Genomic DNA, 57,671 nt, shown 5'->3' with positions numbered 1-57,671 from the left:
GTGCCAGTAAAATGGCAGCTGCACGAACCCATACTTTGTAGCCGAAGCTGCTTTTGTCACGCTTTATAATTCGGACTAAGGGTTCTTTTGTTTTTATTTCACTCATTTATTTCCCCTCCTTCCGAAGATTTGTCATCAGCAGACCAACTTCTTCTTTTGTGGTGGTTCTGGCATCCAGGATACCATTCTCCCTGCCGCCGCAGAGAACCAGAATGCGGTCGCACAAGTCAATGAGCACATCCAGATCCTCACCTACATAAACAACTGCAACGCCCTCTTTTTTCTCCTCATTCAGAAGATTGTAGATCGTATAGGAGGTATTGATATCCAGACCACGTACTGCATAGGCAGTCATCAGGACTGTCGGTGCCTCTGCGATTTCACGGCCTACCAGAACCTTCTGTACATTACCGCCAGAAAGGCGGGATACAGGAGTATTTAAGCTTGGGGTAACTACCTCCAGCTCTTTTTTTACCTTTTCTGCCATTTTCTTCGGAGCACGCATATCGGTAATCGGAGATGGACCATTTCCATAACTCTTTAACAGCATATTTCCCGTCATACCCATGGAACCAACAAGTCCCATTCCAAGACGATCCTCTGGAACAAATGCAAGATGCACACCGGCATCCCGAATTTTCTTTGGTGTTTTGCCAACCAGCTGAAGGGGCTGGTCTTCTTTACCTTTTTCATAGAATTCAATGCTGCTGCCCTGGGCTGTAATCTGAAGTCCTGCAATGGCTTCCAGAAGCTCCTTTTGTCCATTTCCTGAAATTCCCGCTATACCAAGGACTTCTCCGCCGAAAACATCGAAGCTTACATCGTCCAGCACCTTGATTTCCTCACGGTTATAAACAGTCAGATGGGAAACTGAAAGGCGTTTCACAGGATTTACAGGCGCAGAGCGGGCAATATTCAGTTCTACCTTCTTGCCAACCATCATCTCTGTAAGGGAATTTTCTGTAGCTTCACTGGTCTCTACTGTGCCTATGTACTCCCCTTTTCGAAGGATTGCCACGCGGTCAGAAATCTCCAGAACTTCGTGAAGCTTGTGGGTAATGATAATAACGGATTTGTTATCTGCTTTCATGTTTCGGATTACTTCAAAAAGTCTTGCCGTTTCCTGAGGAGTCAGAACTGCCGTAGGCTCATCCAGAATCAGGATGTTTGCTCCTCTGTAGAGAACTTTTACAATTTCCAGAGTCTGTTTCTGAGATACACTCATCTCATAAACCTTCTGGTCTAAATCCAGGTCAAAGTGATATTTATCGCAGATAGCCTTGGCTTTTTTCTTAACCTCTTTCAGGTCAAATTTCTGCCTCTTGTCAAGACCAAGGGCGATATTCTCCGTAGCACTGAATACATCGATCAGCTTAAAATGCTGATGGATCATACCGATTCCCAGATCGTAGGCATCTTTCGGAGAGCGAATCTCCACTTTCCTGCCGTCTATCATGATCTCGCCGGAATCTGGAAAATAAATACCGGAGATCATATTCATAAGAGTGGTCTTGCCACTTCCATTTTCTCCCAGAAGGGAGAGAATCTCACCTTTTTTTACGTCAAGGTTGACATTTTTGTTGGCAACAACTTTTCCAAATGTTTTGGTAACATTTTTTAATTGAATGGCATATTCCAAAGTGTTGTGCCTCCCTTCCCGTTTTATAATCAAGGCAAAACAAGCTCTTCTGGTTTTGCCTATCTTTGAAGCGTTCGCCAAAATCCCACATCCGCGTGGATTTTAACTTTCCCGCTTACGAAACAAAAGGGAAGCCTTTTTACAGCTCCCCTTTTGGATTTCATGTAATTCGATAACTGTTCAGGTTTCTTCCCAGCTACCTGCTCCGCGATGCACAGAAATCATGCTTCGCAGGATTTCGCATTACTGCTTATTCAACAGCGTCTGCGTCCTCTGTGATTCCATCAATACGAAGTGTAAAGTATGGAGCGCTTCTGAATGTGGACTCTGCAAAGTGTCCATCCTCGATAGCCTCAACAGTCTCGCCCTGATATACAACAGTTGCAGGATCAGTTGTGTAATCCATGAAGGAAAGGTCAACCGGTGCAGAAGTAACTTCCTCGCCGCCTACAGTAAATGTAGAGGTATCAAACACCTGAAGAGAACCGTCTTTCAGTTTGCCCTCGATGTCAGCAACGTAATCTGCAGTTCCTTCTGCACAGGACTCACCAAGTTCTGTGATTCCTACTGCATCGTCATTATATCCTGCGGACCAGTCCTGCTCAAGGTCACCACCGCCCATTACGGTTGCAATTGCATGTTTGTAGTATACTGCCCAGTTATTGGTAGCAGAGGTAAGTGCTGCTGTAGGAGCAGTCTCAAGCATATCAATATTGTAGCCTACAGAGTAGCAGATCTTGCCATCATCGTGAAGCTTCTGTGTAGCTGCAGGAGCACCTGTAGAGTCTGCATGCTGTCCGATGATCACACAGCCGTTTGCAATAAGTGCCTCAGCTGCTGCACCCTCTTTGTCAATATCGAACCAGGAGTTTGTGTACTTAACTTCCATTACAGCGTTCGGAACAACGCTCTTAATACCAAGGTAGAATGCAGTATAACCAGAAACAACCTCAGCGTAGCTGAATGCTCCAACATAGCCAACCTTTACATTACCGTCTGCATCAAAGCTGTCTGGCTGTGTCTCTGTAGTAAGAGTACCATCCTCAAGAATCTCTTTCAGCTTCAGACCAGCTACAACACCGGATACATAGCGGGATTCATAGATGTTGGTGAATGCATTCTTGAAATTCTCGCATCCGCTGATTGCTGCAAAATCACCTGTCATTGAAACGAATGTTACATCCGGGTATTCCTGAGCAGCCTGTACCAGATAAGTCTGATGTCCATAGCTGTTACCGATTACCAGGGAGCATCCCTGTCCAACAAGGTCGATTGCTGCATCGTAGCAGCTGGAGTCTTCCGGAACTTTGTATTTCCAGATGATCTGGCTGTCGTCAAGGCCCAGCTCTTTAGCTGCTTCCTTAACACCGGCGATATGAGCTGCAGAATATCCTTCTGTCTCATCACCTACAAGAATAACTCCCATCTTGAAGTTCGGATCAGCTTCAACGCTGTCCTCGTCAGCGGCATAAACAACAGAAGCGAAGGCGGTCATTGTAAGCACCATCACTGCTGCAAGAAGAAGGCTGACTACTTTTCTACACATTTTTTTCATTTTACTTCCTCCTTGATATTTTTATTTGCCTGAGACTTTCCCCCTCTATGTAAGAAAAATCTTAAACGTTACAGTTATTTTATTTTTTTTCTAATTAAATGTCAACCATTTATATATAATTCAAAAAATATTTTTGAACAAATGATAATTTTTTTGTAAAAATATTTTTACGCGTTCTTCATAATCTTACTTTATCATTTTTCTTATTAGCCACGCGGAAAGCTCTTGGCGTTACCCCATATCTTTCCTTGAATACACGGTGAAAATAACTGTTGTTCTCATATCCCACTGCTGCAATGATATCGCTGATGGGAAGGTCTGTATCACACATCAGTTCCACAGCCTTGCTAAGACGTTTCCGCTGAAGCAGCTCCTTAAAATTAAAGCCTGTTGTTTTTTTTATCATTTTGCTTAATACATGCATGGGAAGGTGAAGCATATCGCATAGCTCAGTCAAGGTGGCCGTGCGGTATTTCTGCTCAATATAATCCAGAGTCGTCATGGATATCATGTTCTCGTACTGATTTGGAAGGCGCATTTCCACATACTGTACAGAGTCCATAAGGTAAAGAAAAATAAGTCCCATGGTAGTCTGATTGATTTTATTCTGGTTGCCCCTTCCTGTTACAAGGGAATAAATAATATTTTCCAGAAGATTCTGGATCTGCAGCACCTCAGATACCTTAAAATGAAGATATTCTCCCTGCTGGTTATCCCGGCGCAGTACATTCACCAGAAAATCTGCCAGAACATTATTATTTCCTGCCATTGAATATGCCACATCAAAAAACTCCGGCAATACCATAAAATTTATGGCAATGTCACTCCTGCCAGCTGCAAGAATCTCATGATGGGTAAACTGATTCAGAAAAAGCAGTTCCCCTTTTCGCACAATAACCTGTTTGCCATCTATAATATTCGTAAGAGTTCCCTCGCATACGTAGAGTACTTCCACATAATTATGGCGGTGAAGGGGAAAATGAACAAACCTGGTATGGGTGCGGATTGCGATCAGCTTTCCTTCCTCCAGCATCTTATTGCTGTCAATGGTAAAATCGCTTCCAGACGTGTAAAGATCCCTGTCCACTTCTGCGTCTCCGTTCAGGATCCTTCTCTCTTCTTCTGTAATTTCACGAAGCTGCTCCAAGAGTTCTCTCTGCACTGCACATACCTCCTGCTGCATGATTTCTGTTTTTCTAATTATATACACAAAAAGAAGTTAGTGTCAAAACCTCTTTTCACACTAACTTCTTCCGCTATTTTTAATCTCTATTTTTTCTTTTTCAGGACCCTGGTTGCCAGCGGCTGCATAATCTCATCCGCTGCGCCGTAGATCACTTCATATTCTGCTGGAACCGGAACTGCCTTGGTTTCTCTTGCATAGTTCTGGATAAACAGATATTCATTTTCCTGATTTTCACGTAAGGTGACAGAAACCTCTGCCGGTACGAATCCCAGCGGTGCCTGAATGCCAGCTTCCTTTGCTGCCTTTCCGTAGAAATCACTGTAGAAAGCCTGTTCCATATCTGCGCCAACGTAATATACGTGACCTTTTCCATATGCTTTATGTGTCACTACAGGAGCTCCCGCATAGAAGTCATCGCCATAGCGCATAAGCACTTCTGCGTCAGAAACCTTTACCAGCTCACAAAGGTTCTTGCAAGTGTAGGTGCCGCTGATTTCCAGATGATTGCCCGGTTCTGAAATTCCATGGTTCTCTTCCCAGTCATAAAGAGCATCGATCTCCGTAGTACGAAGACCGGCTGCCTCCATAAGCCCGTATGGTGTTCCTCCAAGGAAGCACTTGTCTGTACCATCCACAAGGCCGGTCCAGTAAGTGATCACCAGGGTTCCGCCATTTTCTGCATATGCTCTTAATCTTTCTTCGTAACCATCTTTGAACATATAAGCCATTGGCGCTGCCACGATCTTATAGCTGGAAAGCTCATGCTCCATAGAGATCACATCCACATTCAGTCCCTGTTCCCGCAGGGCGCGGTACTGCTTCTGTACCGCTTCTGTGTAGAACATGTTCTCATTCCGCGGTCCCTGTGCATCCTGGATTGCCCAGTTATTTTCTCTGTCATAAAGGACTGCTGCCGGAGACTTCATCTGGCTGCCGCAGACTTCCTTCAGTGCCTCCAGAGCCTCTCCAACCTCTGTCACTTCTTTAAACACGCGGGTATCCTCTCCGCCATAGTGGTCGATCACTGCGCCGTGGAATTTTTCAGAAGCCCCCTGGCTCTGATGCAGCTGGAAGTATAAAACGCTGTCGGAGCCGTGAGCTACTGCCTGAAGAGAGGCAGCCAGCATCATTCCCGGCTTTTTCAGCTTATTGATGGGCTTCCAGTTTGTGGCAGATGGGCAGGACTCCATGAGAAGAAATGGCTGATTCTTAATGCTCCTCATCAGATCATGCTGCATACCTGCATCAATGGCAGTGAAAAATTCCTCTTTCTTATGCCAGCTTGGATAGTTGTCCCAGGATACCACATCCAGAACATCGCGGAACTTCTTGTAATCAAGACCGTTGTAATCATACATCAGATTGGCTGTTACCGGCAGTTCAGAACCACCTTCACGGATTGCAGCAACCTCTCCTTTGATGAAATCAATGGTGCGGTCTGTAACGAACCGATTCCAGTCAAGCTTCAAGGCATGAAGCTCGTTCTCCCCCTTTGGGGAAGGGGCTTCAATCTGATCGAAGCTATTGTAAATATGGCTCCAGAATGTGGTGCACCAGCTGGAATTCAGCTTCTCAATGGTTCCATATTTTTCTTTCAGCCATTCCCGGAATTTCTGCTGACAAAGAGGGCAATAGCATTCTCCGCCAAACTCATTGGAAATGTGCCACAGAATCACACCAGGATGACTGCCCAGTCTCTGGGAAAGCAGCTTGTCCATATCGTGAACTTTCTGACGATATACCGGAGATGTATAGCAATGATTATGTCTGCCTCCGAAAAATCTTCTGGTGCGGTCCGGATCCATGCGAAGGACCTCCGGATACTTATCGGCCATCCACTTTGGCCTTGCGCCTGACGGTGTTGCCAGGATCGTGGAAATTCCCTCTTTATATAAGTTGTCAATAATCTCTTCCAGCCAGCCCAGATTGTACTTTCCTTCTTCTGGTTCCAGTACTGCCCAGGAAAAGATTCCTACAGATACTGTATTAATGTGTGCTTTTTTGAAATATTCAATGTCTTTTTTCAGAATGTCCGGGCGGTCAAGCCACTGCTCCGGGTTGTAGTCACCACCATGCAGCATACGGCCATATTCTATTTTTCTTGCCATCTCAATCTCCTTTTTGTTGCCATGATAAGAGTATTTTTGTTACTGACCACGGAGTGAGCAGTAACGTATTTTTTCTCAGATTCCCTTAAATACAAATGAAAACTCCATAGGCTTACTTGTATCCAGCAGATATTCTTCCTGGGTTCTTGCTCCCCAGCTGTCGTCTCCGGCAATTCCCATCTGGCCTTTTGCCACGCGCACTACTGTATAATGAATCTGTGGCAGTTCATATGGATGCATTGCATTTTCCATCTCATGAGGTGTGTATGGCAGGGCAGAGAACATCATCGGGCCGTTTTCTTTATCCATCTCAAAAAGCATTCCTCTGCCTTTTCGGTCTGTGATCTTCGCCCATCTGACCTCTTTCTTGGCACCGCATTCCTGTGGAACCATATATCTTGCCACATTATCCTTTACCATATTGTCGTAGATTCCAAGCTTTGCACCTTTCTTACGGTCTGCATAGGTCTCAGCTTCTCCAAGTCCATACCAGGATACATGGTCATAATCTGCATTAAACTTGAAAATCACACCAAATTCCGGCATATCGCCAAGCTCTTTCACTGGATCATAGAAAAGTGTGGTACGAACTCTTCCATCTCCGAAAACTTCATAAGCAAGTGTACACTCAGACGCCGGAATAGTGGGAAGAAAATAGGTATAGGATACCTTTACTGAATGCTCTTTTTCCTCTACCTTTGGTACATTTCCAGGTCCATATGCCGCTCCGCGGTAATCCTTATGGTTTACATACATGCTGGCAAGCTTCCACTGTCCATATCGCATTGCCATCAGATTTCCACAGTCATTGTCTGTTGGTGCTCGCCAGAAATTAGGCTTCGGAATTGCCTCGATCATTTCTTTTCCCGCATACTTATAGGAAACAAGACCACCGTTCAATACGGAGAAAAGCACCTCAAATTCCGCTCCGCGCACGCCAATATTATGGGTACTGTGAATTACCTCCAGATGCTCTGTGCAAGGTTTCACAGCTGCTTCCACCTGGTAAACATACTGTCCAAAGGCAACCTCATGACCTGCTTTCGCCCATGGCATATCCTCTTTCAAATGGAAAGAAACAGTTACCGTGTACTCACCTGCTTTCTCCTCCTTCTTAAATGGAAGAGCATATTCCATCTGGCTCAAAGGAGCCACTGCTGTATCCAGTACTTCTGTACGAATTACGTTTCCATCCTTCTGAAGAGTTACTCTGCATTCAAATGTGTCCGTATTTACAAACAGATTTTTGTTGATCACATTCACGGAATCAGCACTTACCTGTGCGGTAATATTCTGATAATTAAATTTTACTTCCTGCATCTTCGGAGACGCATCACGATTTCCACCATATGCAATACCATTTCCACTGAAATTATAATCAGTAGGACGCTCGCCAAAATCTCCGCCATATGCCTGGAACTCTTTTCCATAACGGTCTTTTTTGTAAATAGACTGATCAATATAATCCCAGATAAAGCCACCCTGATATTTCGGCTCAGTATCTGTCAGATCTGTATATTTGTGCATAGCACCGCAGGAATTTCCCATAGCGTGGGTGTACTCACAGCAGATAAAAGGCTTGGAATCATCTTTTGCAAGAAACTCTTTAATTGCCTCCACAGATGGATACATCTGGCTTTCCATATCACTGGTTTCATTATATCTGCGGTCGTGGCAGACACCTTCATAATGTACCAGACGGGTAGGGTCTGCATTTCTAAAGAGCTGGGACATTTCAAAAATATCCTTACCACCGAAGGACTCATTTCCACAGGACCAGATCAGGATTGCCGGATGGTTCTTATCTCTCTGATACATGGAATTGGCGCGGTCTAACATCATAGACTGCCATTCCGGCTTATCATGGGGAACCACATAAGTATAGTCCTTCGTAAATTCCGCTGTATCCCAGGAGCCGTGACTTTCCAGGTTGGTCTCATCGATCATGTAAATTCCAAACTCATCACAAAGCTGGTAGATCAGAGAAGCATCCGGATAATGACAGGTGCGGATGGCATTGATGTTATTCTGCTTCATGATGGTCAGATCCTTGCGTAGCTCTGCTTCGGATACACATCTTCCTGTTATGGAACTGAATTCATGACGGTTCACACCTTTAAATACAATTCGTTTTCCATTTAAAGTCATAATTCCGTCTTTCATTTCAAATCGGCGGAAACCGACTTTCTGAGGGATCACTTCTTGAAGAATACCATTCTCATCGAAAACCTCCATGATCAAATCGTAGAGTTGAGGATCTTCTGCACTCCAGAGAATCGGATTCTCCACTGTCCAGCTAAATGTATCAGCAACACCTTTCTGAACGGTTCTGCCAGCAGCTTCAGTGGCTGCATCTTTTCCGTTCCGGTCACTTCCTGTACTTGCTGCATTTTCGCCTAAGCTCTTATTTTCCTCCAATATGGTCTGTCCATTTTTTGACAGAGCAATATGCACATTTCCCTTTCCCCAGGTGCTGGTCTTGACTTCAAACCGGGCTTTGTTAAGGCTCTCATCCGGGATTGCGCGGATCTGGAGATCATACACATGCACATCCGGTACTGTATAAAGATAAACCTCCCGGTAAATTCCGGAGAAACGATAGAAATCCTGATCCTCGCACCAGCTGCTGGCTGTCCACTTGAACACCTGAGCTGCCAGCTTATTTTCCCCTTCTTTCACATAATCGGTGAGTTCAAATTCTGACGGGGTAAAAGAATCTTCACTATATCCTACAAACTGGCCATTCAGCCAGAGAGCGATTCCACTTTCTGCACCCTGGAAGGAAATAAAAAGACGTTTTCCTTTCATCTGTTCCGGCACTGTGAAATATTTCACATAGCTTGCCACAGGATTGAAATGCTCCGGAATCTCCCCTGGGTGAATATCCTCGTGTCCTTCCCATGGATACTGCACATTGGCATACTGAGGTGCATCGTAGCCCTCCATCTGGATATGGGCCGGCACACGGATGTCATCCCAGTCTTTGCAGGAATAATCTTCTCTCTCGAAGCCTTTTATGGTATTTCCGTAATTGCGGGCATAATGGAATTTCCAGATTCCATTTAAGCTGTGGCGGTAAGAAGTCTCACCTGCGGAAGCCTCTTCCACGTTTGCATAAGTGATATGATCGGAGTGAGCCTCCATTCTTCCGTCTTTAAAATATTCGGGATTCTTAACTAATGAATAATCAAATTCCTTCATATGTAGTCCTTTCTCGATACTGTTCACTGGTAACAACAGTAACCCTCTCTCTATAAACGTTGCGGGCAATATTTTCCAGATGCCCTGCACTAGAGCGTGTTTGAAAAATCATTCCCGCAATCTGCACGCCCCACTTTGCGGGAGATTTCACCCGAATTCGGTTGCCGTAGCCCGCTACGGTGCCCTCATTCGAGCGAAATCCCCCACAAATTGTGACGCACATCTTGCAGAAAGCCTTTTTCAAACACGTTCTAGTTTTATTATAGTAATATAAACTTTCTATTTCCATGGATTTTTTACAGAACAATATATAAAAATCGTCCATAGATTGCGTATCCATGTTCAGAAAAAAGGGCGCCGCAAATAAATCGCAGCACCCTTAGATTTTCAAACTTATTTCACCGCACCGGTGATACCTTCTGCAAACTGCTTCTGCAGAACGAAGAATACAACCATGGTCGGAATGGAACAGAATAATACGCCGCACATCAGCATACCGTAATCGGTTACATAGCCTGTGATCAGGTTGGCGATCAGCATTGGCATTGTGATGGCTTTGTTATCTGTCATGATTACCTTCGGCCACAGGTATGCATTCCAGGCATTCATAAAGGTAATAACAGCGGCTGCCGCGTAGGTGGATTTCATGGTTGGAATAAACATCTGGAAAAAGATTCTCACTTCGCTTAAGCCGTCAATTCGTGCTGCTTCGATAATATCTACTGGAAAAGCTCTTGCATTCTGTCGGAACATCATGATCATAAACGGTGTGGAAATGATCGGAAGGATAAATCCGATGGATGTATTCAGAAGCTTCGCTTTTGAGAACATCTTAAACAACGGAACCATAGTAGCAACCTGAGGAACCATCATGGCAAGAAGGAGAATAGAAAACAATCTGTCTTTTCCTTTGTCATGATATACTTCGAATCCGTATCCGGCGATAGAACAGATCAGAAGACAGATCACTGTAGTCAAGATTGCATAGAAGAAAGAATTTCCAAGTGCTCTCCAAAGTGGCTGCTGGGATGTCAGGTTCTTAAAGTTCTCCATGAAATAGCTTCCCGGAATAATACGTCCGCGTGATACATCCGTGGAGGTATTTGTAGCTGCTGAAATCATCCAGTACAGCGGGAAAACGGAGAAAAATGATACAATGATCAGAAAAATGTATGTAGGAATCAATCTTCTCTGGATTGCAGATTTGTTTTTCTTAGTCACGAGTATCACCTACTTTCAAGTTGATAAATGCCAGAACTGCTACCATAATAAAGATAATAAAGGACATTGCTGCTGCATATCCGAAGTTCGGCACGTTGACAAAACAGGTATTGTAAACATAATGTGACATTGTGATGGTTGAGTTTGCAGGACCACCCTTTGTCAGGTTCATGGACTCATCAAACAGCTGTAAGGTACCGTTGATGGACATGATGAAGGTCATGATAATAGTCGGCTTCAGAAGCGGTACTGTGATCTTCCAGAAGGTTTTCCATCCGTTTGCACCATCGATCTTCGCTGCCTCATAAACAGAATATTCGATGTTCTGAAGTCCTGCCAAATAGAATACCATATTGTATCCGGTCCATCTCCAAATCAGGGCGATGATAATAACAATCTTCGCACTGGTGGAGTTTCCAAGGAAATTATATCCTGTGGAGAGAATTCCCAGTTTCATCAGTACACTGTTGACCAGACCGTCTGTTGCAAACATGGAACGGAAGATCAAGGAATAGGAAACCAGGGAAGTTGCACATGGAAGAAATACACATGTACGGAAAAAGCCTTTGAACTTCAGGTCTTTGTTGTTCAGAAGCTGTGCAAGCAGAATCGCAAGAATCAGCATGATCGGAACCTGAATGATCAGATACAGGAATGTGTTGCCAATGGACTGCTGGAACACTTTATCTGCAAGGATTCGTTTGTAGTTACTGAAGATTGGATCTGCAAAACGCATATTTGCGCCGGCACCTGTCTGCAGGGAAATGATAAATGCCCGGATCATTGGATAAAAGCTCATGATGGCGATCATGATAGAAGCTGGTGCCAGGAATATCCATCCGGCAGCTTTCTGCTTCGTAGCCAGTGTCATACCTTTTTTCTTGGAATTCACAGGAACTCCTCCTTTCAAGCCTATATATACTGCAACTTTTCCATCTAACAGCTGTACCAGTGAGCAAAATATTTTTATGTGACTTTCTTTTGCTCAGCCGTACAACTGTTAGATAGGCGCCTGTATGGAGTAACAGGCATTTTCTTTGAACAGAAAACGGAGGACTACTTAGCAGTCCCCCGCCTCCTAATAATTAATTCCTATTTAATTTTAATCACTGCCCGGAAAGGATTACTCAGTCATCTTGAATGCCAGTGTATCCTGTGCTTCCTGAAGAGCGTCTTCCTTAGCTGTTCCGTTTACGATATTAACAACAGCTGTGTTTACGCACTCTCTTGCCTCATAGTGATATGGAGTCTTTGTGAACTCCGGAATATGAGAAGAGTACTCTACGATTGTTGAGAAAATCGGCTGTCCGCCAAAGAACTCGTTTGGCTCATTGTAAACATCAGACTCACCAGCTGGCAGATAGCAGGAAATAGCACCTGTCTCAGAAAGGATTGCATCATAGAAGTCTGTGCTGGAGCCAAATGTGCTTGCAAGGAAGTCCTCAGCAAGCTCTACATTCTTGCAGTTAGAGGTAATATACCAGGAAGATCCACCGTTGTTTGCATAGTTTGTAGCTGTGTCAACACCGTCAACCTTAGGCATTGTGGTGATTCCCCATAAGCCTTTCTGATCTTCTGTGGACATCAGAGTAGCTGTGATCCAGTTACCATTTACAATACCAGCAGCCTCACCGCTTGTGATGGTTGCAATGTACTCATCCCAGTTGTTTACAAGTTTCACAACGTCGTTCTGAACCAGCTCTGTGTAAAGGTCGATACATTTCTCAGCTGTCTCATTGCCAACGATATAAGCTTCGCCGTCTTCGTTAACGAAGTTCGCACCACAGGACTGGATCATCATCATAAGGGTATCGCCGCCTGTTGCTTCGCTTGTAAGAAGGTATTTGCCGGTCTTCTCGTGAATATCTTTACCGATCTCTTCGAATTTGGACCATGTGATATCTGTAAGGTCATCCAGTGTATATCCTGCTTCTTCAAGGATATCTGTACGGTAGCAGGCGATAACAGCACCGTTATCAAACGGAACACCGTAATGTGTATCATCTACCATAGAATAGGACTGTTTCAGAGCTCCGAAATCATCCCAGTTAACATTCATATCTTTCAGGTCTGTGAAAGCATCTGGATAAGCTTTCAGGAATTTCTGATAGCTGTTATCCTGCATGAGAACGATATCCGGAAGTGTGCTGTAGTCACCAGCGTTAGCTGCTGTAGTAAGCTTGGTCTGGCAGTCATCAGAAGATGTCTCGATGATATCTACTGAAAAGCCTTCATGATCAGCTGCATACTGATCAGCTGCGATCTGCATGGACTTGATATTGAAGTTCTGGTCCCATGCCCATACGGTTAATGTGTTGTCGTTGTCCTCTGCAGATACAACTGTTGCTCCTGCTGCCATGGAAGCTACCATTGCACCTGTAAGTAATACGGTAAGTACTTTTTTCTTCATAGAAATATCCTCCCTTAAAATTGTTTCTCTGTATTTCTTATGAATGTATTATACCATCCGCATATAGGGTGATGTATGCAATACCGCTCATATAATGTGCATTTTCGACCATTATGCTTATTTTTTTCTTTTTCATGTTTCATTCATTTTTTCACAATTTTTCGTCATGTTTACGAAGCATGTGGTTTTTTTTCACTAATGTACACATGTATTATTTGATTTTCTGTACTTTTTCACAAATTTTATATGTATATTTTGTGAACTATTCACATTCTTTTATTTTATTTCTATGCAAAAAAGACTTTCTGAGGATACCTGGTTTTCAGGGTATGGAGCATCTCTTCCGTAAGGTCCAGAAGTAATTTGATCTTACGTCCGTCTTCCTTAATGATCATTGTGTAATAGGGAGTATCTTCTTCATAGGAAGTATAATCGTACTTCTTTAAGTGCTCTGTTCCACCGTTCTTTTTGTATTTTGCCACTGAGCCATGCCAGTGAGGGGCTACCACCTCCAGCTGCCGGAGATCCAGCTCATGGGCTGTCTTACGGTACTTGTTTCCATAAATCACATCTATGGTAAGCTGTTCATTTTCCATTATGTATTCATAATCCCGCTGGCAAAAGGTCCCGTAAATAAAATAAAGACCTGCCAGGCAAAAACCAGCCAGCATAAAGGCCTGGGATATGGTAATTCCCATAACAACAAACACTACGGCAAAAAATACCATGGTCTTTTTTAATACTCCGGAAAGCCTCTTTTTCTTTCTGGTCACCTGTTCTACTATTTTGTAATCGTACATTCTACCATCCCTCCTCTGAATGAATATCAAATTTCAAAAGCTGCTGTTCGTAATTTTCCGGGCGTTTCCGCCACTCTGCCGGCGACATTCCCATCAGCTGGCGGAAGTTCCGGTTAAATGTGGAATTGGTTGTAAAGCCACATTTGTAGGCAATATCTGCGATAGACTCATCCGTCTTTTTCAGGATCTCACAGGCAGTCTGAATCCTTACTTTGTTAATATATTCCAGAGGGCTCATGTGCATATAGGAGGTAAACACCCTGCGAAAATGAGTCTCACTGATATGGCAGGCTTTTGCCAGATCACCAATTCGGATATCCTCCATATAACATTGTGAAATATAGTCGATGGCCCTGGAGATCATATTGGTGATCTTTCCTTTTTCCTCAATATTTTCTTCAGCAGAGGAACGGTTCATTCTTGCCACTTCCGCAAGTAATGCCAATAATACTCCTTTGGCCTCTTCCAGATAAAACTCATCACTGGCGCGCATAATTTCCAGTATCTTGATTATTTTGTTTGAAAGGCTTTTATATTCTGATTCTTTCAGGCAAAGTGCTTTTGAATAAATACGCTGGATCATTTTTTCTGCCCTGAGGGGCGTTCCTGCAGCCACCTGCAAAAAACCTTCCGCATCAATAAACAAATATTCCCATTTGCTGATATTTCCCACATCGCTGGTGGTCGTATGGGGAAAGTTCGGTGGAATAATGGTAAATTCCCGCCCTGCAAAGCGTACAGGCTCTTCTCCTAACACCAGCTCTCCTTCGCCACTGTAGCAGAAACCGATCTCCAGATAGTTATGAAAGTGAAGGTAATCCACATCCCTTCCATAATTCTGCACCCACTTTTCACCAGGAAGTGCCAGAATGGGGATTCCATCCTGCATCTGGTAATAGCGGAATTCCATTTTCATTTTTCGTTTTTTCGCCATGTAGTCTCCTGTAACAAAATTAAAAATATAGTTTTTTTTATCATACCACACTTTCCTTGTAAAAAGGGAATTTTTCTGCTATTCTCTTTTTAGATAAACGCAAAAAGGAGGATACTTATGTCCCAAACCCAGATTTTATTATATAATTTTAAAGATGAGGATCGTCTTCGCCAGATCCGTAGATATTTGAACCGGCACAGAATCTCTGTCCGCATGGTACAGCAGCCAGAGTACCTGGAAAGTCTCGGATTTCTCTTCGAGATTCCTGGGTTTTCTAAGAATCCGCTATTTAACCTTGGAAAAAATTTTCAGGAAGAAATGATGGTGCTGAAGGATTTTTCCAGTGAGCAGCTGGATGAATTTCTGGCTTTCTTTAAGGAAAATGGCCTGCTGCCAGTGAACTTAAAAGCTATGCTTACACCGGTTACGGTTCACTGGGACTCTTTGAAGCTGCATGATGAGCTTATGAAAGAACATACGGAGATGCATTCACACAAATAAGCCAAATCAAGATCTGCTTCCTTGTCTGGATGAAGGCGCCACAGCGGGCTACGGCAACCGAATTCGGGCAAAATGTACCGCAAAGTGTGCGTGCAGATTGCGGGAATAATTTTTCAGACACACTTTAGAGCGTATCTGAAAATCCAGGACGCGAAAAGGCCCTGCACTCGGCAGGGTCTTTTCTTTATTAACATCTAATCTTAAACGGTCTGATTAGTACAATTTAGCCATCTCTTCGATGTTGTCTGGGTTGAACTCAAGCGGAGCGCCAAGAACTACTTCTGTACCACCGTCATCAGCTGCTGTGATTGTGTAGTCACCAAGGTCACCAGCTGTGAAGGTTTCATCAGCAGCACCTGTGATCTCGTCGTTGATCAGAGCAATTGTTGTCAGAGCGGAAAGTTTTCCAAGGCCCTGCATATCCCACAGATAGAAGTATGGGCAGGAATGCTCATCATCAGCACCTGTGTACTCAAGCATCTCAGATGGAAGTCCAAGACCTGTCAGTTTGCAAGCAGATCCGTTGTCCTGAAGGTATTTAGCAGCTGCAGCGATACCAACTGTTGTAGGTGCGCAGATAACTTTCAGATCCGGATATTTCTCAAGAAGAGCTGCTGTCTGGTCTGTGGATTTCTGTGGCTCGTCATCGCCATATGCAACTTCTACAAGCTCAAGCTTGGAATATTTGTCATCCTCTTCCATAATCTTCTTCATAGCATCGATCCATGCGTTCTGGTTTGCAGCCTGAGAAGTAGCGGAAAGAATTGCGAACTGTCCCTCTCCACCGGAGATATCAAGGCAAGCATCAAGAAGAGCCTGTCCTACAGCAACAGTACCAGCCTGGTTGATGAAGATCTGACGGCTGTCTGGGTTTGTAGCAGAGTCGAAGCAGGAGATCTTGATTCCTTCATCCATAGCTTCCTGTAATTTTGCCTGAAGTGCGTTAACATCATTTGCAGAGATGCAAATTGCATCGTAGTCCTGAGAGATCAGGTTGTCAAGAACTTTGATCTGAGCATCTGCTGTAGCTGCCTCTGGGTAAACAGTATCAACTGTAGCTCCCTCTGCTTCAGCTGTCTCTACGAAGGATTTTGCAGCGATTTCGAAGAATGCGTTACCAGCTGATTTACCAACCAGTGCGATTTTCTTTCCGTCAGCTGAACCAGCCATAGCCGGAACTGCGGATCCAAGGATCATTGCTCCACAAAGAAGTGCGCTTACGATTTTTTTGTTCATGTTTTTTTCCTCCCATGGAATAATATAGTTTTTGTATTTGTAACTGCCCCGCCTTCTGCAAGGCAGTTTACAAGCTTTATAAGGTTATATATGAGTTCGTTAAGGATTTTTTATTTCGCTGTTTTTGCTTTTTTCTGAATCTCTTTGATGATGTTCGGAAGTGCAACTGCACCGATCAGAAGCACACCGATGATCAGCAGGATAACCTGCGGATGAATGTTTCTCTGTCCAAGTCCAACACGAAGGCAGACGATGATAAATGCGGAAATCAGACCGCCTGCGATATTACCTTTACCACCTGTGGAGGAGATTCCTCCGAATACTGCCATTGCAATGGCATCCATCTCAAATCCGTTACCAGTTGTGGTATTTGCACCGAATGAGGAAGACATCAGGAACAGTGCACACAGTCCGGAGATGGTTCCCATCAGAGTGTAGATCACGAAACGGATCTTCTGTACATGGATTCCGGAGTAGTAAGCTGCAAGACGGTTGGTACCGATTGCATATACTCTGCGTCCGAAGGTACATTTTCCAAGGATAACTGCTGCAATGATTCCAAGGATCAGAACCAGGAAAAGAATGTAAGGAACACGTCCTACTTTTCCGCCAAGTGCAGCAAAGCCTTCTGTGTTTGTTACGGAAATACTTCCGCCGCTTCCAAGAACGATCTCTGCAATACCTCTGAAAATGATCTGGGTTGCAAGTGTTACGATCATTGGAGGCAGTTCTTCAAATCTGGTAAGAACAAATGCGTTTACAGCACCGCAAAGGGATCCGACCAGAAGTGTAGCAAGGATTACCACGATAAACGGGGCTCCTGTGTTTGCCACAATACAAGCCATTGTTGCAGAGAGACACACGATAGATCCAACGGAAATATCGATCTCGCCAAGTACCAGAATGTATGCCATCGGCAGCATCAAGAAGATTTCTGCCAGATAAACAGGCATCTGACGGAGCAGACTCTTCAGATTATAGAACTCGGAAAAGTTTGCACAGAAAATATTTACTGCAATAAACAGGAGTACCAGAATGCCTTCCCAGCTGAAGATCATCTGTTTCACAGGGCTTTTCGGCACGTTGTTAATACTTCTTCCAGATTTTCCAGCCATGATTACATCTCCCTTCCCTTTAATGCATTTTTGTCAGCTGTACGCTGTAAAACAATGTTTACAACAACGACTACAAGAATGATAACACCCTTGATGGTATTCAGCCACAGCTGATCGAAGAATGGAATCAGCGGAAGTGCCTTTGCAATAGTTGCAAGGATCAGGGATCCAAGAAGAGCACCAAGTACTGTACCACGTCCACCACTCATGCTTACACCACCGATAACGCAGGCTGCGATAACGTCCATCTCACCGCCCTGCTGCATATCAGGCATTGCAGAAGCGTAAATAGAAACCTGAAGGGCTCCGCCAAGACCTGCAAGAAGACCCATGATAGTGTAAACAAGAAGCTTAATATTTTTTACATTAATACCGGAAACTTCAGCTGCGCTCGGGTTACTTCCTACTGCATAGATTCTTCTTCCGATGGTAGTCCATTTCATGAATACGAAGAAGATTACATAGCAAAGGATGATTACCCAGATAACAAGGCTCATTCCCAGGAATTTTGTTGTTGCAAAATCTTTAAATTCACCAAGGGCTGCTGCACTTGCCCACTCACCATTGTGGGAAACCAGATATCCCATTGCACGGTAGATGTACATGAAGCCCATTGTTGCAATGATCGGAGGTACATCTGCTCTGGAGATTACAAGACCTACCAGGAAACCACATGCGATTCCGATTGCCAGCGCGATCACAAATGCCAGGAAAGTACTGGAAATGTGTTCATATTTCAGAAGCATACCAATTGACATACCAGTCAGTGCCAGAGTAGACATGATGGAAATATCAATTCCACCTACCAGCATAACACACAGCATACCAAGTGACATTACCATTGTTACCGCATTGTTTTTCAGCATATCCGTCAGAGACTTGAATGTAAGGAATGACGGGCTGATGATTGTGATTACTACGAAAAGCAGAACCAGGATCACTGCAAGCAGTGCTTCACGGGAACCTGTCAGCTTTTTCATGAAAGATTTCTTTTCCATTATTTAGCTGCCCCCTTTCCTGTTGTACCTTTCTCCATAGCCAGCTCAAGGATCATCTCCTGAGTTGCCTCTCCTCTTCCAAGCTCTCCTGTCTTACGTCCGTTGCACATTACAACGATTCTGTCAGACATTCCAAGGATTTCAGGCATTTCTGAGGAAATCAGGATGATCGCATAACCTTTCTTTGCAAGGTCACCCATAATCGCATAAATCTCAGCTTTGGCACCAACGTCAACACCTTTTGTAGGCTCATCCATGATTACGACTTTCATCTCCTGGCTAAGCGCCTTGGCAACTACAACCTTCTGCTGGTTACCACCTGACAGAGAGCTTGCAGGCTGGAAAATATCAACTGCTTTGGTATCAACCTCTTCCAGAAGTCTCTTGGAAAGATCTCTTTCTGTCTTCTCGTCATTGAAGCCGTTCTTCGCATATTTGCTGATAGTCGGAAGTGTTACGTTTCTTCCAAGTCCCCAGCTCATGATCAGACCTTCCTTCTGACGGTCCTCTGGAAGAAGGATAATACCTTCTTTCATTGCGTCAGATGGCTGTTTAATATGTACTTCTTTTCCCTCCAGATAAACCTTTCCTTCATCTGGATTTGTGATTCCACAGACGCTCTCTACAACTTCTGTACGTCCTGCACCAACCAGACCTGTAAGACCTACGATCTCGCCAGCGCGTACATTGAAGGAAACATCTTTGAAATATCCGGTACGGGATAAGTGCTCGATACGAAGCATCTCATCACCAATCTTAACCTCCGGTTTCGGGAACAGATCCTTGATCTCACGGCCAACCATGGCTTTGATCAGGTCTGCATTGGTGATCCCGTCTACATCATAGGTACCAATATACTGAGAGTCACGGAAAACAGTAACTCTGCTTGCCAGGCGGTACATATCCTCAAAACGATGGGAAATGAAGATAATGGAAACGCCTTTTTCTTTCAACTGATCTACGATTCTGTAAAGCTCCTCGGATTCTCTCTTTGTAAGAGAAGCGGTAGGCTCATCCAGGATCACGATCTTTGCATTTGTGGACAATGCCTTTGCGATCTCAACCATCTGCTGCTGGGCAACACTTAAGGTTCCCATTTCTGCTGTGGAATCGAAATCTGCATTCAGCTGCTTCAGAAGCTTGTTTGCCTCCTCGTTCATGGCCTTCCACTGGATCATGTGATTCTTCTTGATCTCATGTCCCATAAAAATATTTTCAGCCACTGTTAAATGTGGATAGGATGTGGGGTGCTGGTAAACAGCTGCAATTCCTGCTTCCTGTGCATCCTTCGGACCTTTGAAATCCACTTTTTCTCCAAACAGGTACATTTCGCCTTCTTCTGCTTTATGTACACCGGTAATTACTTTAATGAAGGTAGATTTACCTGCACCGTTTTCGCCCATCAGTGCGTGAACTTCGCCAGGTTTTAACTGGAACTGTACATTGTTCAGTGCTTTAACGCCGGGGAAAATTTTCGTAATGCCTTTTAATTCAAGAACATATTCAGACACGGCTTTTTCTCCTCCCTTTCTTGATCTGTTATTATTCTACCACCTGTGCACTTTGTTTGAAAATGGGAAAATATTTTGAAACAGGGTAAAATATTTTCCACTTAATGGGTAAAATTTTCCACCCGGTTTTAAATTTTTCACAAAACTGCGTGCTTTTGGTATCGTATTTTGGATATAATTGTGGTATGATGGGTGTGGTATTTTTATTAATACGTTTTTATAACCTTGCAGATAACTGTTCATTTCTTTCACAGTTACTGTCCTTTCACTAATCAGGAGCTCCGGTAATTTCCAGAGCCCCTATAACGGAGATTCATTATGAAATTACTGATCGTAGACGACGAAGAGCTTACCCGCACCGGTGTAATTTCTTCCATTGACTGGCAATCCATCGGAATCCGGGAGGTTCTTCAGGCGGATGATGGAATAAACGGAATTGAAGTGGCCAGAGTACACAGACCGGACATTGTGCTATGCGATGTACGTATGCCCCGTCTGGATGGAATCGCAATGCTGGAACGGCTGGAAGAAATTCTTCCTGATATTGTTCCTGTTTTTATGAGCGGATATTCGGATAAAGAATATCTAAAGGCTGCCATCAAGTTAAAAGCCGTCAATTATATAGAAAAGCCTCTGAACCCTGTGGAAATCCGGGATGCCATCGTGGAAGCCCGTGATCTTTGCCTGGAAAAAAAACGCACCCGGCAAAATGCGTCCATCCATTCCATGGAAAGCGCTTCCCGCCTGGCCCTTCTTCTCACCCAGCCTTTCGCCCATGCGAAGGAAAGTATTGACCAGCTCATAGATGAGCTGACTCTGTCTATTAGCAATACCACTCCCTTTACTGCAATTGTGCTTAAGACCGATACCGAGGAGGAGTTTCCTCTTTCAGAAGCAAACGCCATATTTCTGTCCGTCCAGGAATTTTTAAAAACCTTCCATATAGATTGTATTTTTGCAGAAAAGCGTGTACAGTATATGGTTTACTTTTTGTTTGGTTCCTCTCCTGGAGCTGCCGTTCGAAAAAGCATTGAAGAATTTTTCTGTAGTCTGTATTCCCGCTGCACCAGATTCTGCATCGCAGCCGGAGATACTGTTACAGGCATTTCCAGAGCTTATCAGTCCTATACTTCTGCTGTTATTTCCCTGCAGAGCAGCTTCTTTTTCCCCACAGGTACCTTTCTGTCTCCTTTTTATCAGGCACCTGTTTCTGAAACAGCAGCAGAGCTTTCTGCCAGTCCGGAGAATGAATTTCTCACTCTTCTCACTGAAAAAAATAAGGAAAAAGCAAAAGCTTTCCTTGACAATCTGTACCTGTATTATAACCAGAATCAGAATGTTCTGCCTAACCAGGCCAAGGATCTCTATTACAAATTATTCCGTGCTTTGGATAATGCTGCACGTCAGCTGAAGCTAACCTTATCCGATACCCAGGAAAATTTAATAGACACATTGGAGAAGATTTTTTCCTATAATGAGATGCACCAGAAGCTGGTAAAAAAGACAGAAATTTTTTTCCAGACAGCAGCCAGCACAGAAGAAGAAAATTCTACTATTTTTCTGATCAAGGATTACATTGGACAGAAATATATGAACGAGACCTTATCTGTGAAAGATATCAGTGATCATGTATTTTTATCAACCTCGTATGTGTGTACCTTCTTCAAAAATGAGACCGGTCAGACTTTAAATCAGTACCTCACAGAATACAGAATGGAAAAGGCCAAGCAGCTGCTGTCTGACCCCAGGTATAAAATTACGGATATTTCCTCGCGGGTGGGGTACAGTGACGGGAATTATTTCGGTAAAAGTTTTAAGAAGTATACAGGTTTTTCTCCTTCTGAATATCGAGAGAAGATGAGTTAGTTTCATGCGCCGCACAAAAAAACTTTTATGTATCCCAAAATATCTGCATAGTTTTAAGGAGTGTGAAATAATTTGCATAAGCTTAAGCAATGGTACCAGGATCTGAACCTGCAGTCCAAGTTTACCCTGGTACTTCTTTTGATCGTGTCAATTCCTGCGATCGCCATTATCTTCTTTTTTTATGGAAGAGCCTACGACATGGTAGTTTCCTATACGATCCGCCAGGAACAGGACCGGTCTGCAGAAACGGCGCCGTTGATAGAAGAATCCATTCAGAAAGTCCTGGATGTAAGTGAAGAAATTTCTTCCCTTGATTTTTACCAGACACTTTTTAAAAATGCCATAACCGACTCCTTCACGGATCTAGCAGATTCCCCGGATGCGGCATCTTTTTCCCAAAAGGTAGATCAGCTGATCACTGGTACACCTGTTACCAATGTCAAAATTTATATGGAGGTACCAAAAGACTCTCCTTCAGACATAAATGCACTTTTAAATAAGGAAGACCTGAAAGATACTTTTCTATCTCTCGATCAGATCCGTGGAACCTACTGGTATGGTATTTTCCGCGGAAGCCGCGTTTCCCAGCTTTTTTGTCCCTCCTTCTATCTTGGTACAAAGGAGCAAAAGGCATATGGAAATCAGGCATATATCACCCATGCTTCTGTGATCTATAACAACAGAACTTATGATGCTTATATGGCGGTCTATTATTCCGGTCATGATTTTCAGCAGATTCTGTCTGAGAATCTTACTCTGGACGACAGTGTATCTTATATTATGAATGAGCGTAACAACCTGGTTTCTGCTTCCAGTGATTCTCTCGCCGGAATTTACTGGCTGGATTACGACAAGATCATGGAGTCCTACATGTCCTCCAACAGTTTCGTGGAGCAGGATATTCTAGGGAAAACCGTTTACGTTGGTTTCTACCGGATCAAACAGCCAGGCTGGTTTATGGTGACGGTACTTCCCTCCCAGCCCCTGATCAATCAGAGTAATATCCTGGTTTTGCAGTTTTTATCCATTTATATTGCGGTACTGGTGCTTGCCTTTTTGCTTGCAAGTACCTTGTCCAAATCCATTACAGGGCGAATTTCCTCCGTTATCAGTCAGATGAGAACAGTCCGTCACGGTCCTCCGGTCCCTATGGACAGCCCAAGTGCGCACGATGAAATTGGTGACCTTATTGATACATACAACTATATGACACGCAAAATGAACCAGCTTATGGAAAAACAGGCCCAGGCTGCTGAGGATCTGCGAATTGCCGAGTTTAATTCCCTGCAGGCTCAGATCAATCCCCATTTTCTTTATAATACCATGGATATGATCAACTGGATGGCCCAGCAGGGACGTACCTCTGAGGTCTGTAACGCAGTGCAAAGTCTTTCCAGATTCTACAAGCTGACACTTAGTCGCAAAAAGGGAATCAGTACTATCGCCAAGGAAGAAGAACATGTTTCCATCTATGTTCACCTGCAGAATATGCGCTATCATGACAGCATTTTCTTCATTTCCGATATTCCGGATGAACTGATGGAATACCAGATTCCAAAGCTGACCCTGCAGCCTGTTATAGAAAATTCCATACTTCACGGCATTCTGGAAAAAACTTCCAAGTCTGGAACTATTGTACTTACCGGATGGATGGAGGATGGGGATATTGTACTTCTGATTTCTGATGACGGAGTTGGAATCGCGCCGGATAAACTGCCCGTGATTCTTTCCGGGGAAGGAACCAGTATTTCAGGTGGAACTAATATTGCGATCTATAATACTCACAGACGGCTTCAAGTGCTTTATGGCGCAGATTATGGATTGACTTATTCCAGCGATGTAGGAAAAGGAACTGAAGTGCAAATCCGAATTCCGGCAAAGAAGGATGTAGAAAACAAATAGCAGTTTAATCTTATCATCTACAGCAAAAGAGAGAGTCTGACGACTCTCTCTTTTACTGAATATGAATATGTGTACAAACCATATAGATGGTCTTATTCTTGCTATTATTTGCACAGCTTTGAAAATTATCTTGTTACAATATCAACCGGTACATTGAAGATCTTTGCAACCTTCAGGATGGTATCAATATGTCTGCCTGTTGCAGCTGCCATATGATGTGTCGGGCCAGCTTCACTCCAGCGGTTTACAAACTCTCTTGCACCACATGTAAAACGAGTTCTCATGTTCGTATCGCCAAAGGAAAGGATTGGTCCTTCCTCATTGATTCCCTCAGCAACAACGAATTTGAATCGTCCGTCTCCATCCTGTGTGATTGCAAGATAGGTAACCGGACCTGTGTATGGATAGAACTGTGTCAGATATCCGCCGCCTGTTTTGCCATGGAACACTGGTACGATCTTCATGGTAGGTTTCTTATCAGAAATATCGGCATCACCACTTCCGGAATGACCGATAATGCAGATGTCATCATTGAAGTCAATGGAATACATCTCGGAAAGCTGGCCTGTGCCGGAAATTGTCTTCAGAATACTCATTGCCATGGCAACCTTCATATCACCCTCAACAGCACATGCAGTACCCTGTTTGATCAGCATAGAGAATGCCGGAATCAGCATACTGTCAAGGACACCAGCCTTGCCCTGTGCAAATCCGTCATAATGGGAAGCGATCATTCCAAGATGCTCGTCCTTTACCCATTTCTCAAATGCTACAACATATTTTGCCATATCCCATACTTTCTCAATTGTTCCGCCGCCCTCAATATCAAAGGTGTCCAGAATATCCTGAGCTTTTGCACGAATTGCATCCTCATCTGTGATATCATCCGCAATTGCCCACATTTTTTCCCAGTCAAACTGTTTGGTATAAAGGAACATTCTGTTATACAGGTTAGTCTCATCAATGTAAAGGTCCATCATACCTGGGTAAGGTCTTCCAATCTGGGCAATATTTGTGTCACGGAATCTTCTTCTTACCTGAGCTGCTTTACACCAGTCTTCAATCTCAGCCTGAACATCTGGATCTCCGCCTTCTACAACACCAGTGATAACAGCATGTCTCTTTCCAGCTCTCTCAAGGTCAGCAACAGCTTCTCCAACAGCACCGCAGGCATATCCTTCGCCGAGCCATGTAGCAATGTCTGTGTGATCGTAATCCAGAGCTTTCAGCTTCTGAACATTTACCAGAACAACCGGAACATTCAGGTCACGGATTGCAGGAAGCATGTTGTAGGATGTAGCGTAGGTTAACATCTGAAGGAAAACGAGATCAACGTCTGCTGCACGGAATTTATCCCCAGCAGCCATAGACTGTTCTTTTGTTGTTACCATTCCTCCATCGATGATTTCTACGGTATCCGGAATTGTTTTCTTAAATGCCTCGTACTGAGCCTCAAACTCTGGTACCAGTGAAGGGAACTGAGGCAGATATGCGCCTAAAGCAATAGAAAATACACCAACTTTTGCTTTTGTGTTTACTAACATAGTAGTACCTCCTGTTTAATTTGATATATTATGCATCTGTGATTCAGGCTGCAGACATAACGCTTATTGCTCATAGGTTCAGAAACAATCTGTTTGCCCATATGCCACAGCTTCATAACCACAAATGGTTACTGTTCACTCCGTTCACAGTAACGCGCTTCGCGCTGAGATTCTCGGGTTTTCTGTGAACTTTGTTCACAAAAAACACCTCGCGGAACGTTACCAGTGAACAGTAACCACAAATGCCATTATACAAATGATCGTATATCCCGGCTGTTTTAACTTTTCATTAAGCCTGATATACTTTAATTCCAAAAGACTCATGAATGGTAGTACGAGCCTCTTCGATTGATTTAAACTCTTCTGCTTTTAACATCTGAGCAGTAATATTACCGATTGCAGTTGCCTCTCCAGGACCTGCATGAACCTCTTTTCCTGTTGCTCTCGCAGTCAGCTCATTAAGATAGCCTGCGTTGGAACCTCCGCCAACTACATGGATACGGCTGAAGGTTCTTCCTGTCATCTCTTCCAGTTCCTTTGCTGTCTTTGCATAGCACTCAGCAAGACTGGTATAAATAACAGTAGCAATTTCTCCTAAAGTTTCCGGAACCTTCTGTCCGGTTCTTCTGCAGTAATCTTTAACCTCTTCGATCATGCTTTCCGGAGAAAGGAAGCACTCATCATTTGCATCTACTCTGGATGGGAAATCTTTCGCTTCCTCTGCCATCTGACAGATTTCTGCAAATCCATATTTATCATCATATTCATGACGAACAGACTGGATCATCCAAAGTCCCATGATATTCTTCAGATAACGGAATCTTCCTGCATAGCCGCCCTCATTCGTAAAGTTCATCTCGCAACTCTTCTTGGAGCAGTCAGCTTTTTCTCTTTCAATTCCCATCAATGACCATGTTCCGGAGCTGATATAAATAAAATCGTCGTCGTTTGCAGGAACTGCAAGAACTGCGGATCCGGTATCATGTGTAGCCGGTGCTACAACTTCCACATCAAACCCAACTTCTGCTTTTACCTCTTCTGTAAAGTGTCCAACACTGGTACCAGGCATGATCAATTTCTGGAACATTTTTCTTGGATATCCAAGTTTATCAATCAGTTCGTAATCCCAGTCCTTTGTTTCTGCATTTACCAGCTGACCTGTTGTTGCCTCTGTATACTCACAGGTTTTCTTGCCTGTAAGAAGATAATGGAAGTAATCCGGTACATGAAGCATAGTTTCAGCCTGTTCCAGATATTCCGGATGTTTTGTCTTCACAGCCATCAGCTGATATACAGTGTTAAAAATTGCTTTCTGAATACCGGTACGTGCATAAAGATCCTCAAGAGAAATCGTCTTATATACTTCCTCATCCATACCTTCATTTCTGTGATCACGATATCCAACTGTATTTCCAAGAACCTTGTCGTCCTTATCCATCAGTACAAAGTCAACGCCCCAGGTATCAACACCCATGCTTACCGGAATCTTGCCGATCTCTTTACATTTCTTAAGACCATTCTTAATTTCCTGGAAAAGTCTGTCAAACTCCCAGCAAAGCTCGCCGTCTTTCTTTACCATTCCATTCTCAAAACGATGAACTTCCTCAAGCTCCATTTTTCCATTCTCAAGATGTCCAAGGATCAGACGTCCGCTGGAAGCACCGATATCTACTGCTAAATAATACTTTGTCATTTTATGAAACCTCCTCAATTGTAAAATTACGCTGTATATATCAAGGTTCCTGTCTTATTGTCCTACACAAATGTCTCATCAAACATTTTCCATAAACAATAACGTTACTGTTCACTCCGTTCACAGTAACGCGCTTCGCGATGCACAGAAATCATGCATTCGCATGATTTCGCACCGCAATTCTCGGGTTTTCTGTGAACTTTGTTCACAAAAAACGCCTCGCGGAACGTTACCAGTGAACAGTAACACAATAACGTACCAATCCTGATATTCCTCATACAGCGGCTTTTCTAATTGATGATATCATAGTACTATAATATTCATCAATAAATAAGAACCTTGTTTGTCTAAAAAAGTGTCCTTATTTGCAAACAGAATGTTCTGTCCACTATATTCACAAAAATCCTCTCACATAAAGTATCTGGAAGATAGTGACAATATTTTCCGTGCTGCAATAATTCCTCTTTCACCCAGAAAACCCCCGGGGCAATGCCCCAGGGGTCTGTTTCATTCACAGTTTATAAACCTGCAAACATTGGACGTTGTATCGTCTCTTTACTTTTTAATTAGTCATAAAGGTTTGGAGCGATGTCTTCAGCGTCGATGTTTGTAGAATCATACCAGTAACCAGCTGTAGGAACATCCTCAAGCTCAGCTCCGTTAGCAGCTGCTGTCAGAGCGTAGATTGCATAATATCCCATCATCAGAGGAGACTGTGTAACTGCACCAAGGAATGTGCCATCTGTTACAGCTGCTTTAATGATAGAACCAGCGTCGAAACCAACACCGATAACATCACCGTTAGCTGCGTCAGAACCAAGAACGTTCAGGTTAGCGTTAGCTGCAAGAACACCCTCTGCTGCAACCTGGTTGGAACCGAAGATTGCGATACAGTTTTCCTGGGAAAGGATAGCCTGAGCCTCTGTGGAGCAAAGCTCTACAGTTGTCTGTGCCGGAACTGCAACCTGGATAACAACGTCTGCGTCAGCTTCTTCAGCGTCAGCACCTTCTGCTGCGTTTACATAGAACTCATTACCTTTAACTGCTACTGTTTTTCCATCAGCTTTAATCAGCTCGATCATCTTATTGATGAATCCTGTACCACGCTGCTGGATGTTAAGAGCTGTAGCATCCTGGTTAACCTCACCGATGATAACCTGTCCGTCAGCGTTAGCGATAACGTCTTTGATTGCCGGATACATGTTCTCAGCTGCTACAGAACCAGCCTGATTGTTGTCTGTGCAGACTTCGCAAACTACAGATCCTTCCGGAGCATCAGCGATACCTGTATCAAATGTAACAACCGGGATTCCTTTGTCAACACATGTCTGAAGAGCTTCCTGAACAGAAGATGTATCACAAGCTGCAAGTCCTAATCCAACAGGATTAGCTGCGATAGCTGTATTGATCATGTTAACCTGGTCAGCGATATCGGACTCACTGTTTGGTCCCTGTGCTGTATAGGTAACACCTAATTCTTCAGCAGCTTTGTCCATACCTTTCATAGCTGCTTCCCAGTATGTAGACTGGAAGGATTTAACCATCATTGGGAACTCATAAGCTTCGTTAGCTGTAAGTCCTTCAAACTGATCTTCCGGAGCTGCCATAACAGTTGTTGCTGCTAAACCAGATACCATTGCTGCACAGAGTACTAATGCCATAACTTTCTTTGCTTTCATTTACTACTTCCTCCTTGAAATAAAAAATTATATAGTTTTTTATGATGATACGTCGCTACACTCTCCGACGCTTCACATCCGTTATGAAATTGTTGCTGTTTACCAGCTGTTCTGCTTATAAACAGAATTTTGCTTTTCTTCAGGCTGACTGTCTGTAAGCCAGCCTGTATGTTTCAGTTATTAGTGTGCACTTTTTTTCTCTTTCAGGATATCGATCAATACTGCAACGATCAATACAACACCTGTGATGATCTGCTGCCAGTTTGCCTGCAGACCGACATATGGAAGACCTGTCTTTAACAGCATGATTACGAAAATACCTACCAGAGTTCCTACTACAGATCCATAACCACCGGAAGCTGCAACACCACCAACGAATACACCGCCGATTGCGTCCATCTCAAGTCCGGCACCAGTACCAGGCTGTACAGTAGGAGTTACTGCTGCGTATGCGATAGCTGCAAGTCCGGTAAACAGACCGCAAACTACGTATACCATTACATGGTAAAACTTAACATTGATTCCGGAAAGAGCTGCTGCTTCTTTGTTGGAACCGATTGCGATGGTGTAACGTCCGAATTTTGTATGATTCAGAACGAACTCCATCAGGATTACCAGAAGGATCATCCAAAGGAAACCGAGCGGGTAACGGGAAGCGCTTCTTCCCTGTCCGATTGTCAGTTTAAAGATGGAATGGAACCATCCGCCTGGCTGATTCAGTGTTGGCCATGGTGTAGCACTGCAAAGAGAACCAGCACCACGGGTAATCATACAGGTACAAAGAGTAGCAAGGAATGGCGGCAGGTTCATGATACCAATGAGAACACCGTTCAATGCGCCGATTGCAATTCCAAGCACTACACAGAGCAGCATTGCTACTACTACTGGAACATTGTTGCTTCTTACAAGTGTTCCGCCGATCAATGCGTAACATACCATACCAGTTCCGATTGACAGGTCTACACCGCCTGTGATAAGCGGGAATGTAACACCGATTGCCATCAGAAGGTCATAATATGAGAAATCCAGCATACTCAGGATTGTGGTGTACTGTCTGAACTCCTTACTCATAAAGGAGAAAACAGCAGACAGTGCAATGATAACCAGCAAAACAATAAATCTCTGATCACTTAAAATACTTTTTTTCTTCTTAGTCATGACGTCCTCCTTAATCGATATTCCGTGTCGCCTTATTCATGATGTGTTCCTGTGTAGCTTCAGAAATATCAATATTTCCTGTCACCTTACCTTCACACATAACGATGATTCGGTCACTCATTCGGAGAATCTCGGTCATTTCAGAGGAAATCATAATAATAGATTTTCCTTCTGCTGCAAGCTTGCTCATTAACTTGTAGATCTCGTTCTTCGCACCAACGTCGATACCTCTTGTAGGCTCATCGAAAATCAGGATCTCACTGTCACGAGTAAGCCATTTTGCAATAACTACCTTCTGCTGGTTACCACCGGAAAGATTCACTACCAGCTGGTCTGTAGAAGGAGTCTTGGTTGCAAGCTCTTTTACATATCTCTCTGTAACTTTTTTCTCTTTGGCTTTGTTGATGAATAAACCGTTGCAATATTCTTCCATGGTAGCCAGGGTTGTATTCTCTGTTACAGATTTCTGAACAACAACTCCATATCTTCTTCTGTCCTCAGACAGATAACCGATACCATATTTAACAGCATCCTGTGGGCTGTTGATGGTTACTTCATGGAGCTGTCCATCTTTACCCATAATGGAAATCTTACCGCTCTGTTTCGGATCTGCCCCAAACAGTGCTCTGGCTGTCTCGGTACGTCCTGCTCCCATCAAGCCTGAGAAGCCAAGGATTTCACCTTTACGAAGCTCGAAGCTTACATCCTGAACCATCTTGCCTGCGTTCAGATGCTCTACCTTCAAAACAACCGGGGCATCTGGCGCAACCATGCTATGATCCTTCGGATCTTCGTAAATAACACGACCAACCATCATGTTGATAATATCTTCTTTTGTACTGTCTGCTGTGATCAGGGTTCCAACATAGCCACCATCTCGCATGACAGTTACACGGTCTGTGATGACCTTGATCTCATCCATACGGTGTGAGATGTATACAATACCAAGATTCTTCTTACGAAGGTCTTTGATGATTTCAAATAAATCCGCAATCTCCTTCTCAGTAAGAGCTGCTGACGGCTCATCAAAAATGATCACCTCAGCTTTGTGGGAAATAGCCTTTGCAATCTCACACATCTGCTGCTTACCAACAGTAAGATTACTCATTTTTTCTCTCGGATCAATCTCAATATTCAGATCCTGAAATAATTTCCTGGAATCTTCGATCATCTTCTTGTCGTCTACACGGATTCCCTTCTTCGGTTCACGTCCGATAAAGATGTTCTGTGCAACAGTCAGATCTCCGATCATATTTAATTCCTGATGTACGATTACCACTCCGGCATCCTGAGCTTCACGGGTATTGTGAAATTCTGTCTCTTTGCCTTTATATGTAATTGTTCCGGAATCCTTCTGGTAAATACCGGTAAGTACCTTCATCAGTGTGGACTTTCCGGCTCCGTTCTCTCCCATAAGTGCATGTACTTCACCGCGTTTCACTTCGAAATTAACATGATCCAGGGCATGAACTCCAGGAAAGGACTTATCAATATCCTTCATAGTTAAAATAACTTCACCCATTGTCGAATCCTCCCTTATGATCAGTTCTTTCTGCGTCTTGCAGAAACGTCAGCGTAAACTGCTACAATAACAATGATACCTGTAATAATCATCTGCTGTCCTTTGCCAAGACCAAATGCCATGATTCCCTGCTGAAGAAGAGAGATGATAAATACACCGATCACAGTACCGCCGATGGAAGCAAGTCCACCAACCATGGATGTACCACCCATTACACAGCCTGCAATTGCCTCGTTGTTATACTGATCGCCATATCCTGGCTGAACGGTTGTATAAGTAGCAACAAAGAACAGTGCTCCGATTCCTACCAGGAATCCACAGATCACATATGCAAGCATTCTCCATTTTCTGGTATTGACACCAGAAAGACGAACTGCCTCGCTGTTAGATCCAAGACAAAGGATATAACGTCCTGGCTTTGTATTGTAAAGAACAATACCGCAAACCACTGCCATTCCAAGGAAGATCACAAGACCAACCGGGAATCCATTATAAGATGCGATATTACGGAACCATCCGTTTACCGGATCAGAACTCTGCGGCCAGCTGACTGACTGTGTCTTGGTAAATACAGAAGCAATACCTTTTGCAATGTTCATGGAAGCCATGGATACGATAAATGGCGGAACTGACATATAAGAAACCAGCCATCCATTAAATATACCAAATGCAAGACCAATGAGCACACACAGAACCATGGCAGCTGCACAGGGAACTCCATAAGAAGTCATGCAGTAACCGGAAACCAGTGCACAGCAGAACATAACCGGTCCGATGGAGAAATCAATTCCTCCTGTAGCAATTACAAATGTTACTCCAAGTGATAAAAAGCCCAGGAAGTATACATAGTTCAAAGTAGATTTGATACTGTCGCCAACAGGGAATTTACTTCCGAGTACTACCTTGAAAACTACGAACATAAGAACAAGAATACAAACAAGCATGATTCTGTTCAGGCCGAGCTTTTTCACAATTGGATTTTGTTTTAACTTTTCCAACTTTTCACCCTCCTTGATTTTTTGTTATTGTCCAGGTTTACCTCACTCTTCCTGAGCAATAACTTTTTGCACTCTCTGCGTTTTCTATATAATACCTTGAATTCTGCACAATTGTAATAGAATATTTTCCAGAAAAAGGTTAAATATTTACGGTATGGTCATAAATTTTTAACCTTTTATGTGAAATATGCACTAACACTTTACCGTGTAAAATCAAAAAACCTCAAATTCAATCCTTTTCATACGTAAGAAACGCAAAAGGATCGAACCTGAGGTCTCATTTTATCTGACAGAGTATATTAAAAAGATCTGGTACAGCATAAATCGGGTAACTCTTCTGCAAAACGTGCAGCTGTGAAGATACAGAACAGCTACAAAGTCTGTTTTATGGTATTAAATGGGAAGATCAGCTTTTCGATTTCGCTGGAATACATATTCTCCGGAGTTACAAGCTGACAGCCGGAATTTACATTCTCATCGTAAGGTTTGCCCTGCAGCATACGCACAGTCTCCGTTACACCCAGATAGCCCATCTTAAACGCTTTCTGCACAACAATTCCCTTGAAGACACCCTTTTCCATAAGCTGAACCGCTTCCTGGGAGCTGTCTACCCCCACTACCTGGATTCGGTCTTCCATATCATGTTTCTGTACCGCCCGTGCTGCGCCTACAGAGGAATATTCATTCATTCCTGCAATCATTTCAAGATTCGGATATTTCTCCATCAGTTCTTCTGTAAGCTGGGAAGCCTTATCAAACTGGGAATTACAATATACTACGTCTACAACATTCTTATTATAATCCCCCAGACCTTCCCGAAAGCCCTGTTCTCTTTCGATTGCAGTGGAAACACCTTTTACATGGCTTACAATTGCAATCTGGGAATCCTTATTTAAAAAAGTTCTGGCATATTCCCCCAGTTGCTTTCCTGCTTCCAGGTTATCTGTGGCAACTGTCATATCCTGAATATTGCTTTCTGTATAGGAATCTATAAATGTGATCTTGATTCCCTTATCTTTTGCCTTCTGCAATAATTCATCGGAAGCATCAAAGCTGGAAGGGGAAAACAATATTGCATCCGGATTTTTCTCAATGGCCTCTTCCAGAAGTTTATTCTGTACCTCCACATCCTGTTCTCTCTCCGGTGCCAGCACTTCCAGTTCTGCACCGCATTCCTGCGCCGCCATTCTTGTCCCTGAAATCAGGGAGGTCCAGAAGTCATTGGTTCCATCCTCTGTTTTCGGTATGTAAATTAATGACCACTTTTTGTTATTATTTTTTTGACGAATATGAAGCATTCCTCCGGAAACCAGACACACCGCCAGCGCTATGCATACAAGCATAAGCCATTGTTTACGCTTTTTCATGATGTTCCTCCTGCTCGATCGGAATTACCACTGTAACAGTCGTACCTTTTCCTTTTTCACTTTTATAGCTCAGACCATATTCCTTTCCATAGTACATACTGAGACGTCTTTGAACGTTGTATACACCGACACCATTAGAACGATAATTGACTTTATGCTTCTCAAAAATCCGGTTCAGGGTCTCCGCATCCATTCCCACACCGTCATCTGCTATTTCGATAACTGCATTTTCATCTTTCTGGTATCCGTTAACAGTAAGCATCCCTTTTGATTCCTTATATTTAAGACCATGATAAATTGCATTTTCCACAATTGGCTGAAGTACAAGTTTCACTATATGCACACTGTTAATAGATGGATCCACATTGATCTCAAATTCCAGTTTATCCTTATAGCGCATTTTCTGAATGGTGAGATAACTCTTTACATACTGGATTTCCTGGCCGATGAGGACCGTTTCATCTTCGTTGCTGATACTTTGCCGCAAGAGCCGTGCCAGAGAAGCGGTCATCAGTACTACATCTTCATATTTCTTCCCTTCCGCCATCCAGATAATGGAATCCAGCGTATTATAAAGAAAGTGGGGATTGATCTGGGACTGAAGAGCTTTCAGTTCACTCTTTCGCTTCAGTTCCTGTTCGTGGACATTCTGTGCCATCAGATCTTCAATCTTGTGGGTCATCACATTGAATGATGTGGTAAGACTTCCAATTTCATTCTGGGAAGGTATAACCAGATCATCTGCTGCCTTGAAATCTCCTTCCTGAACCCTTTCCATAGAATCACGAAGCTTCTGAATCGGAAGAGTTATGCTTCTGGCAATAAAGCTGGAAATAAGCATGGCAATCACAACCAGCACAATGGCCGTCATTACATATATGTTATTGGCCTCTTTGCTGCTCTTTAAAAGCTCTGCCATGTTCATGCAGCCAACAATCGTCCAGCCAGTTATCTCAGAGCGGGCAAGTGTATAGATTTTTTCGTCATCTCCCTCTCCTGTTACTACCGTATCTGTGTCGGCATTCATAACAATATCAATGTTCTCCGTCTGAAGCTCATTATACAGCTGCTGCTGGCTTGGATGATAAACGATGTTCCCATTCTGATCCAGAATAAATACATAACCCTTATCCCCAATGCTGTTCTGGTCACAGAGCTCACTGATAGCGCTGTAATTCAAGTCAATAAATACAACACCGTCACTGTTTCCCGTGCCATAGAAATTGTGGACTTCGCGGCTTAAAGTAATCACCCACGGACGCTGCCCCTTGATCACATGCTGGACATGGGAAGAACTGAGACAATACTGATTGTAGTTATCTACCGCATTGGTGTACCACTCCTGAGTGGAAAGATCCAGATCCGGATTGGTGGCCTGATATCCGCTGTTTATAAGCATAACTCCATCTTTTTGCACGATTCCAATATTGCAGATGTCATCACGGCCTTTCAATATCGTACTAAATTGTTCCAGGAGACGTTTCCTGTGTCCTTCTTTTACAGCCTCATCCTCACCGATGCGCTGGTACAATAGCTGATACGCATCCTGGCTTTTTGCAATAACTGAGGCAATATTATCCATATATGTAATATATGAATCAACATTCTGATTCAGCTGATGTATAATTGTCTGGGTATAAATGGCAGAGTTCTCATAAACTGTAGAATTCGTATATCTTACTGATACTGCAGTCGCTGCAAGCACCGCACAGAGAACCAGAGCAGAAACAGCCACAAATATAGTGCTTTGAATACTTTTAAAGCCTTTAAGAAATTTTCGCTCTCTTTTGTTTTCATTCATAGGCTGCTCTCCCTTGCATTTTTCTCATTCATTTCAACTTTTTATTTTTCATACCTTTCATTACTGATTTCTGCAGAAATAATTCACCTGCTGTCAACAACTCTTTTATAGCTGCAATTATTCACTTCCGGATTCAATCATTTCCAGATCACATTCTGTCTGAAAATTTTCCTTAAGATTCTCTGAAATATGAATCTTCCCATCATCTGTTACCAGGATCACATTGAATTCTTCCCTGCGCTGCCGCCAGAATTGACAAGCTTTCTCATAACCCATGATATAAAGAGCCGTGGACATTCCATCTGCAAGTGTACCATCCCTTGATACGATTGTCACAGACAGCAGATCTCCATCTGCCGGATATCCTGTCCTGGGATTGATGATATGAATATAGGTCTTCCCATCTTCTTCAAAATACCGCTCATAACCGCCAGAAGTAATTACGGCCTGATTTTCCACAGATAAAACACCAATATAATCCTGCTGTCCGCCTTTTGGATCACGTATTCCCACTTTCCAGCTGCTGCCGTCTGGCTTCGTCCCTATCGCCAGAATGTTTCCTCCAAGAGAAACCAATGCGGAAGAAACGCCATATTCCTGAAAAAGTTCTGCCAGCTTCTGCCCTGTATATCCTTTTGCAATTCCTCCAAAATCAATCTGCTGATCTGCTCCAAGCGTTACAAACTTTGCTTTTTCTTTGCTGTCCCTGCCCTTTTCATCAGAGTCCCGGGTCTGTATTTCTACTTTATTTCCATCCACCAGTGCCAGTTTTTTTTGTACTTCTGCAGCTGTAGGCACATGATAATTACCTGTGGGAAATCCCCATAGCTTCATCACCGGATAAATCGTATCGTCAAAAAGTCCGTCTGTCTCCTGATAAATCTCTTTTCCCCGGAGGATCAGTTCTGCCAGATCATCTGTTGCCTGCAGATTTCCCTGTTCGTTTAAGGCATATACTTCACTTTTACTGTTTTCTGCTGATAACATCGCATCCAGTTTCTGTACTTCTTCTATAGCTGCATCTACAGCTTTTTCGCTGTTTTTACCATATGCGGTAAACTCCATATAGGTGTCCATCGCAAACAGCTGCTTCTGGCATTTCTGATTCTGAACAAAATACCTGCTGCCTTCTGTAAGAATCAAAATTCCAATACATATGCCGGCTGCCGTCAGTACTTTTCTTTTCATATGGATCTTTTTTCCCTCGCATACTCGGTAGGAGTCTTACCTGTCATTTTCTTAAAAGAAATTCCAAAATAATGGGGATCTGAAAAGCCCACCTTCTCCGCAATCTCATAGTTCTTAAGTGCAGTCTGTTCCAGGAGTTCCTTTGCCTTTTCCATACGGGTCTTACTGAGGAATTCCAGGAAAGTGCCTCCTGTGGCTTCCTTAAAAATAGTACTGAAATAGCTTGTACCAATATTCAGATAGGAGCAGATATCATTCAATCCTAATTCCGGCTCATTGTAATGCTGGCGAATATATTCCATAGCAAGTACCGCCTGCTTCTGACCGCTGGAGCTGTTCAGGGAAGAGCACCTTTCGAATACCTCGTGAACATAGTCCTCTGCCATTTTAAAAGCTTCCTTAAAAGTTTTCTGTTCGGTTACCCGTCCCATGAGAATTTCTCTTTTGTGGAACAGATCTTCATTCTCAGAAGAAAGAGCTTCCCAGCAGCTTCCTGCATGGCGCAGAATCATCTGAAGGCAGACACAGGCCTGACTTTTATCCACTCTGGCCTTTTTGATCTCAGATTTCATAACAGAAAGAGCCTGATTCATCTCAGCTTCATTGCCTTTCTTGATTCCATCTACCATATCGCTTAATGGCTGCTGCAAAGAAATACTTCTCTCCGGATTCAGTGTTTCTGTATCAATGAGCAGATTTCCGCCCAGTAAATAGCGCAGTTCAATCGCCTTCTCAGCCTGGTTATGAGACTGGATCGTATCTCCGGGATTCCTTACCCAGCCCCCAATTCCTGCTGAAGCTTCAATGCCGATCACTTCTTTTACTTTTTTCTGGATTTCCTGACAGATTTCCTGTATTTCTCTGGAAAACTCCCTGCTGCGGTTTCCCATAAAGAGGATACACACCCGGTTATTTCCTTCCTGATAGGCAATTCCTGCATTACGATCTGTCACGATCTCATCTGCAACATTAAATAAAACAAAAGCCATTAATGCGCTCTCCTGGCGTTTTTCCATATCAATCTGATGAATATCGGAAAACAGATCCATGTCAAATAACGCAACCCGATAAGATGCTGCCTCCAGATTAATTCCCATTCCAGACAATTCCTCCAGGCTCTCCTGCACATCCCGAGTACAGCTTACCAGAGATTCAATCGCTTTCGAACGAATCACCAGAGCATTTTTGTGATAATCCTGAGATGTCTTTGTGAGGGATTCTATTTTCTTCTTTTCTTTTCTCTGCAGATCTACTTTTTCTTTCATTTTGCCAATAACTTCTCTGAGCTCCATAGCAGTTACCGGCTTCAGCATGTATTCGCTTACATTATACTGAATTGCTTTCTTTGCATATTCAAATTCCCCGAAGCCACTGAAGATCACAATTACGATCTCCGGGTAATTATCATGCAGAAAATGGCTCAGTTCCATTCCATCCATATACGGCATCAAAATATCTGTGAGAACAATATCTACCGGATGGCTCTTCACAAAATCTGCTGCCTGCTTTCCGTTTTCGCAGTCTCCTACAAGCTGGCAATCCATGGACTTCCAGTCAATATTCTCCTTTATGGCGTCACGTACCAGGATCTCATCATCTACAAGTAAAATTCGATACATAGTTTTCGCTTTCCCTTTCTATACACAGCATGTACCTCATCGGCTCCCCCCCGGTGCCTGTTTGCACATGGTATTCTATTAATTTCAGCTAAATATTATATTATCACATACCATAAAATCATGCAAACTAAACAAACAATTCCAGAGTGTGTTTAAAAAACATTGGTTACTGTTTACTAGTACATCGAAAATTAAGTATCTGCTATATTGACGCAGGATGATTTCTTCATATGCAAGGCGGAGGAAAGAGGCGTAGCGGTGGCTACGGCGACCGACGACAACGCAGCAGATGAAGAAATCAGACAAGTCAATATGGCAGTTACTTAATATTCGATGTACTAGTAACAAAAAAAGCTGCAAAGTTATAAGCATTATAAACCCTGCAGCTTTTCTGCTGTGTAAGATATTCAAAGAATCTTTGAAATTATAACCATTATTTTACAATCACTCCATCCTCATCCCAGAGATCGTGCCAGTCCTTTGCACCTTCCCACAGGAATACATGGCCTTTGATCAGACGGTTATTCTTATCAAGGGAACGGATGGTTTCCATCTCTTCTTCTGTCAGAGGATCTTCCGTGACACATTTCAGGTTCATGGTGTAATTCTTCTCTTTCAAAGAGAATGGAATTGGGGAAGCACCTCTCTGTACAGCCCATTTAATGCAGATAACTGCTGGATGTACACCATGTGCCGCTGCAATTGCTTTCAGCTCTGGCAGTTCAATATCCGCAATATCTTCTGGCATTTTATCACGTTCCGGACGTTCAGGAGAACCAATTGGGCAGAATCCTACCACTTCAATACCATGCGCTCTGCAATAATCAAACAGCTCCGGCTGCTGGAAGCATGGATGGAGCTCCATCTCGATCGCAGCTGGTTTAATTCTGCAAAGTGGAAGTACTGCCTCCAGTTTCGGGATTGTCATATTAGACATACCGATATGTTTCGTCAGACCCATATCTACCAGGCGCTCCATCTGGCGCCAGGTTTTCATAAAGCGCTCTACTGTAAACGGTTTGGAATCAGGATTTCTGGAATCCACATCACAATGTGGTGCATGATAGTTCGGGAATGGCCAGTGAACATAATACATATCCAGATAGTCAAGCTTCAGATCCTTTAAGGTCTTCGCACAGGCAATCAGTACATCTCCGTCACCATGCATATCGTTCCATACTTTGGAGGCAATAAAAAGTTCTTCTCTTTTTACAATACCTTCTGCAAATGCATCTGCGAAAATCTTTCCGATCATATCTTCATTTCCGTAACATGCAGCACAATCAAAAGAACGGTAACCTACGCGAAGTGCACCTGCAACAGAAGCAGAAACTGCGTCTGCATCTGCATGGTCACTTCCAAAAGTACCCATTCCAACAGCTGGCATCTTAGCGCCAGTATAAAGTGTTCTCTGCGGAACAATTGCCGGATCAATCATTGTCATTTTCTTATCCTCCTTAACATTTCTTTTGCACTATGGCTTTCAATTACAACGCAATTTACTTTCGCTTAATATCTTTTACTACATTTTCTTATAATTTAGTAACCTCAATCTGTGGAAGCAGTTTTTCCATATCTTCCATCACAAAAAATCCAGTCTCCTCGCGCATGGCTGCTGCCGCTGAAATAGCACTTGCCAGTTTCATTGTCTCAGGAAGTGAAAGTCTCCTGGATAAACCCAGTGCGAATCCTGCGATCATAGAATCTCCACACCCAACTGTGTTCACTGCATTTATTCTCGGAACCAGTGCACGGAAAATTCCTTCATTACCTACTGCAAGAGAACCGTCAGCTCCCAGGGAAACAGCTACGATTTCCACACCTTTTGCATGAATCTCTTTCGCCGCATCTATAATATCCTGAATATTATCACATTTCTTGCCTGTGAGCATGCGGATTTCATCAATATTGGGCTTGATCATAGTAGGTGCTGCTTCAATTCCCATTTCAAGAAGTTTGCCACTGGTATCCAGAATAACCGGAATTCCTGCCTCTTTTACAATCTTTATAAGTCGCTGATAAGCAGTTCCATCAAGTCCTTTCGGAACACTTCCTGACATTGCAACTACTTTCGCTTCTTTTACAAGATTACGGAATTTTTCCTCAAATCCGGCAAAATCCTCTTCTGTAAGGGTAAACCCAGGTTCCAGAAATTCTGTCTGAACTTTATTAACTTCATCCCAGATATTAATACAGGATCTGCTTTCTGCAGCTACATGATAAAAAGCACTTTTAATACCAAACGGCTTCAGTGCATTCTCAATATAAGCTCCTGCATAACCACCTACAAAACCTGTGGCAATCACCTCTGCTCCGTAAATTGAAGCCGGCTTGGATACATTCAGACCTTTTCCACCAGGAACATAAGTACATTCCTTTACACGATTCACTTCTCCAGTCTTAAAGTTATTTACCACATACCGCTTATCAATGGCTGCATTTAATGTTACTGTCAGTATCATATGCTCAATCCTCATTCGTCAGAAGAATCTTCCCCTTTACAAGACCAGGTGTCTTATAGAGCTGGAATGCTTCCTGAGCCTGACTCATTGGCATTTTGCGATAAATAAATCCCGGATCAAATTTCAGCTGACCGGTTGCAAAATAATGAGCTGTAAGATCCCACTCTTTGCCTGGGAACGGGGAACTATAGGACATCCAGGAGCCTGTAAGTTTGAATTCTTTACGATTCATATTCTCCCACTGCTTTGGTGTAAATGTAAGATCTGCATGAGGTGTTCCAATGAAGCATACGTGTGCCTTATTCGCAGCAAGTTCAAATGCCATATGCATAGTGGGAACCTGTCCGGCTGTTTCAAACACATATTCATAGCCCTTACCACCGGTAATTGCCATAGCCTCTTCCATATAATTCTCTTTGGTTGTATTGATAACTGCATCTGCGCCCATTCTCATGGCAAGATCCAGGCGTTCCTCACTAATATCAAATACGACAACCTTCTTGGAACCAAAGATCTTTGCCCACTGCATTGTGAATATGCCAATTGTTCCACATCCTAAAATTGCTACGCAGCGACCGCCCTGATAATCATTCTGAAGGAGTCCATGAAGAGCAACTGTGGATGGCTCGAACATTGCACCCTGTTCATAGGAAATAGACGGATCAAAAGGAATCGCATTCTGCTCTGGAATTACTACATAATCCGCATTACTTCCCTGCTGCCTGGAACCGATAAAACTGTAATGCTTACATAAGGAGAAGTTTCCATTCTGACAATCATCACACTTCATGCACGGAAGAAGCGGAGCCCCGGAAACGCGGTCGCCAACTTTCACCTTAGTGACCCCTTCGCCAACTTCTACTACATCACCAGAAAACTCATGTCCAAGAACGATAGGATAAAAATGAACACCATGATTCAATACTCGCGGAACATCAGAGCCACAAATGCCGGAAGCTTTTACTTTAATCTTTACCCAGCCTGGTTTTGCCTGCGGTTCTTCGATTTCCTGGTACTGTACATCCTCGTTTGCAACTACAACTGCTGCTTTCATCTTGAAATACCTCCTTACTTCCGTACCATCATAGCTTTCAGAGATTCATATAAATCCCTATATGTACGGTATGTCTTATTATAAACTTCTTTATTCTCAGGATTGGGCTCATGGCGTCTTGTCTCTTTCACTGTCATGGAAACCGCTTCCTCGTAATCTTTATAAAATCCAACTCCTACGCCAGCCAGGATTGCAGCACCTAATGTGGTTGCTGTATCGGAAGCAGGGACCACCACTGCCTTGCCTGTCACATCAGCCTTAATCTGAGTCCAGAGAAGGGAATTGGCTGAACCTCCCATAGCACGAAGAACTTCTGCTTTAGCACCTGCTGCTTCAGCCACCTCCAGATTATGGCGCAGGGAAAATGCTACGCCCTCCATACAGGCTCTTACCATGTGTCCCTTGGTCTTAGCAAAATCAAGTCCATAGAAAACGCCTTTGGCGTATGGATTCCAGACAGGGGATCTCTCCCCGGACATATATGGAAGGAACACAACGCCTTCACTTCCGGCTGGTACTGCCTCGGCAATTTCATTCAGTTGTTCCAGAGAGGATTTCCCGGTATCCGCCTTGCGGCTCCTCTCATAAGCTGCAAATTCTCTCTCAAACCAGCGCATGACACCGCCGCCTCCGGTAGTTCCTCCCTGAAGAAGCCACTTGCCTGGCACTACGTGATATCCTAAGATCAGACTTGGATCTGCTTTGTATGTATCTGTGCAGATGCTCATGCCACCAGCCTGTCCACCCTGCTCCTGGGTCTCCCCCGGATGGATCACACCTGCACCAAGTGTCCCACAGGCTGCATCCAGACCGCCGGCCACTACAGGAGTTCCGACAGTCAGTCCACTCTGGGCTGCCGCCTCTTCCGTCACAGTTCCCACTACCTTATCGCACGCAACAATCTCCGGAAGAAAATCCACAGGAATTCCCAGTTTCTCACACATCACTTCATCCCAGGTACCAGTACGCATATCAAAGCAATGCAGGCCATATCCCTGTGAAAGATCCTGTGTGATGGCACCAGTCAGTCTGTAAGCAATAAAGCTGTTTGATTGAAGGATCTTGTAAATCTTATTATATACTTCAGGCATATTCTCCTTATACCAGAGAATCTTCGCTGTGGTATAAGAAGGCTGAAGAGAATTACCTGCAACATTGAAAATATTCTCACTGCCGATTTCATTATTGAGTCTGTCGCAGATTTCCTGGGCTCTTGTATCCATCCAGATAGGTGTATCTGTCAGAACATTTCCCTCATGGTCAATGGCAATAGCCGACCAGCTCTGCCCATCAATTCCCACTCCGGCAATCTGCTCTCCTGAAATATTACCTGTCTCCAGGCATTCGCAAATAGCGCCGCAAACCGCATGCCACCATTCATCCGGCTTCTGCTGCGCCCATCCCTCATGAGGATAATAAACAGGGTAATCCCCATTGGCGGAAGCCATCACCTTTCCGTTCTTGTTAAATATGGCAACCTTGCACGCGCTGGTTCCAATATCAATTCCTAATAAATAGTCTTTGCTCATCCTTGTCTCCTTATGGATTTCCCCATAAAAATATCAGTCTGAAGTTTCCGTACAATATGGTCAGGAAGCTCATCTCTTCCTTCAAGCCGTTCCAGCATGATCTGTGCTGTTTCCCTTGCAATTTTCTCTGTGGGCTGTGAAACAATGGTAAGTGCAGGTCTGCATGCACGGGCAAAAGGCAGATTGTCAAATCCCACCAGGGAAATCTCCTCTGGCATGGATACCCCCATCTCGTTAAGCCCGATCACTGCCCCCATAGTCATCTCATAGTTCGTCACAAAAACAGCTGTCATATCCGGATTCTCTTTCAACAGCTCTTCTACTGCCTGAACCCCTCCCTGGATCGTGTAATCACCATGACAGATCAGCTTTTCATCAACCGCAATTCCATGAGCCTTAAGTGCTTTCATATATCCTAACATACGCTGTCTGGCAGTGAATACCTCATCCGGTCCACCGATCAGACCAATCTTCTGATGCTGTTCTTCTACCAGCATGCCAACAGCCTTCTCAGCTGCATTTACATTATCCACCAGCACACAGTCGCAGGATATTCCCTGGATCATACGGTCGATAAGCACAATGGGTTTACCTGTTTTCTGAAATTCATTCAGATGGGCTCCAGTCATATCTACCGGCATATTGATAATTCCATCCACACGTTTCCGGGTAAGGAAATCCACTGCTTCTTTTTCAAGCTTCTTATCTGTTCTGCAGTCACAGACAATCGCTGCATATCCATGGCTTCGGAGGATATCCTCCATTCCACTGATGATTTCTGCGCAGAAAACATTGTTCAGCTCTGGAATCACAACCCCCACTGTCTTGGTCGCATTGGTCTTCAGACCGCGGGCAACTTCATTTACTTCGTAATGTAATTCTTCGATGGCTTCTTCGATCTTGATACGGTTCTTCTCTCTTACATTCCCCCCATTGAAATAAGAGGAAATCGTTGCCAGACCAAGTCCTGTCCGTCTGGCAATATCTTTCATCGTCGCTGCCATAAATCAGCCTCTTACTCAGCCTTTCCGTCACAGCCGCAAACTTTCATACGGGCCATTACAAGCTCTTTCACAGCTGCAATTCCAGCCTTGCCATATGCCTTAGGATCAAATACCTTCTCATCCTCAAGTGTCTCTCTGACAGCCTTGGAGTATGCTGCACGAAGCTCGGTGGCAAAATTAACCTTACAGATTCCTCTCTTTACGCAATCCATAACATCCTCATCGCTAAGGCCGGAAGCGCCATGAAGAACCAGAGGAATATCTACAACTTCACGAATTTCACTTAAACGCTCCTTATCAAGAACAGGAGTTCCCACATAGAAGCCATGTGCTGTGCCGATTGCTACCGCAAGAGAAGTAACGCCGGTGCGCTCTACAAATTCTCTGGCTTCCTGTGGATCGGTATTGGTATCTGCAACTGCAACCAGGTCGTCTTCCTTACCACCTACCTTACCAAGTTCTGCCTCGCATGGGATTCCCATAGAAGCTGCTACGTCAGCCACCTTCTTGCTCACCTCAATGTTTCCTTCATAATCCAGCTTAGAACCGTCAATCATCACGGAAGTATATCCAGCCTTCAGAGCCTTCATCGCAAGATCAAAACTACTGCCATGGTCAAGGTGCAGGCAAACCGGAACGGAAGCCTTTGCAGCTTCTGCTGCAACGATTGCCTGATAGGTCTCAAGAGTGCCATATTTAATAGTAGATGGAGTAGTCTGGATCATAACAGGTGCTTTCAACTCCTCAGCTGCCTGAATGATAGCTTTCACCATCTCCATATTCTCTGCATTAAATGCACCCACTGCGTAACCTCCCTGCTGAGCCTTCAACAACATTTCCTTAGATGTAACAAGTGGCATATTCTCCTCCTTCTGCCTGCTGATACAGGCTGTGAATCTTCTGTTTTCAAGAAACCGAAACGTTTCTGTTTTAGTTCATATTAACTCTTTTCCAAATGTCTGTCAACCGTAAATATTTCATCTTTTTGCGTAAAATTTTACCTTGAAAAATCCAGAAAAGAAAGGTAACTTATAGAGTAGAATATTTTCGGAACCGGTATCAGTTTTTTTAGATTACTGTGCCAGATTTCTGAGAAAGAACGAAGGGAGAATATATTATGTTAAAAGGAATTCCAGAAATACTTTCACCACAGCTTTTAAAAGTTTTATGCGAGATGGGACACAGCGACCGCATCGTTATCGCGGACGGCAACTTCCCAGTAGAATCAATGGGTAAAGATGCAATTGTTGTTCGCTGCGACGGACATGGAGTTCCAGAACTTCTGGACGCTATCCTTACTGTTATCCCTCTTGATTCTTATGTAGAGAAACCAGTTACCCTGATGGAAGTTATGCCTGGCGATCCGGTAAAAACTCCAATCTGGGATACATACAAAGAGATTGTTTCCAAACATGATGAACGTGGCGCCGAGGCAGTTGGAAATATCGAGCGTTTCGCATTTTATGAAGAGGCAAAGAAAGCATATTGTATTATCGCTACAGGTGAGAAAGCTGTTTACGCAAACGTTATGCTTCAGAAAGGTGTTGTTATCAACAAATAATTTTTTATTTCAGCTAAAAAGCTCCGTCGGATTCCCGGCGGAGCTTTTATTATTCATGTTTATTATGATTCACTATTTTTTCCTTTTTTCTTAAGGAGCCAGATTACCACTGCGATGCCAATGATAATAACTACAACCAGAATCCAGATAACAGAATTCATTCCTTTATCTGTGCTCTCCACATTTTCGCTGGACGCTTTCTGTTCTGCACTTTCTGAAGGAGCAACTGTTACTGTTGCCTCTTCTGTAGGCGCAATAGTCACACTTGGCTCCGGGGTGGGAGTACTTGTCTCTGTTGGTTCCGGAGTAGGAGTACTTGTCTCAGTCGGCTCCGGGGTAGGAGTGCTCGCCTCAGTTGGTTCCGGGACAGGAGTGCTCGCTTCAGTCGGCTCAGGGGCAGGAGTACTTGTCTCAGTTGGCTCTGAAGCTGCAGTTGCTTTCTTAGTCGGTTCCGGAGCAGGAGTACTCGTCTCAGTTGGCTTCGGAGCAGGAGTACTTGTCTTCTCAGGCTTCGGGGTAGGAGTGCCTGTTGGCTCTGCCTCCGCATCACCGATATCTTTGCCTTCGGTACCTGCTTTTCCAACTTCAGAAGTATTCTCTCCAGCCTGAACAGATTGGGAACCGTCTTCTGCTTCTTTCTCATTTTCAGGAACAAGTTCTACTGTACTCTCTTCCGTATTGGTGGCTTCTGCAATATTTACCCAGCCAGAAACATCACCAGCCTCTGTGTGTCCCCAGATACCATCTTTACCAGTATCTACTTCTGTATCAATATATAACTTCTCACCATTCGCTATATTACAGCCTCCGGAAACTGTGCCGTACTTTTTTCCAGGTCCTTTATACAGGCAAACGGAACCGTCTTCCTTAGCATTGACTGTAATACTGTAATTCGCATCCTTGCTTCCGTATAAGGCAAGCTCTGATGCCACTGCCTCGGCAAGAGTAGCCGGCTTCAGATAATTCTCTTCCAGGAAACCAAACATGCCATGAAGCTGAGCATATACCCATACCTTTCCAGCTTCATCTGTGGTCTCTCCTTCTACATGGATCGCAGTTCCATTAGGAATCAGCTCATCATTCAGCTTCGGGCTGGAAGCATCTGCCTCTGAATACATGTCAACACCGCCATCAGGCGATTCTACAATCATATAGTAATCTGTTTTATAATCAACCTGCTGTGTCTTTCCTGCATCTGCAAAAACTCCCACAGTCATGCAAAAAGTAAGAAGCACAGCCAGCAACATTCCCAGCTTTTTCTTCATATATATCCTCTTTTCCCTCTTATATACATTTTCTGTTTTTCATTGTAACACACCAGGAAAAACTTGCAACCATTTTTCTCATATTTTCCCATTATTTTACAGCAACAGTTACTATTCACCGGTAATGTTCCGCGAGGTGTTTTTATAAACAATTTCACAGAAAAATCGGGAATCCGGGCGTGAAATCATGCGAATGTATGTCCGATAAAGAGCCCCAGACAATAAAAGAGCGAGACAAAAGTCCCGCTCTCTCAGCTTTCCTTCATTGTCCTGGGGGAGTGAAAGAAAGCAGTTAAATTATAAAAAGCTAATTATTTATAAAGAGGTCCATAGTTCTTGCAAGCTCTGAAATCTGCACCTTCTTTATCCATTCCAAATGCATTCCAAGCTGCCGGACGATAGATATCTTTCTCCGGAACGTTATGCATGGATACCGGGATACGAAGCATAGAGCACATTGTGATCAGGTCAGCTCCGATATGTCCGTAGGAGATAGCACCGTGGTTAGCTCCCCAGTTGTTCATTACATCATAAGCTGTCTTGAACGGTCCCTCTTTGCCATCGCATCTTGGAGCAAACCATGTACATGGCCATGTGTAGTCTGTACGTTTCCAAAGTTTGTCAGATACTTCTGCTGGAAGAGCAACTGTCCATCCTTCAGCAATCTGCAGAACCGGTCCAAGTCCTTTAACAAGGTTCAAACGGATCATTGTTGCAGGCATCTGAGCTTTTGTTTCATAACGGCTGGAGTATCCGCCTCCACGGAAGTATCCGTTGTCAGCCATACACCATTCAGTGTTTTCCATGATAGCTTTCTGGTCTTCTTCTGTGATATCCCACCACTGTTTCATAACAGCATTGCCGTTTTCATCTTTAGCTTCGCCGTTAGCGTCAAGGCAAGCAGCACCGGAGTTGATCAGGTGAAGGAATCCGCCAGCTTCTTTAGCTACGCCTTCAAGGTCATATCCTGTAGCTTTCTTAACAGCCTCTGGGCTCCAGTATGTACGAACATCAGCGAAGATCTGAGCTCTGTTTGTAAGAAGTTTCATGAACATCATTCCAAGTCCGTTGAGAACGTCATTCTCTGTAGCGAGGATGTATGGCTCACGAGCTCCGTTCCAGTCGAAGGATGTGTTCAGCATAGCTTCTGCAAAGTCACCGTTTGGATAGAAATCTGTCCACTGTCTCTGTCCCTGGAAACCAGCTGCCAGAGCGTTGTGTCCGATTGCTTCCTCGGAGAATGCAGGATCAAGGTTATCGCAGCCGTTCATCAGCTCTTTGATGATAACTGCCATTTTAACTACGAACTCAAACTGCTCTTCTTTCTTCTCTGGGGAGAACTGCAGTTCTTCAGGGTTCTTGTCCCAACCAATCTTACAGGTCTCTTTCGCCCATTTGAGAGCTTTCTCAAATTCTGCGTGATCGTAGATGCCTTCTGTCATACGACGGATGATTTCTACCTCATCAACGGATTCAACACGCATTCCAAGATAGGATTCGATGAAATCGGAATCAATGATAGATCCGCCGATACCCATTGTAACGGAACCGATCTGCAGATAGGATTTGCCTCTCATGGAAGCAGCTGCAACTGCTGCACGTCCGAATCTGAGTAATTTCTCTTCAACGTCTGCCGGGATAGATGTGTCATCAGCTTCCTGAACATCATGTCCATAGATACCGAATGCCGGAAGACCTTTCTGTGCATGTGTAGCAAGAACGGATGCAAGGTAAACTGCTCCTGGTCTTTCTGTTCCGTTGAAGCCCCATACAGCTTTGATTGTCTGAGGATCCATATCCATTGTCTCTGCGCCATAGCACCAGCACGGTGTAACAGTAAGTGTGATGTCTACGCCTTCTTTACGGAATTTGTCAGCACATGCAGCACTTTCACCTACACGTCCGATTGTTGTATCAGCGATAACAACTTTAACAGGCTCACCGTTGGAATATCTCAGGTTTTCTTCAAAAAGTTTCGCAGCGGATTTAGCCATATTCATTGTCTGCTCTTCAAGAGATCCTCTGACATCGAGTGCTCCTCTACGTCCGTCGATTGTTGGTCTGATACCGATAACCGGATAGCTGCCTACTAATCTGCTCTTTGCCATGATTCATTACCTCCATAATAAATATATTCTTTTTTAAGAGGTTTCACTAAAAAACCTCCCTGTTTCCTATAGTTCATAGTATACAATTGCCAAACCGTAATTACTTGTGATATAATAGCAAAAAATAGTACAATATTCACTTTTTTGATCATTTTGTAAAAAATCCATCAAATTAACTTAAGGAGGAATTTATTTTGCAGGATCTGGACCATAATGAAGACCGTTTAAGGGGAACATATGATTTTCCTTTTGAATTTCATCATATTGATCAGGCTCATCCGCGCTATGTAATGTCCTATCACTGGCATGTAGAATATGAAATCATTCGTATTCTTGAGGGCTCTCTCACTGTCACTTTAGACGAAAAAAGTTTCATTGCAACAGCTGGAGACATCATTTTTGTACATAGTGGAATTCTTCACAGTGGAATTCCTGATAATTGTCTTTATCAGTGCATTGTTTTCGACGGAAATGTTTTCCTCAAAAATAATTCTGTTTGTGCAGGATATATGCAGAAGATTATTCATCAGGAAATTCTGATCTATCATCATTTTACACCAAAGCATATAGAAATCTGCAATACAATAAACAGTCTTTTTGATTCTCTTTGGAAAAGAGAACCTGGCTACGAGCTCACTGTAATTGGACAATTTTACCACTTTTTCGGCATTATTTTTAGTAATCATTACTATCTTGAAAGTATAACACGCGCAAGACGTGATTATAAGAGAATTTTACAGCTGAAACAGGTACTTGATTTCATTGAGCACAACTATACGGGGGCTCTGACACTAAAACAGCTTTCGGCCTCCGTATCCATGTCACCCAAATACTTTTGCCGTTTTTTCTCCGAAATGACCCATCAGACTCCCATGGATTATCTGAACAGGCAGCGCATTGAGAGAGCCTGCTATGAAATCTCCACAACCGATGATTCTATTACAGATATTGCATATCGAAATGGATTTAATGATCTGAGCTATTTTATACGTACATTTAAAAAATACAAAGGAACTACACCAGGAAAATATAAGAAAAGCTGATTAGGAGGGCGAGCATTGGCCGGATGCCCGCCCACAAAAAAAGAATTGACTTCTTTTTCTATTATTTCTCAGATATGCTAAAGATGTGATTTTTTTCGTCGTAAGAAAAACGACAGAGAATCATTCCTGTATTTTTTACAGGCTACGTTGACGCATTTTATGCGTTTTCTTTTGCTGTTAAGACTCGAAAAAAGCCATAGCTTATTCTTGTTTTCGCTATATATGCCATTTTTCCAGAATGGTCTCTTATTCCAGGACCCTTATGTAGCAGGTTTTCAAGTAACCGGATGATGGAATTGCTGCTGATCAGGCAGATTAGCCCATGGCAGAAAACTGTCCGCACATACTGCTGCAGAACGCCGCAGAAAATCAGAAATTGTTTTTCTCTTTCGTTTCTTTTATTCTAACAAAAGCCGGTTGCCATTACAACGAAATTCGGTCGTAAAATTCTCACATAATTCGACACTTAAATGATAAATTTTATCTGTAACTGAAGTTTTCTTTTTTCTGAAACGTGCTATAATATTTTCAATTAGAAGCAACTAACATAAGTATGACGAAAGGAAGCTGTTGAATCATGGGAAGATGTTATCATTTATCAAAAACTGTTACGGAAGACCTGGCAAATGAAATCATAAAAGAACTGACAGAGCGAGGCGATGTGAAACACGCCAGAATCTCCGCTGACGGACGTTATCTTCATGTGGATACTATTGACGGAGAATTTTCCGTGGTAATGTATTCAGCAGTAAATATCTGCAGCCGTATTGCAAACTGCGAGCTGTCCTTTGTGAAATTTGATTACACAGCTTAGAGCGTGTTTGAAAACATACCGCCAGGACATTTATGGCAAATCTATTAAAAAAGGGAGATTAAATTATGCAGCAGATTACATTAAAAATAGACGGAATGATGTGTGGAATGTGTGAATCCCACATTAACGAAAGTATTCGTAATAACTTTTCTGTAAAAAAAGTCACCTCGTCCCATACAAAAGGAGAGACGGTTATCCTTACAGAAAATGATCTTGATGAAGCAAAACTGAAAGAGACTATTGATAAAACGGGTTATAAACTGCTCTCTGTCTCAAAAGCTCCGTACGAAAAAAAGAAAGGCTTTTTCTCTTTCCTGAAAAAATAGCCTTTCTCTGTCATAATCCTTGTACTATATTCCAACTACAATATTTCTGGTAATACGGACAATGCATATTCTGCCAGGCTATGATCTTCCTCTCCTGTGCCTCCGCTTATGCCAAGACCTCCGATAATCGTATCTCCGGATTTCAGCGGCACACCGCCTCCGAAAATCACGATTTTTCCACCATCCATCTTATCTACGCCGTAAAAGGTTCCACCTGGCTGAGCCAGTTTGGATAATTCCATGGTGGACATCTTCACCGCAACAGAAGTATAAGCTTTTTTCAAAGCGACATCAAAGCTTACCAGAAATGCTCCGTCCATTACATGAACGGCAATTGGATTTCCTTCCGGACCACAAACTGCAATCACCGCTTTCTTACCGCGACGAAGGGCTTCCTGTTCGATTTTCCCGATCAGCTTCTTCGCTCCATCCAGTGTAATCTTATTCTGCATACCCATGCGGCGCAGTACTGCCTGAATTACAGCTTCGTCTACAGAATCAGAGGTACCAGATATGAGAGAATTTTCAACTTTCGTATCCACGCTCACGCTTCCTCCTGCCACTTTCTCAGTTCCACTTGCATGTAGTTCCGTATTTTCAGAAGATGCGTCAGTTTCTACAAGCTTTGACGTTCCCGTCTTCTGACCTGCTGCCTCCGCTTCTTCGTAGCGTGCAAGCACATACAGATAGTCGGCCAGACGGTTCATATATTTCTTGCTTCCTGTGTCAGAACCAAACTTTACACTTACAGCGGCAAGATCACGCTCCGCTCTTCTGGCCACAGCCCAAGTCACATCAATCTCAGCAGACAAGCGACAAGCCCCAGGTAATGAGGACTCCTTCGGCATATGAAAAAGCCCCGTCAAACGGTCAATCTCTTCCTCTAAAAGCTCTGTCTTGTCATCATTGATCTTATACTCTCTATTATATGGATCTGCCACTCCTGCATCAATTCTGGTCAGATTTTCCTGGATCTTTTCCAGGAAACGGATGGTATCTCCATCTCTGATCATGGTTTTCAACACTCCAATATGGCAGGAAAGTTCATCTATGGTTCCCTCCAGCTGGATTCGGTCATCCGCTTTGGAAACGTTTTTCGTATGGACAAGATTGGTAGTTCCCTTGTCACCATTCTTTGTATAAATACTCATACGACTTTCTCCTGACATTTTACCCATCCGGCAAAATGGATTTTATTATGCACCAATACGCTGAATATAAGACAAGGTTCGTGCAAGAGCAGGAAATAATCCACATTATCTTACGTTCACTACATTAGTTATAAACAGACTCTGGACAAATACACGCAGTTCCACCGTATCTGTCCAAAGTCTCTTATATGTTACCGGGCACAAAGTGAACAGCAACTCTTAAATTCATTAAAATGACCACAATTTCCTGTAGATCTTCACAATATCCTCTTTTGTTGGGACTCTTGGGTTGGCAGTTGTGCAGGCATCAGCAAGCGCCAGGTTTGCCATTTTGTCAATTGCTGCAAAATACTCATCCTCAGAAATAGTTCCCATTTCTTTAATCGTAAGCGGAATATTCATTTCCTTCTGCATAAACTGAATCCAGTTTACAAGAGATCTTACAGACATTACTTTGTTGTAGTTACTCAGTCCAAGAATATGTGAAATATTGGCATATCGCTTTACTGCCGGAAGATATTCCTGCTGGCTTCTGCTGTGTTTGTTGATATTTGCATTAAATTCTACAATATGCGGAAGCAGCATTGCATTGGCACGTCCATGCGGAATATGGAAAATAGCTCCCAGCTGATGTGCCATACTATGTGTGATTCCAAGTCCTGCAGCATTAAAAGACAGTCCGGCAAGACAGGACGCTACATGCATTTTCTGACGGGCATGCATATCGCCGCCGTCAAGGTATGCTCTTAACAGAAAGACTCCGCAGATTTCAATTGACTTTTCAGCAAGAGCAGATGAAAATTCATTGTGATTGATACTTACATAAGACTCAATTGCATGAGTCAGTACGTCCATACCTGTATCTGCTGTGATAGAGGGCGGAACGCTCTTTACCAGTTCTGCATCCAGGATTGCCTCATCAGCTGTAAGGCTGTCTGAGATCAGCGGATACTTCACATGATTATCTGTATCATTTACAACTGCAAAAGAGGTAACCTCAGATCCGGTACCACTGGTAGTAGGAATTGCAATAAGACCTACTTTGCCGTAATTGTTGATCTTCAGGGCAAACTCACGGATTGCCTTGGATGAGTCAATTGCAGAGCCACCTCCGACAGCTACTACAACCTCCGGCTGATACTCCAGGAACTTCTTTACACCTTCTGCGATTTTTCCTACCGGTGCATCCGGCACAACATCACTGAATACTTCAAACTCCTTGCCACCGCGTCTCAATGGGTCTGTGATCAGCTCGATCATTTTCCCTTTTGCGATGAATGGATCTGTGATCACCAGAACTTTTTTGTATGGCAGTTCTGCCAGTCTATCCAGGGCATTGTCACCAAAATGGATGACTGTTTTCATTTCAAAAGTTTTCATAATTCAATGCTCCTTTATTGCAGCTTTCTTTTGTAAGCAGAAAGCTTCTATCGGACAGATTCCGGATATCTGCACTCCACGCCCTCTTCTTTAAAAAGCTTCAGCCATTTTTCAGAAGGCTTCGCATCTGTCACGACGATATCAACATCCCGCAATCTTCCGGCAACGGAAAATGCGGTCTGGTCAAATTTCGTATTGTCCACAACCAGGATTTTCTTACGTCCTGAATCCAGCATTGCTCTCTTTGCTGTTCCAAAAGCTTCCTGTGATTCCATTACTCCCCAGTTCTCATCAAGAGCCTTACAGGAAAAAATAACGGTATCTACAAAATAAGAGCGAATGACTTCTTCTGTCCGGGATCCAAGGAAAGCCAGATAGCCTTCCTTCATCATCCCACCTGTGGAAATAATATTCCATCCTGACACATCTGCCAGTTCCAGAAGGATCTCCATGGAATTGGTGATCACAGTCAGACGCTCCTTCTCTTTTAATGCCTTTGCCACAAACACTGCAGTAGTGCTGGCGTCCAGAAGCAGATGTTCCCCGTCATGCACAAGAGAGGCTACAATTTCCGCCATCTTCTGTTTCCCAACTACATTCTGATTCTTGCGCACATTAAAAGGGAGATCAATGCTCACATCTTCATTGATCACAGCTCCGCCATAGCTTTTAATGGCAAGCCCTTCCTTCTCCAGCTTGTCCAGATCCCGTCGGATGGTTTCCTCAGAGACTCCGTATAACTGGCTCAGTTCACTTACTACTACGCGCTTCTCATTCTGTAATTTCTCAAGGATCAGATTCCGTCTCTCTAACGCAAGCATGTTCAGGTCCCCTCCGCGTTCATTTTATTGGTCAGACCAGAATTACAGAAGGCTGTCGATCATTCTCTTATCGGGATGTGCAATAACAGAGGAATCCAGATACATGCCTTTTTCAGCAACAAGCTCTTTCGCTCTGTCGATTGATGCGGATACAGCAGAAACCTCACCAGTGATCATCATGTAAGATTTTCCGCACATACCTTTTGCAATACGAAGCTCGATAAGATCTACAATTGCAGTCTTTGCAGCCTGATCTGCAGCCTCAATAATGGAAGCTGCATCATATGTTTCAAGAATTCCCAGCGCACTGATCTCCTCAACCTGAGTAGTTCCATAAATAGCCGGGAAAAGAGACTCGTGCGGATTACCCAGTACAAAACTGTCAATGCACTTGTCCTCATATGTTGTTACAGCTGTATCTACGGCAGCTTTTACCGCACTGAGATCACCGGTAATAATTGCAATATATTTACCCGGACACACGGTCTGCGCCTCAACGATTTCTACATCAGATGTCTTAACCATTGCATCTGCTGCAGTAACGCCGGTAGCTGTAGTTTTGAATTCAATCATTCCGATTGCTTTACTCATTTTCTGCACGTCCTTTCTAATTCTTTGCAACTACGATCCAGCGGTCTGTCACCTCGGTAACTTTACCGGAGATGGTTGCATGGATACCAACACTTAAGCCCTGGGCAGGAGAAGCGATCATCTGACCTCTTGTCACCTGATCTCCAACTTTTACAATTGCCTGAGCAGGTGCTCCGATATGCTGGCTAAGAAGAATTTTAACCTTTGGAATATCAACCAGTGTCTCGTCCATCGGTGCGTCCTTGTCATATTTTGTAAGACCAAGACGTGCCATCAGGCGTTCTTCCGGAACCTTGCGGTATTCTCGGGATTCCTTAACTGGTACTGGCTGTACTCCCTGAGGAGGACGAATACCTGCCTTACGAAGTCCGCCCTTCATGTCTGCAAGAAGTGTTCTTGGAGCAAGGCTCTGAGGACATGCATACATCTCACAAACGCCACAGGAGCTGCAGAAGCTTGCATTGATGTATGGATTAACATCTCTGAAATCCTGATTGGAAGCTGCACGCATGAAGCGGGCTGGATCAATCGGATGTCCCAGATTGTTACGTGGGCAAAGATCTGTACAAGTATTACACTGGCAGCAAATAGATGCTGCACGTTTTAAATCTATAGCAGAAGTCCGCATCTTCTTCTGTACGATTAAATGGTCTTTTGGCAGAACCAGAATCGCATTTGTTGTCTTCGTCACAGGGTCAGAACCTTTTCCGATTCTTCCCATCATCGGTCCACCAATAAAGTAAACCGGGTCTTTTACAGTAGTTCCGCCTGCCTGGGCAACAACATCATCCATAGTACATCCAAGAGGTACTTTTACAGTTACCGGATGATTTACCTCAGCTACAACAGACACATATTTGGCTGTTACAGGCTCTTTTTTCTCTACTGCCTGGTATATATTATACAATGTCTCTACGTTAAACACAGCAACTCCCTGCTCAATAGGAAGTCCGCCAGGTCTTACAACTCTACCAGTTGCTTCGTAGATCAGTACAACCTCATCTCCCATCGGATACACTTCATCCAGAAGGTGGATGCGCATTCCCGGGAACTCTTCGATATGCTGTTTCAGAGCATTTACTGTCTGAACATAAGATTTTTTGATTCCAATAATGGCCTCAGAAGCTCCAACTGTTTCCTGAACCATATGGAAGGTTTTCATTATTTCGTAAGCGTGCTTCTCTAATAACTGTCTGTGTAATTTCAGTAAAGGTTCGCACTCTGCACAGTTCATAAGAATGGTATTTGCTTTATCTGTCAGCTTCATGTATGTAGGGAATCCTGCACCGCCGGCACCAACTACACCATTCTCCTGTATAATATTCTGTAATTCTTTGATATCCATGGCGTTACTCCAATCCTGCACCGTCATCAACGATACCTACAATGGCGGCATCTACCGGTGCTGTTTCTACGCCGCAGCCAATTCTTGCCGCGCTTCCTTGTGCCACCAATACATATTCTCCGATTCCTGCACCGATAATATCGATCGCAACAATCTGACTGAGGTCACCTTTCATGTGATGAACCGGTTCCACGATCATAAACTTATTGCCGATCAGCTTTTCGTTTTTTCTTGTGGAAACAACGCTTCCTACTACCTTGCCAACTATCATGTGAACCTCCAAATTTTATATCAGTTCAGCCATGCATCTGTCATTTTCAGAACCAGCATGGCTGAACACTTTATTTTAGTAATGAGGAAATGATTTCCAAAACATTACTTTATAATTGTAACTGTATTGCCTGTGGCAATTTTTGCTGCATTTGCTTCATCTGTATCAATGTGCATCTCCAGTGTAAAGCTGTC

Annotated in this window: 48 protein-coding genes and 1 pseudogene (2 of these 49 cut by a window edge); 8 read left to right on the top strand and 41 right to left on the bottom strand. The window is 43.4% G+C overall.

Annotation, left to right across the window (positions count from 1 at the left end):
* From ABHC48_RS02465 to ABHC48_RS02435, 7 genes and pseudogenes are all read right to left on the bottom strand, one after another.
* Nucleotides 1-106: the 5' portion of an ABC transporter permease gene (locus tag ABHC48_RS02465; RefSeq protein WP_173773155.1), read on the bottom strand. Its footprint begins 992 nt before the window's first position; 106 of the gene's 1,098 nt are visible here — the first part of the coding sequence; the start codon lies at nucleotides 104-106; its stop codon lies beyond the left edge, outside the window.
* Nucleotides 107-1,639 (bottom strand): ABC transporter ATP-binding protein, encoded by a 1,533-nt coding sequence (locus tag ABHC48_RS02460; protein ID WP_195699937.1) that lies wholly within the window; start codon nucleotides 1,637-1,639, stop codon nucleotides 107-109.
* Nucleotides 1,640-1,889: 250 nt separating this feature from the next.
* Entirely contained in the window at nucleotides 1,890-3,194 is a 1,305-nt protein-coding gene (locus ABHC48_RS02455; RefSeq protein ID WP_178733702.1) for a BMP family ABC transporter substrate-binding protein, read from the bottom strand.
* Between the two features lie 178 nt (nucleotides 3,195-3,372).
* Entirely contained in the window at nucleotides 3,373-4,356 is a 984-nt protein-coding gene (locus ABHC48_RS02450) for an AraC family transcriptional regulator (RefSeq protein ID WP_173773157.1), read from the bottom strand.
* A gap of 107 nt (nucleotides 4,357-4,463) precedes the next feature.
* Nucleotides 4,464-6,488 carry a beta-galactosidase gene (locus tag ABHC48_RS02445; RefSeq protein WP_195379225.1) on the bottom strand — a complete coding sequence of 675 codons (2,025 nt, stop codon included), beginning with the start codon at nucleotides 6,486-6,488 and terminating at the stop codon, nucleotides 4,464-4,466.
* Nucleotides 6,489-6,563: 75 nt separating this feature from the next.
* On the bottom strand, nucleotides 6,564-9,689 hold the full coding sequence (locus ABHC48_RS02440) for a glycoside hydrolase family 2 TIM barrel-domain containing protein (protein ID WP_347505132.1): 3,126 nt from the start codon (nucleotides 9,687-9,689) through the stop codon (nucleotides 6,564-6,566).
* Nucleotides 9,676-9,873: pseudogene (locus tag ABHC48_RS02435) on the bottom strand (DUF6783 domain-containing protein); the annotation flags it as partial. The gene ABHC48_RS02440 and the pseudogene ABHC48_RS02435, both read right to left, overlap by 14 nt.
* Between ABHC48_RS02435 and ABHC48_RS02430 the strand changes: the two are divergent.
* Entirely contained in the window at nucleotides 9,790-9,963 is a 174-nt protein-coding gene (locus ABHC48_RS02430) for a DUF6783 domain-containing protein (protein ID WP_319017151.1), read from the top strand. The pseudogene ABHC48_RS02435 and the gene ABHC48_RS02430 overlap by 84 nt on opposite strands.
* Before the next feature lie 119 nt (nucleotides 9,964-10,082).
* On the opposite strand, the gene ABHC48_RS02425 is transcribed toward ABHC48_RS02430, so the two are convergent.
* The 5 genes from ABHC48_RS02425 to ABHC48_RS02405 all read right to left on the bottom strand — a co-directional run bounded on the left by ABHC48_RS02425 (nucleotide 10,083) and on the right by ABHC48_RS02405 (nucleotide 15,054).
* Nucleotides 10,083-10,910, bottom strand: coding sequence for a carbohydrate ABC transporter permease (locus tag ABHC48_RS02425; RefSeq protein ID WP_173717083.1), 828 nt, complete (start codon nucleotides 10,908-10,910; stop codon nucleotides 10,083-10,085).
* The gene (locus ABHC48_RS02420) at nucleotides 10,903-11,802 is read right to left on the bottom strand and encodes a sugar ABC transporter permease (protein ID WP_148461199.1); all 900 of its coding nucleotides are present in this window, start codon (nucleotides 11,800-11,802) and stop codon (nucleotides 10,903-10,905) included. Before ABHC48_RS02420 ends, ABHC48_RS02425 begins: the two co-directional genes overlap by 8 nt.
* A gap of 231 nt (nucleotides 11,803-12,033) precedes the next feature.
* The gene (locus ABHC48_RS02415) at nucleotides 12,034-13,320 is read right to left on the bottom strand and encodes an extracellular solute-binding protein (protein WP_148461198.1); all 1,287 of its coding nucleotides are present in this window, start codon (nucleotides 13,318-13,320) and stop codon (nucleotides 12,034-12,036) included.
* A gap of 287 nt (nucleotides 13,321-13,607) precedes the next feature.
* Nucleotides 13,608-14,120, bottom strand: coding sequence for a hypothetical protein (locus tag ABHC48_RS02410; RefSeq protein ID WP_148461197.1), 513 nt, complete (start codon nucleotides 14,118-14,120; stop codon nucleotides 13,608-13,610).
* 1 nt (nucleotide 14,121) lies between these two features.
* Nucleotides 14,122-15,054, bottom strand: coding sequence for an AraC family transcriptional regulator (locus ABHC48_RS02405; RefSeq protein ID WP_195699939.1), 933 nt, complete (start codon nucleotides 15,052-15,054; stop codon nucleotides 14,122-14,124).
* Between the two features lie 117 nt (nucleotides 15,055-15,171).
* Here ABHC48_RS02405 and ABHC48_RS02400 point away from each other — a divergent pair, with 117 nt between their 5' ends.
* Entirely contained in the window at nucleotides 15,172-15,555 is a 384-nt protein-coding gene (locus tag ABHC48_RS02400) for a DUF3783 domain-containing protein (RefSeq protein ID WP_195699940.1), read from the top strand.
* Between the two features lie 213 nt (nucleotides 15,556-15,768).
* Here ABHC48_RS02400 and ABHC48_RS02395 read toward each other — a convergent pair whose 3' ends face one another.
* The 4 genes from ABHC48_RS02395 to ABHC48_RS02380 form a co-directional block, all read right to left on the bottom strand.
* Entirely contained in the window at nucleotides 15,769-16,791 is a 1,023-nt protein-coding gene (locus tag ABHC48_RS02395) for a substrate-binding domain-containing protein (protein ID WP_173717939.1), read from the bottom strand.
* Between the two features lie 110 nt (nucleotides 16,792-16,901).
* Nucleotides 16,902-17,906: an ABC transporter permease gene (locus ABHC48_RS02390; protein WP_118577741.1), complete on the bottom strand. Its 1,005-nt coding sequence runs from the start codon at nucleotides 17,904-17,906 to the stop codon at nucleotides 16,902-16,904.
* 2 nt (nucleotides 17,907-17,908) lie between these two features.
* A complete protein-coding gene (locus ABHC48_RS02385; protein ID WP_173769559.1) occupies nucleotides 17,909-18,904 on the bottom strand; it encodes an ABC transporter permease in 996 nt (331 codons plus the stop codon).
* Complete coding sequence (locus ABHC48_RS02380; protein WP_118577743.1) at nucleotides 18,904-20,415, bottom strand: sugar ABC transporter ATP-binding protein; 1,512 nt, start codon at nucleotides 20,413-20,415, stop codon at nucleotides 18,904-18,906. Before ABHC48_RS02380 ends, ABHC48_RS02385 begins: the two co-directional genes overlap by 1 nt.
* A 318-nt stretch (nucleotides 20,416-20,733) precedes the next feature.
* Between ABHC48_RS02380 and ABHC48_RS02375 the strand changes: the two genes are divergently transcribed.
* Together ABHC48_RS02375 and ABHC48_RS02370 are read left to right on the top strand one after the other, a co-directional pair.
* On the top strand, nucleotides 20,734-22,281 hold the full coding sequence (locus tag ABHC48_RS02375; RefSeq protein ID WP_195379220.1) for a response regulator: 1,548 nt from the start codon (nucleotides 20,734-20,736) through the stop codon (nucleotides 22,279-22,281).
* Between the two features lie 72 nt (nucleotides 22,282-22,353).
* Nucleotides 22,354-24,183, top strand: a complete 1,830-nt coding sequence (locus tag ABHC48_RS02370) for a histidine kinase (RefSeq protein ID WP_195379219.1) — start codon at nucleotides 22,354-22,356, stop codon at nucleotides 24,181-24,183.
* A 125-nt stretch (nucleotides 24,184-24,308) separates the two neighbouring features.
* Here the strand turns inward: ABHC48_RS02370 and ABHC48_RS02365 are convergent, their stop codons facing one another.
* From ABHC48_RS02365 to ABHC48_RS02290, 16 genes are all read right to left on the bottom strand, one after another.
* Nucleotides 24,309-25,727, bottom strand: coding sequence for an arabinose isomerase (locus ABHC48_RS02365; RefSeq protein ID WP_173717089.1), 1,419 nt, complete (start codon nucleotides 25,725-25,727; stop codon nucleotides 24,309-24,311).
* A gap of 289 nt (nucleotides 25,728-26,016) precedes the next feature.
* Nucleotides 26,017-27,420: a rhamnulokinase gene (gene rhaB / locus ABHC48_RS02360; protein WP_118577746.1), complete on the bottom strand. Its 1,404-nt coding sequence runs from the start codon at nucleotides 27,418-27,420 to the stop codon at nucleotides 26,017-26,019.
* A 566-nt stretch (nucleotides 27,421-27,986) separates the two neighbouring features.
* Nucleotides 27,987-29,099 (bottom strand): substrate-binding domain-containing protein, encoded by a 1,113-nt coding sequence (locus ABHC48_RS02355; protein ID WP_118577747.1) that lies wholly within the window; start codon nucleotides 29,097-29,099, stop codon nucleotides 27,987-27,989.
* A 180-nt stretch (nucleotides 29,100-29,279) separates the two neighbouring features.
* Entirely contained in the window at nucleotides 29,280-30,257 is a 978-nt protein-coding gene (locus ABHC48_RS02350) for an ABC transporter permease (protein ID WP_118577748.1), read from the bottom strand.
* Nucleotides 30,258-30,267: 10 nt separating this feature from the next.
* The gene (locus ABHC48_RS02345; RefSeq protein WP_148461187.1) at nucleotides 30,268-31,779 is read right to left on the bottom strand and encodes a sugar ABC transporter ATP-binding protein; all 1,512 of its coding nucleotides are present in this window, start codon (nucleotides 31,777-31,779) and stop codon (nucleotides 30,268-30,270) included.
* A gap of 20 nt (nucleotides 31,780-31,799) precedes the next feature.
* A complete protein-coding gene (locus tag ABHC48_RS02340; protein ID WP_118577750.1) occupies nucleotides 31,800-32,777 on the bottom strand; it encodes an ABC transporter permease in 978 nt (325 codons plus the stop codon).
* Nucleotides 32,778-33,148: 371 nt separating this feature from the next.
* A complete protein-coding gene (locus ABHC48_RS02335) occupies nucleotides 33,149-34,144 on the bottom strand; it encodes a substrate-binding domain-containing protein (protein WP_195699942.1) in 996 nt (331 codons plus the stop codon).
* Entirely contained in the window at nucleotides 34,131-35,945 is a 1,815-nt protein-coding gene (locus tag ABHC48_RS02330) for a sensor histidine kinase (protein WP_195699943.1), read from the bottom strand. The genes ABHC48_RS02335 and ABHC48_RS02330 overlap by 14 nt, the downstream gene beginning before the upstream one ends.
* 117 nt (nucleotides 35,946-36,062) lie before the next feature.
* A complete protein-coding gene (locus ABHC48_RS02325) occupies nucleotides 36,063-37,133 on the bottom strand; it encodes an FAD:protein FMN transferase (protein WP_195699944.1) in 1,071 nt (356 codons plus the stop codon).
* Nucleotides 37,130-38,752, bottom strand: coding sequence for a response regulator (locus ABHC48_RS02320; RefSeq protein WP_173770688.1), 1,623 nt, complete (start codon nucleotides 38,750-38,752; stop codon nucleotides 37,130-37,132). Before ABHC48_RS02320 ends, ABHC48_RS02325 begins: the two co-directional genes overlap by 4 nt.
* 433 nt (nucleotides 38,753-39,185) lie before the next feature.
* The gene (locus ABHC48_RS02315; RefSeq protein WP_118577756.1) at nucleotides 39,186-40,196 is read right to left on the bottom strand and encodes an aldo/keto reductase; all 1,011 of its coding nucleotides are present in this window, start codon (nucleotides 40,194-40,196) and stop codon (nucleotides 39,186-39,188) included.
* 88 nt (nucleotides 40,197-40,284) lie between these two features.
* Nucleotides 40,285-41,214 (bottom strand): 1-phosphofructokinase, encoded by a 930-nt coding sequence (gene pfkB, locus ABHC48_RS02310; protein ID WP_195699945.1) that lies wholly within the window; start codon nucleotides 41,212-41,214, stop codon nucleotides 40,285-40,287.
* A gap of 4 nt (nucleotides 41,215-41,218) precedes the next feature.
* The gene (locus ABHC48_RS02305) at nucleotides 41,219-42,268 is read right to left on the bottom strand and encodes a galactitol-1-phosphate 5-dehydrogenase (RefSeq protein WP_148461180.1); all 1,050 of its coding nucleotides are present in this window, start codon (nucleotides 42,266-42,268) and stop codon (nucleotides 41,219-41,221) included.
* A gap of 14 nt (nucleotides 42,269-42,282) precedes the next feature.
* Nucleotides 42,283-43,797: a xylulokinase gene (gene xylB, locus ABHC48_RS02300; protein WP_173716632.1), complete on the bottom strand. Its 1,515-nt coding sequence runs from the start codon at nucleotides 43,795-43,797 to the stop codon at nucleotides 42,283-42,285.
* Nucleotides 43,794-44,801 carry a LacI family DNA-binding transcriptional regulator gene (locus ABHC48_RS02295; protein ID WP_148461178.1) on the bottom strand — a complete coding sequence of 336 codons (1,008 nt, stop codon included), beginning with the start codon at nucleotides 44,799-44,801 and terminating at the stop codon, nucleotides 43,794-43,796. Before ABHC48_RS02295 ends, xylB begins: the two co-directional genes overlap by 4 nt.
* Nucleotides 44,802-44,812: 11 nt before the next feature.
* On the bottom strand, nucleotides 44,813-45,661 hold the full coding sequence (locus tag ABHC48_RS02290) for a class II fructose-bisphosphate aldolase (RefSeq protein WP_173717930.1): 849 nt from the start codon (nucleotides 45,659-45,661) through the stop codon (nucleotides 44,813-44,815).
* A 257-nt stretch (nucleotides 45,662-45,918) separates the two neighbouring features.
* Between ABHC48_RS02290 and ABHC48_RS02285 the strand changes: the two genes are divergently transcribed.
* The gene (locus tag ABHC48_RS02285) at nucleotides 45,919-46,362 is read left to right on the top strand and encodes an RbsD/FucU domain-containing protein (protein WP_118577760.1); all 444 of its coding nucleotides are present in this window, start codon (nucleotides 45,919-45,921) and stop codon (nucleotides 46,360-46,362) included.
* A 62-nt stretch (nucleotides 46,363-46,424) separates the two neighbouring features.
* On the opposite strand, the gene ABHC48_RS02280 is transcribed toward ABHC48_RS02285, so the two are convergent.
* The gene (locus ABHC48_RS02280; RefSeq protein ID WP_195699946.1) at nucleotides 46,425-47,627 is read right to left on the bottom strand and encodes a hypothetical protein; all 1,203 of its coding nucleotides are present in this window, start codon (nucleotides 47,625-47,627) and stop codon (nucleotides 46,425-46,427) included.
* A 311-nt stretch (nucleotides 47,628-47,938) separates the two neighbouring features.
* Nucleotides 47,939-49,735 carry an L-fucose isomerase gene (locus tag ABHC48_RS02275; RefSeq protein ID WP_118577763.1) on the bottom strand — a complete coding sequence of 599 codons (1,797 nt, stop codon included), beginning with the start codon at nucleotides 49,733-49,735 and terminating at the stop codon, nucleotides 47,939-47,941.
* A 194-nt stretch (nucleotides 49,736-49,929) separates the two neighbouring features.
* Between ABHC48_RS02275 and ABHC48_RS02270 the strand changes: the two genes are divergently transcribed.
* The 3 genes from ABHC48_RS02270 to ABHC48_RS02260 all read left to right on the top strand — a co-directional run bounded on the left by ABHC48_RS02270 (nucleotide 49,930) and on the right by ABHC48_RS02260 (nucleotide 51,918).
* The gene (locus ABHC48_RS02270) at nucleotides 49,930-50,778 is read left to right on the top strand and encodes an AraC family transcriptional regulator (RefSeq protein ID WP_173734868.1); all 849 of its coding nucleotides are present in this window, start codon (nucleotides 49,930-49,932) and stop codon (nucleotides 50,776-50,778) included.
* Nucleotides 50,779-51,355: 577 nt separating this feature from the next.
* Nucleotides 51,356-51,592 (top strand): hypothetical protein, encoded by a 237-nt coding sequence (locus tag ABHC48_RS02265; RefSeq protein ID WP_118577765.1) that lies wholly within the window; start codon nucleotides 51,356-51,358, stop codon nucleotides 51,590-51,592.
* 65 nt (nucleotides 51,593-51,657) lie between these two features.
* The gene (locus ABHC48_RS02260) at nucleotides 51,658-51,918 is read left to right on the top strand and encodes a heavy-metal-associated domain-containing protein (protein WP_148461172.1); all 261 of its coding nucleotides are present in this window, start codon (nucleotides 51,658-51,660) and stop codon (nucleotides 51,916-51,918) included.
* Between the two features lie 35 nt (nucleotides 51,919-51,953).
* On the opposite strand, the gene ABHC48_RS02255 is transcribed toward ABHC48_RS02260, so the two are convergent.
* The 7 genes from ABHC48_RS02255 to ABHC48_RS02225 form a co-directional block, all read right to left on the bottom strand.
* Nucleotides 51,954-53,069, bottom strand: a complete 1,116-nt coding sequence (locus ABHC48_RS02255; protein ID WP_173717927.1) for a cob(I)yrinic acid a,c-diamide adenosyltransferase — start codon at nucleotides 53,067-53,069, stop codon at nucleotides 51,954-51,956.
* Between the two features lie 228 nt (nucleotides 53,070-53,297).
* Complete coding sequence (locus tag ABHC48_RS02250; RefSeq protein WP_118577768.1) at nucleotides 53,298-54,449, bottom strand: 1-propanol dehydrogenase PduQ; 1,152 nt, start codon at nucleotides 54,447-54,449, stop codon at nucleotides 53,298-53,300.
* A 47-nt stretch (nucleotides 54,450-54,496) separates the two neighbouring features.
* A complete protein-coding gene (locus ABHC48_RS02245; RefSeq protein WP_118577769.1) occupies nucleotides 54,497-55,270 on the bottom strand; it encodes a DeoR/GlpR family DNA-binding transcription regulator in 774 nt (257 codons plus the stop codon).
* A gap of 42 nt (nucleotides 55,271-55,312) precedes the next feature.
* Entirely contained in the window at nucleotides 55,313-55,861 is a 549-nt protein-coding gene (locus tag ABHC48_RS02240; protein ID WP_118577770.1) for a BMC domain-containing protein, read from the bottom strand.
* 16 nt (nucleotides 55,862-55,877) lie between these two features.
* Nucleotides 55,878-57,206, bottom strand: a complete 1,329-nt coding sequence (locus ABHC48_RS02235; protein ID WP_118577771.1) for a 4Fe-4S dicluster domain-containing protein — start codon at nucleotides 57,204-57,206, stop codon at nucleotides 55,878-55,880.
* A 4-nt stretch (nucleotides 57,207-57,210) separates the two neighbouring features.
* Entirely contained in the window at nucleotides 57,211-57,477 is a 267-nt protein-coding gene (locus ABHC48_RS02230; protein WP_117850917.1) for a EutN/CcmL family microcompartment protein, read from the bottom strand.
* 104 nt (nucleotides 57,478-57,581) lie between these two features.
* Nucleotides 57,582-57,671: the 3' end of a phosphate propanoyltransferase gene (locus ABHC48_RS02225; protein WP_117850748.1), read on the bottom strand. Its footprint extends 555 nt past the window's final position; only the last 90 of its 645 coding nucleotides appear in the window; its start codon lies beyond the right edge, outside the window; its stop codon occupies nucleotides 57,582-57,584.

The sequence above is a fragment of the Ruminococcus sp. 1001136sp1 genome, from assembly GCF_039841815.1.
Classification (GTDB): Bacteria; Bacillota; Clostridia; order Lachnospirales; family Lachnospiraceae; genus Blautia_A; species Blautia_A faecis.
This window is presented reverse-complemented; position numbering and strand designations above follow the sequence as displayed.

Excerpts from the sequence above, each read along its gene's own strand:
- ABHC48_RS02455 (WP_178733702.1), bottom strand. The coding sequence starts at position 3,194 with ATGAAAAAAATGTGTAGAAAAGTAGTCAGCCTTCTTCTTGCAGCAGTG.
- ABHC48_RS02445 (WP_195379225.1), bottom strand. The coding sequence starts at position 6,488 with ATGGCAAGAAAAATAGAATATGGCCGTATGCTGCATGGTGGTGACTAC.
- ABHC48_RS02440 (WP_347505132.1), bottom strand. The coding sequence starts at position 9,689 with ATGAAGGAATTTGATTATTCATTAGTTAAGAATCCCGAATATTTTAAA.
- ABHC48_RS02415 (WP_148461198.1), bottom strand. The coding sequence starts at position 13,320 with ATGAAGAAAAAAGTACTTACCGTATTACTTACAGGTGCAATGGTAGCT.
- ABHC48_RS02410 (WP_148461197.1), bottom strand. The coding sequence starts at position 14,120 with ATGTACGATTACAAAATAGTAGAACAGGTGACCAGAAAGAAAAAGAGG.
- ABHC48_RS02405 (WP_195699939.1), bottom strand. The coding sequence starts at position 15,054 with ATGGCGAAAAAACGAAAAATGAAAATGGAATTCCGCTATTACCAGATG.
- ABHC48_RS02400 (WP_195699940.1), top strand. The coding sequence starts at position 15,172 with ATGTCCCAAACCCAGATTTTATTATATAATTTTAAAGATGAGGATCGT.
- ABHC48_RS02395 (WP_173717939.1), bottom strand. The coding sequence starts at position 16,791 with ATGAACAAAAAAATCGTAAGCGCACTTCTTTGTGGAGCAATGATCCTT.
- ABHC48_RS02390 (WP_118577741.1), bottom strand. The coding sequence starts at position 17,906 with ATGGCTGGAAAATCTGGAAGAAGTATTAACAACGTGCCGAAAAGCCCT.
- ABHC48_RS02385 (WP_173769559.1), bottom strand. The coding sequence starts at position 18,904 with ATGGAAAAGAAATCTTTCATGAAAAAGCTGACAGGTTCCCGTGAAGCA.
- ABHC48_RS02375 (WP_195379220.1), top strand. The coding sequence starts at position 20,734 with ATGAAATTACTGATCGTAGACGACGAAGAGCTTACCCGCACCGGTGTA.
- ABHC48_RS02365 (WP_173717089.1), bottom strand. The coding sequence starts at position 25,727 with ATGTTAGTAAACACAAAAGCAAAAGTTGGTGTATTTTCTATTGCTTTA.
- rhaB (WP_118577746.1), bottom strand. The coding sequence starts at position 27,420 with ATGACAAAGTATTATTTAGCAGTAGATATCGGTGCTTCCAGCGGACGT.
- ABHC48_RS02355 (WP_118577747.1), bottom strand. The coding sequence starts at position 29,099 with ATGAAAGCAAAGAAAGTTATGGCATTAGTACTCTGTGCAGCAATGGTA.
- ABHC48_RS02350 (WP_118577748.1), bottom strand. The coding sequence starts at position 30,257 with ATGACTAAGAAGAAAAAAAGTATTTTAAGTGATCAGAGATTTATTGTT.
- ABHC48_RS02345 (WP_148461187.1), bottom strand. The coding sequence starts at position 31,779 with ATGGGTGAAGTTATTTTAACTATGAAGGATATTGATAAGTCCTTTCCT.
- ABHC48_RS02335 (WP_195699942.1), bottom strand. The coding sequence starts at position 34,144 with ATGAAAAAGCGTAAACAATGGCTTATGCTTGTATGCATAGCGCTGGCG.
- ABHC48_RS02330 (WP_195699943.1), bottom strand. The coding sequence starts at position 35,945 with ATGAATGAAAACAAAAGAGAGCGAAAATTTCTTAAAGGCTTTAAAAGT.
- ABHC48_RS02325 (WP_195699944.1), bottom strand. The coding sequence starts at position 37,133 with ATGAAAAGAAAAGTACTGACGGCAGCCGGCATATGTATTGGAATTTTG.
- ABHC48_RS02320 (WP_173770688.1), bottom strand. The coding sequence starts at position 38,752 with ATGTATCGAATTTTACTTGTAGATGATGAGATCCTGGTACGTGACGCC.
- ABHC48_RS02315 (WP_118577756.1), bottom strand. The coding sequence starts at position 40,196 with ATGACAATGATTGATCCGGCAATTGTTCCGCAGAGAACACTTTATACT.
- pfkB (WP_195699945.1), bottom strand. The coding sequence starts at position 41,214 with ATGATACTGACAGTAACATTAAATGCAGCCATTGATAAGCGGTATGTG.
- ABHC48_RS02305 (WP_148461180.1), bottom strand. The coding sequence starts at position 42,268 with ATGAAAGCAGCAGTTGTAGTTGCAAACGAGGATGTACAGTACCAGGAA.
- xylB (WP_173716632.1), bottom strand. The coding sequence starts at position 43,797 with ATGAGCAAAGACTATTTATTAGGAATTGATATTGGAACCAGCGCGTGC.
- ABHC48_RS02295 (WP_148461178.1), bottom strand. The coding sequence starts at position 44,801 with ATGGCAGCGACGATGAAAGATATTGCCAGACGGACAGGACTTGGTCTG.
- ABHC48_RS02290 (WP_173717930.1), bottom strand. The coding sequence starts at position 45,661 with ATGCCACTTGTTACATCTAAGGAAATGTTGTTGAAGGCTCAGCAGGGA.
- ABHC48_RS02285 (WP_118577760.1), top strand. The coding sequence starts at position 45,919 with ATGTTAAAAGGAATTCCAGAAATACTTTCACCACAGCTTTTAAAAGTT.
- ABHC48_RS02280 (WP_195699946.1), bottom strand. The coding sequence starts at position 47,627 with ATGAAGAAAAAGCTGGGAATGTTGCTGGCTGTGCTTCTTACTTTTTGC.
- ABHC48_RS02275 (WP_118577763.1), bottom strand. The coding sequence starts at position 49,735 with ATGGCAAAGAGCAGATTAGTAGGCAGCTATCCGGTTATCGGTATCAGA.
- ABHC48_RS02265 (WP_118577765.1), top strand. The coding sequence starts at position 51,356 with ATGGGAAGATGTTATCATTTATCAAAAACTGTTACGGAAGACCTGGCA.
- ABHC48_RS02260 (WP_148461172.1), top strand. The coding sequence starts at position 51,658 with ATGCAGCAGATTACATTAAAAATAGACGGAATGATGTGTGGAATGTGT.
- ABHC48_RS02255 (WP_173717927.1), bottom strand. The coding sequence starts at position 53,069 with ATGAGTATTTATACAAAGAATGGTGACAAGGGAACTACCAATCTTGTC.
- ABHC48_RS02250 (WP_118577768.1), bottom strand. The coding sequence starts at position 54,449 with ATGAAAACTTTTGAAATGAAAACAGTCATCCATTTTGGTGACAATGCC.
- ABHC48_RS02245 (WP_118577769.1), bottom strand. The coding sequence starts at position 55,270 with ATGCTTGCGTTAGAGAGACGGAATCTGATCCTTGAGAAATTACAGAAT.
- ABHC48_RS02240 (WP_118577770.1), bottom strand. The coding sequence starts at position 55,861 with ATGAGTAAAGCAATCGGAATGATTGAATTCAAAACTACAGCTACCGGC.
- ABHC48_RS02235 (WP_118577771.1), bottom strand. The coding sequence starts at position 57,206 with ATGGATATCAAAGAATTACAGAATATTATACAGGAGAATGGTGTAGTT.
- ABHC48_RS02230 (WP_117850917.1), bottom strand. The coding sequence starts at position 57,477 with ATGATAGTTGGCAAGGTAGTAGGAAGCGTTGTTTCCACAAGAAAAAAC.